This is a genomic window from Pseudomonas sp. MT92 (genome assembly GCF_058792515.1).
The window spans coordinates 115,344-172,329 of sequence record NZ_JBXAFA010000011.1; the positions used below are offsets into that span (position 1 = coordinate 115,344).

Sequence of the window (56,986 nt, forward strand, 5' to 3'; positions counted from 1 at the left end):
TCCCCGGCCAGGAGAAGATGGTTTCGGTCAGGACCGCACCGGCCAACAGGGTGCCGACTTGCAGGCCGACCACCGTCAGCACCGGAATCAGCGCGTTACGCAGACCGTGCACGAACACCACGCGTGAAGGCGACAGGCCTTTGGCACGGGCGGTGCGGATGTAGTCCTCACGCAGCACTTCGAGCATCGACGAACGGGTCATCCGCGCGATCACCGCCAGCGGGATTGTGCCGAGCACGATGGCCGGCAGGATCAGGTGGTGCAGGGCGTCGAAGAAGGCGCTGACGTCATCGGCCAGCAACGTATCGATGAGCATGAAGCCGGTGCGCGGCTCGATGTCGTACAGCAGGTCGATTCGCCCGGAAACCGGGGTCCAGCCCAGGGATACCGAGAAGAACATGATCAGGATCAGGCCCCACCAGAAGATCGGCATCGAGTATCCCGCCAGGGAGATACCCATGACCCCATGATCGAACAGGGACCCTCGCTTGAGTGCCGCGATCACCCCGGCCAGAAGGCCCAGGATGCCGGCGAACAACAGGGCGGCCATGGACAGCTCCAGGGTCGCGGGGAAGAGAGAGGTGAACTCGGTCCAGACGCTCTCACGGGTACGCAAGGATTCCCCGAGATCGCCGTGGGCCAGTTTGCCGATGTAATCCAGGTACTGGGCATACAGGGGTTTGTTCAGACCTAGGCGTTCCATTGCCTGAGCGTGCATTTCCGGGTCGACTCTGCGTTCGCCCATCATGACTTCCACAGGGTCGCCAGGGATCATGCGAATCAACGCGAAAGTCAGCAAGGTGATGCCGAAGAATGTGGGGATCAATAACCCCAGTCGGCGGGCAATAAAACTAAACATCGTGTGGTGTACCTCATCAGCCGGTTAGGCGTGCCCGGCACGCCTGGGTTCAGGAATGCCGGGAGTTTCTTATCTACTTCACCTGGGTGGTGGCGAAGTTATTCGTGGTGAGCGGGCTAATGTGATAACCCTCTACGTTGTTGCGCATTGCTGTAAACATTCTAGTGTGCGCCATGCTGATCCACGGCTGGTCTTGATTAAAAATGACCTGAGCCTGTTCGTACAAGGCAGCGCGCTCGGCCGGGTCGGTTTTTTCGCGGGCCTGGTCTATCAGTGCCTGGAATTGGTCATTGCACCAGCGGGCGTAGTTTTCGCCGTTCTTTGCAGCTTCGCAGCTGAGCATAGGTGTCAGGAAGTTATCCGGGTCGCCGTTATCGCCCGCCCATCCGGCGGAAACCATATCGTGCTCGCCGTTTTTCGCGCGCTTGAGCATTTCGCCCCATTCCATCACGCGGATGTCGATCTTGATCCCGACCTTGGCCAGGTCCGCCTGCATCATCTGCGCGCCAAGCATCGGGTTCGGGTTGGTCGGGCCGCCACCGTTGCGGGTGAACAGGGTGAACGTCGTCCCTTCAGGTACGCCGGCTTCCTTGAGCAGGGCGCGGGCCTTGTCCAGATCGTGGGCCGGGTTCTTCAGGCTGTGGTTGTAACCCAGCAGGGTGTCAGGGTACGGGTTGACCGCCGCTGTCGCATTGCCTTTGCCAAACAGGGCGTTGACATAGGCTTCCTTGTCGAAGGCGATGTCGATCGCTTTACGCACACGCACGTCACTCATGTATTTGTGCGTGGTGTTCATGGCGACGTACGAAACGGTCATGGCGTTCAGTTCGTCGACCTTCAGGTTCGGGTCTTTCTTGATGCTCGGGATGTCATCCGGCTTCGGATACAGCGCCACCTGACACTCGTTGGCCTTGAGCTTCTGCAGGCGCACGTTGTTGTCAGTGGCGATGGCCAGGATCAAAGCCTCGGCCGGTGGCTTGCCGCGGAAGTAGTCCGGGTTGGCCTTGAAGCGAACCTGGGCGTCCTTGTTATAGCGCTGGAAGACGAACGGACCGGTGCCGACGGGCTTGTTGTTCAGGTCGGCGGTCTTGTTGGCCTTGAGCAACTGGTCGGCGTACTCGGCCGGGTAGATTGACGAGAAGGCCATGGCGATGTCGGCCAGGAACGGCGCTTCACGGCGGGTCAGGGTGAACTTGACCGTGTTGTCGTCGACTTTCTCGACGCTTTTGAGCAGTTCCTTGAAGCCCATGCTTTCAAAGTACGGGAAGCCCACGCTCGACAGTTTGTGCCATGGGTGGTTCGGGTCCAGTTGACGCTGGAAGCTCCAGACCACGTCGTCGGCATTCATGTCGCGGGTCGGCTTGAAGTATTCGGTGGTGTGAAACTTGACGCCCTTGCGCAGGTGGAACGTGTAGCTCAGGCCGTCATCGCTGATGTCCCAGGACTCCGCCAGCGCCGGAATCACTTCGGTGGTGCCGGGCTTGAAGTCAGCCAGGCGATTGAAAATGGTTTCGGCCACTGCATCGGCGGTGACTGCAGTTGTGTACTGGACCATGTCGAAGCCTTCGGGGCTGGCTTCGGTACAGACCACCAGGGGTTTGGCCGACACGCCAACCGCGACGCTCAGCAACGCGGCGGCGATGGCCGCACGTAGGGGAAGCATTTTCATCAAGAACCCTCTGCAATCGGTTGATCAGGAAACCCGACGGCTGGCTTCTCAGGAGCCAGCCGTCGAGCAGGCGTGTTTACAGAATGTTGAACGGAACCGTGGTCACGAGACGGAACTCGTTGATGCTGCCGTCTGCCTGGTTTTCGCTGGCACGGTGCGCGGTGTAGGTCGCGCGAACGGTGGTGTCCTTCAGCGGACCGCTTTGTACGGCGTAGGAAGCGCCGATGCCGTATTCGTAATGGGTTTCGCCATCCATCGACTGAATGCCGTCGTAACCCTTGCCCGCTACACCACCGTTGCCGGTGTAGTGAGTGCCGTCGATGCCCCAGCCGCGAGCCTGGTAGATGTTGAACTTCAGGCCTGGCACGCCGTATTCGGCCATGTTCAGACCGTAGGCAATCTGGAACGATTTTTCGTTCGGGCCGTTGAAGTCCGACAGCAGGGAGTTGGCCAGGTAGATGCCGTTGGTTTCGTGCAGGTAGTCGAAGTACTCGTTACCGTTCACTTCCTGGTACGAGAACGTGAGGCTGTGAGCCTGGTGAGCCAGGCCCAGCGACAGGGAGTAGGTGTCGTTGTCGATTTTGCCGATCAACGCCTTACCTTCGTCCTTGGTCTTGTAGTAGTTCAAACCGGTGGTCAGGCTCAGGACCTGGCGATCGCCCAGCACGTGGCTGGCGCCGAAGTAGTATTGGTTCCAGATGTCTTCGGCCTGAGTGGCCCAGAGGCTGGTGGTCAGGCTGGCAAACGGGGTGTAAGTGAGACCGCCGGTGTAGACGTGGTCGGTTTCAACGATGCCGTTGGCATATTCGGTACGGAATTTACGCTGGCTTTCTTCGGTACGTGGTGAGTTGCGATCGAACGTGGCCAGGTCGAAAGCCAGGTTGTTCAGCTCTTCGCTGTGGATCGCCACACCTTCGAAACTCGAAGGCAGCGCACGGTTGCCGATAACGTCGACCATCGGGCTGCTGAAGTTCATGCGGCCAGCGGTCAGGGTGGTGTTGGAGACACGGGCCTTGACGTTGGCCAGGCCCAATTTGCTCCACTGGCCTTGAGCGTCACCGCCTTCGGTGGTCAGGGTGCGGTTGTTGCCCGCGCCTGGGCGTGTGCCCGGTGCGCCGCCGTTATTGGAGGCCAGGTCCTTGCGGTCCCGATCCAGTGCGATGGCGTTGTAGGCTGCCACTTCAGTGCTGAAACCGACAGTGCCTTCGGTGAAGCCCGAGTTGTACTTGACGATGGTGCCCTGAACCCAGTTGATCCGGCGGTCGGTCGGGGTCGAAACGCCGTCCTTCTTGTACTGGAACTTGCCACCGCGTTGCAGTTGCTCGTTGGCGTACCAGTTACGGGTAGTGCCGCTAATCGACTGGCCTTCGACAAAACCAGTGGCTTCGCTTTGAGCACTTTTCTCATTCACAGTAACCGGGGTGTAGGCCTGGCTCTGGGGTTCTGCGTACGCCGTGGCGGTGACGCTGCTGATGGCCAAGGCCAGTATCGCGGTGCTGCTCAGTTTCATGGGTAAAGCTCCTTACTTTCTTTTTTATGCCGTTCTTTTTTGATGAGCCGGCTATTTGCTTTGGAACTCAATGCACGCATCGCAAACGTTTGCTGTACGCCTTATGGGCGAATTACGGCAACACGCTTGCGTGAGGGCGCAAGACGCCCCCGGCGATGTAGCTACACGGTTTTACTTTTCGATGCTGACACCCGAGAAGACGTTGCGACCGAACGGGCTCACCTTGAACCCTTCGATTTTGGCGCTCAACGGTTGGTTGACCGTCGAGTGGGCGACTGGCGTGATCGGCACTTGCTGCTTGAGCAACTGCTGCGCCTGTTTGTAAAGCTCGGTGCGCTGGTCATGGTCGGTCACGACCTTGGCCTGCTTGATCAGCTTGTCGTAAGCCGGATCGCACCACATGGAGTAGTTGTTGCCACCAATGGCATCGCAGCTGTAGAGCGTGCCGAGCCAGTTGTCCGGGTCACCGTTGTCACCGGTCCAGCCGATCAGGCTGATGTCGTGCTCGCCATTCTTGGTGCGCTTGATGTATTCGCCCCATTCGTAGCTGACGATCTTGACCTTGAGACCGATCTTCGCCCAGTCAGCCTGGAGCATTTCGGCCATCAACTTGGCGTTGGGGTTGTACGGTCGCTGAACCGGCATGGCCCACAGGGTGATCTCGGTACCTTCTTTCACGCCGGCAGCCTTGAGCAATTCTTTGGCTTTTTCCGGGTTGTAGGCGGCGTCCTTAATGGTGTCGTCGTAGGACCATTGGGTGGGTGGCATGGCGTTGACGGCCAGTTGCCCTGCGCCCTGGTAAACGGCGTTGAGAATGCCTTGCTTGTTCACCGCCATGTCCAGTGCCTGGCGCACTTCAAGCTGGTCGAACGGTTTGTGGCGCACGTTGTAGGCGATGTAACCGAGGTTGAAGCCAGGTTTCTCGATCAGCTGCAGCTTCGGGTCGCTTTTCAGTGCGGTCACATCGGCAGGGCGCGGGTGCAGGGTGATCTGGCACTCATTGGCCTTGAGTTTCTGCACGCGTACCGACGCATCGGTGTTGATGGCGAAGATCAGGTTGTCGAGCTTGACCCGGCTCGGGTCCCAGTACTGCTTGTTGCCGGTGTAACGGATGTTCGAGTCTTTCTGGTAGCTCTTGAACACGAACGGCCCGGTGCCGATCGGTTTCTGGTTGATGTCGCTCGGCTTGCCTTCGGCCAGCAGCTTGTCGGCGTACTCGGCGGAAAGGATGGCGGCGAAGCTCATGGCGATGTTCTGAATGAACGCGGCGTCGACGCTGTTAAGCGTCATGACCACGGTCAGCGGCCCGGTCTTTTCGACCTTGGCGATGTTCTTGTTCAGGCTCATGCCGTTGAAATATGGAAACTCGGTCGGGTAAGCCTTACGGAAAGGTTGTTGCGGATCGAGCATGCGGTTGAATGTGAACAGCACATCATCGGCGTTGAAGTCACGAGTCGGTGTGAAGTACTTGGTCGTGTGAAACTTCACCCCGGGACGAAGGTGAAAGGTGTACTTGAGGCCGTCCTCGGAAATATCCCAACTCGTGGCCAGGCCTGGGACGACATTGGTCGCGCCTTTTTCGAACTCTGCCAGGCGGTTGTACAGCGGCTCGGCGGCGTCATTATCCGTCGCGGTCGTGTACTGCGCGGTGTCGAAGCCAGCAGGACTGCCTTCGGAGCAGAACACCAGGCTGTTGTTGGCGGCCTGGCTCATGGAAGTGGCGGCCAACAGGCCGGAGCCCAGCAGTGCGGATAAAACCAAGGTATGGCGCATAACGCTCCCTCTCGTTCAGTGTTTTGACAATGAGCCGTCGTCCCGTCCGCGGACGTGGAGGCCTCACTGGTTTCAAGCCATTGCGTGCATCAGAAAAACCGATGACCCACGCATAAGCTGGTCGGATCCCGACGGTATGAATCGTGGGCCCGGCAGTAAATGCGTAGAGTCCGAAAGACTCGTAGGAAATGACGACGCGTCCTAAAGGACTGCTGTAGTCAGCAGACGATTTGGATGTAGGCGGATTCCTGCTTTCTCGGGTAATACGGCAATGGCGACGTCAAAAACGTCGCCATTGCCGGACCTTATTTGCTGACGCTGACACCGTAGAAGGAGTTCAAGCCAAACGGGCTGATCTTGAAATCCTGCACTTCGGCGCGCATGGGTTGGAACACCGTCGAGTGAGCGATAGGTGTCATTGGAGTCTGGTCTTTCAGGATGTGTTGAGCCTGTTTGTACAGCTCGGTGCGCTTGGCCTGATCCGAGGTGCGCTTGGCTTGCTTGACGATGTCGTCAAACGGCTTGTAGCACCACTTGGAGAAGTTGTTGCCTTCCAGCGAGTCGCAGCCGAACAGCACGTTCAGCCAGTTGTCCGGATCACCATTGTCACCGCTCCAGCCAATCAGCATTGCCTGGTTTTCGCCACCTTTGGAACGCTTGATGTACTCGCCCCATTCGTAGCTCTGGATCTTGACCTTGAGGCCGATCTTGGACCAGTCGGACTGCAGCATTTCTGCCATCAGCTTGGCGTTCGGGTTGTATGGACGCTGTACCGGCATCGCCCAGAGCACGATTTCGGTGCCCTCTTTAACGCCCGCTTCCTTGAGCAGCTCTTTGGCTTTCTCGGGGTTGTACGGTGCATCCTTGATGGTGGTGTCGTAGGACCACTGGGTCGGCGGCATGGCGTTGACGGCCAATTGGCCGGCGCCCTGGTACACGGAGTCGATGATCTGTTGCTTGTTGACGGCCATGTCCAGCGCCTGGCGAACCTTCAGGTCGGCCAGCGGGTTGGCCTCGGTCTGACCCTTGACCTTGGGCATCACGTTGTACGCGATGTAGCCCAGGTTGAAACCAGCCTGGTCAGGCAGCTTCAGGGTCTTGTCTTCGCGCAGCGCCTTCAGGTCGGCCGGACGCGGGAACAGAGTGACCTGGCACTCGTTCTTCTTCAGCTTCTGGATGCGTACCGACGGGTCGGTGGTGATGGCGAAGATCAGGTTGTCGATCTTGACGTCTTCAGGCTTCCAGTAGTCCTTGTTCCCGGTGTAGCGGATGTTGGAGTCTTTCTGGTAGCTCTTGAACACGAACGGACCCGTGCCAACCGGCTTCTGGTTGATGTCGGCGGCCTTGCCTTCCTTGAGCAGCTGGGCAGCGTACTCGGCGGACTGGATCGAGGCGAAGCTCATGGCCATGTTCTGGATGAACGCGGCATCGACGTCTTTGAGGGTGAACTTGACAGTGTGATCGTCGACTTTATCGATCTTGGTGATGTTGGTGTCCATCCCCATGTCGGTGAAGTACGGGAATTCGGTCGGGTACGCTTTGCGGAACGGGTCATCCTTGTTAATCATGCGATTAAAGGTGAACAGCACGTCGTCGGCGTTGAACTCACGAGTCGGCTTGAAGTACGGGGTGGTGTGGAACTTGACGCCTTCACGCAAGTGGAAGGTGTAGGTCAGGCCGTCATCGGAGACGTCCCACTTGGTCGCCAGCCCAGGAACTACGGCGGTGCCGCCGCGCTCGAACTGGGTCAAACGGTTGAACATGGTCTCGGCTGAGGCGTCGAAGTCGGTTCCGGTGGTGTATTGACCCGGATCGAAACCGGCCGGGCTCCCTTCGGAGCAGAACACCAGGTTAGTCGCAGCTTGGGCGAAAGGCGCGGCCGCTAATAAGCCGGCACCTAATAGAAACGGAATGACCGCGTGTTTAAGCATGGTGGCCTCATGATTTGTTGTCATTTTTTGATTTTGAGGACGACCTCGTGAGTCGTGCCTGCGGATACTTATGCAGGGGCCATACCCAATGCAAGATCCAGAGTGACTACAAGCCTTAAACAGTGGCACGAACGTACCTTAATGTCGCATATGTATAAAATTTGACGCATTTGACCGTTTGCGCGGTGTTTTTATCGTGCTAACTGCGCCCCTTTTTGGTGCGCTTAGGCCTTGGGGGCGCCCGTGGGTGGGGCGAGGTGTTACCTATTTATACCCCTGTCCCTCAGTGGGGGCGGGGGTAAATGGGAGCCATTATTGTTGCCAGTCTCATGAGCAAGATGTGCGAAGTGCAACTGCGATAGTTGTCCGGGTATTCCTGTTTATTTCCAGAATCAGCATAGACGTCGGTTTGCAAAAAAAAAGGCGATCACTTGAGTGATCGCCTTTTTTGCCTACCGGGTATGAATCAAGGCATCAGCACTTCAATCGAACCGTCGGCTGTCATGCTGACCTGGCTGGTGCCCGCTTCCACTTCCGGCGTGACCGGAGCGGCTTCCATGCTGGCAGCTTTCATCATCATCGGTGCGCGCATGTACGGTTGTGGATAGCCGTTGCTGTTGAGGTTCAGGTTGACGATCTTGTAACCCTTGCCCCCCAGTGCATCAGTGGCCAGTTGGGCGCGGGCCTTGAACGCGGTTACGGCGTCCTTGAGCAGGGCGTCTTCACTGGCTTTGCGGGTCGGCGTGGCAATGGCGAAGTCCATGCCGCCCATCTTCAGGTCGGTGAGCAGTTCGCCGGTGAGTTTCGACAGTGCGGCGAAGTCCGGGCTTTCCAGGTGCAGCTCGGCGCGTTCACGCCAGCCAGTGATTTTTTGACCCTTGGTGTCATAGATCGGGTAGCTGTTGCGGCTGCCCTGGCGCAAAGTGATGTCCTTGACCTGTTTGGCCTGGGCCAGCGCCTTGTTCATGGTGGTGCTGACATCGGCGGCGAGTTTGGCCGGGTCGCTGTTTTGTTCTTCGGTGTAGAGGGTCACGATCATCAGGTCGCGAGCCACTTCCTGACTGACTTCGGCGCGCAGTGAAATCTGGTTGTAATGAAGCTCGTCGGCAGCCAGGGCCGGGAGGCTGGCGATCGCGCCAATGCTCAGGGCGAGGAGGGCGGCGCTGCGGCGGAATGTGTGCATGAAAGCTCCTTGGAGGGGGCGCAGGGGTCTGTTCCGGGCCTGCGTGAAACCATCAGACTCTAGCCGCTATGATCCGGTTCGCACAGTTACAACTTCTATACAGATACACATGCCCCCTGTAGGAGCGAGCGTCACCGTTGACGACCACCGCGAGCAGGCTCGCTCCTGCATGTGGCCGTTTGCCGCACTTTTTCCTGTCAGCCCCGCGCTTGGTTATACTCCCGGCGATCCGCCTGGAGCGCTCATCAGGAGAGCTCATGCTCGCCCCCGTTCAAATTACCTCCGCAACTCGCCAGAATCTCTGGCGGCTGACGTTCATCCGCACTTTGGTGTTGGCCGCCCAGGCCGGCTCCGTGGGCCTGGCCTACTGGTTTCAATTGCTGCCGTTGCCCTGGTTCCAGCTGGCGGCGACCCTCGGTTGCTCGATGCTGTTGTGTGCGTTCACGGCGATTCGCCTGCGCACGTCATGGCCGGTGACAGAACTCGAATACGCCTTGCAACTGGCCTGCGACCTGTTTATCCACAGTGCCTTGCTGTACTTTTCGGGCGGCTCGACCAACCCGTTTGTGTCTTATTACCTGGTGCCACTGACCATCGCGGCCGTGACATTGCCGTGGCGTTATTCGGTGATCCTGTCCGGTATCGCGTTGACGATGTACACCCTGTTGCTGGCGCGCTTTTATCCGTTGCAGACCTTCCCGATCGCTCGGGAAAACCTGCAGGTTTACGGGATGTGGCTGAGTTTTGCGCTCGCCGCGGCGGTCATCACCTTCTTCGCCGCGCGCATGGCCGAAGAGTTGCGCCGTCAGGAAGAACTGCGCGCCATTCGCCGCGAAGAAGGACTGCGCGACCAGCAATTGCTGGCCGTGGCCACCCAGGCGGCCGGCGCTGCTCATGAACTGGGTACGCCACTGGCGACCATGAGCGTGTTGCTCAAGGAAATGCGCCAGGATCACCACGACCCGATGCTGCAGGACGACCTGAGCGTGCTGCAGGATCAGGTCAAGCTGTGCAAAGAGACCTTGCAACAACTGGTGCGCGCCGCCGAAGCCAATCGCCGCCTGGCCGTGGAGATGCAGGACGTCACCGACTGGCTCGATGAGGCATTGAACCGCTGGCACTTGATGCGCCCGGAAGCCAGCTATCGCTTCCAGCGCCTGGGTCAAGGCAAGGTGCCGCGCATGGCTCCACCGCCGGACCTGACCCAGGCCCTGTTGAATTTGCTGAACAACGCCGCCGATGCCTGTCCCGAGGGCCTGCAAGTGACGCTGGACTGGGATGCGGATAACCTGACGATCAGCATTCGCGACCACGGAGCTGGTGTACCGCTGGCCATCGCCGAGCAGATTGGCAAGCCATTTTTTACTACCAAGGGCAAAGGTTTCGGCCTGGGCCTGTTTTTGAGCAAGGCCAGCGTGACACGCGCCGGCGGCTCAGTGAAACTCTACAGTCATGAGGAAGGCGGCACGCTCACCGAGCTGCGCCTGCCCCGTGTCGCCCGAGGAGACCAACATGAGTGACGAAATCCAAGTCGAAGGCGAAGAACTGCCGCATTTGCTGCTGGTCGATGACGACGCAACATTTACCCGCGTCATGGCCCGTGCGATGGCTCGCCGTGGTTTTCGCGTCAGTACCGCCGGCTCCGCCGAAGAAGGCCTGGCGATGGCCCAGGCCGATCTGCCGGACTACGCCGCCCTGGACCTGAAAATGGACGGCGACTCGGGTCTGGTGTTGTTGCCCAAGTTGCTGGAAATGGACCCGGAAATGCGCGTGGTGATCCTCACGGGTTACTCGAGCATTGCCACCGCCGTCGAGGCGATCAAGCGCGGTGCCTGCAACTACCTGTGCAAACCGGCGGATGCCGACGACGTTCTGGCTGCGCTGCTTTCCGAGCATGCCGACCTCGACAGCCTGGTGCCGGAGAACCCGATGTCGGTCGACCGTCTGCAGTGGGAGCATATCCAGCGCGTCTTGACCGAGCACGAAGGCAACATCTCCGCCACGGCCCGCGCCCTGGGCATGCATCGCCGCACGCTGCAGCGCAAACTGCAGAAGCGCCCCGTTCGCCGCTGAACCGGCGCTGAACGAATGCGGGTAGCTCCTCGCGACAAACCGAACCGATCATCTATGATCGGTTCGTGCGTGTTTTTTTCTTTATCGAGCCTTTTCCATGAATCAGAACGCTGAATATTCTGCGGTCAACGATGCGGTGCGCGGGCAGTTTTTTCGCAAAGTATGGGCGATGACCACGCCTTACTGGCGTAGCGAAGAGAAGGGCAAGGCCTGGACGTTGCTGATCGCCGTGATTGCCCTCTCGTTGATCAGCGTCGGGATCTCGGTGTGGTTCAACACCTGGTACAAAGACTTCTATAACGCTCTGCAGAAGAAGGATGAGGCGTCGTTCTGGACGTTGATCCTGTATTTCTGCGCCATTGCCGCGGTGGCGATTATCGGTGCGGTGTACCGCCTTTACCTGACCCAGATGCTGACCATACGGTGGCGGGCCTGGCTCACCGAAAAGTATTTCGCCCGCTGGCTCAGCGACAAAAATTACTATCGGCTGGAGCAGGGCGGTTACACCGATAACCCGGACCAGCGGATATCGGAAGACCTCAACAACTTCACCTTGAACACGCTGAGCCTGGGCCTTGGGCTGATTCGCAATATCGTCAGCCTGGTGTCGTTCTCGATCATCCTGTGGGGTGTATCAGGCAGTATTGAAGTGCTCGGCTTCACCATTCCCGGCTACATGTTCTGGTGCGTGCTGGTGTATGCCGCGGTCGGCAGTTGGCTGACGCATTTGATCGGTCGTCGTTTGATCGGCCTGAACAACCAACAACAACGCTTCGAAGCCGACCTGCGTTTCTCCATGGTCCGGGTCCGTGAAAATGCGGAAAGCATTGCGTTGTACAACGGCGAGCCCAACGAAAACCGCCGCCTGAGCAGTCGTTTCGGGATGGTTTGGCATAACTTCTGGGACATCATGAAGGTGTCCAAGCGTCTGACGTTCTTCACGTCCGGTTACAGCCAGATTGCGATCATTTTTCCGTTCATGGTCGCTGCGCCGCGTTACTTCTCCGGCAAGATCGAACTCGGTGAACTGATGCAAATCAGCTCGGCTTTCGGCAACGTCCAGGAGAGTTTCAGCTGGTTTATCAGTGCGTACCAGGACCTCGCTTCCTGGCGCGCCACCTGTGATCGTTTGTTGAGCTTCCGTCAGGCCATGGTCGATAACGAAGAGCGTGTCCCGGCCATCGACGTGCAGAATCAAGGGGATGCATTGCAGGTGCACAACCTCGGCCTCGATCTGGCTGACGGTCGCCATCTGCTGACCAATGCCGAGATGACCGTGGAGGAGGGCGAGCGCGTGATGCTCAGCGGTCGCTCCGGCAGCGGCAAGTCGACCTTGCTGCGGGCGATGGGGCATCTGTGGCCGGCGGGCCACGGCAGTATCCGCCTGCCGGCGGCGCGTTACCTGTTCCTGCCGCAGAAACCCTATCTGCCGATTGGTACGTTGCGCGAGGCATTGAGTTATCCACAGGCCGGCGATACCTACCCGAACGAGCGCTACGTGCACGTACTGGAAACCTGCCGACTGCCGCACCTGGTGGCGCGCCTCGATGAAGCCAATCACTGGCAGCGTCTGCTGTCGCCAGGTGAGCAGCAGCGCCTGGCCTTCGCCCGTGCCCTGATTTATGCGCCGCAATGGTTGTACATGGACGAAGCGACGTCGGCGATGGATGAAGAGGATGAGGCTTCGCTGTATCAGGCGCTGATCGATGAGTTGCCGGGACTGAGCATCATCAGCGTCGGCCATCGCAGCAGTCTCAAGCGTTTCCATCCGCGGCACATTCGTATCGAGAATGGCCGCCTGGTGGACCAGGCCGTGACCGCCTGAACACCACATTCTCTGTAGGAGCGAGCCTGCTCGCGAGGGTGGCTAACGATAGCGCGTGCCACCTGAATACACGCGGCGCTCGCCAGTCCATCGCGAGCAGGCTCGCTCCTACACAGGGTGATGGGTGATCGTACAACCGTGTTGAGCTATGATGCGGTTTCAACCGAATTTTTCGAGACAGATGTTCACCATGGAAAACCTGAACGACACACCACGCCTCCCTCGCAAGCGCCGCAGCCTCGCGCAGGAACTGGTGACGGTGCTGTCCGAGCAGATCCGCGACGGCCACCTCAAGCGTGGTGACAAGTTGCCCACCGAGTCGGCGATCATGGATGCCCATGGCGTCAGCCGCACGGTGGTGCGCGAGGCGATTTCCCGTCTGCAGGCGGCGGGGCAGGTGGAAACCCGCCACGGTATCGGCACCTTCGTCCTCGACACCCCGAGCCCGAGCGGTTTCCGTATCGATCCGGCGACAGTGGTGACCTTGCGTGATGTGCTGGCCATCCTGGAGCTGCGCATCAGCCTGGAGGTGGAGTCCGCCGGTCTGGCCGCGCAACGCCGAACCCCAGAGCAGTTGGCGTTGATGCGCGCGGCACTGGATGCCTTGAATGAAAGCGTCTCCCACGCCGGCGATGCCGTGGCCTCGGACTTCCAGTTCCACCTGCAAATCGCCCTGTCGACCGGCAACCGCTACTTCACCGACATCATGACCCACCTGGGCACCAGCATCATTCCGCGCACCCGTCTCAATTCCGCGCGGCTGGCCCACGATGACCAGCAGCACTACATGAATCGCCTGAGCCGCGAGCACGAAGAAATCTACGATGCGATTGCTCGCCAGGATTCCGATGCGGCCCGCGCGGCCATGCGTCTGCACTTGACCAACAGCCGTGAGCGGTTGCGTCATGCCCATGAAGAGGCCGAGGCGCAGCGGGGGTAAGCAATCTATCCCTGTGTCACCCATCGTCTGAGTTACCGCTATCGCGAGCAGGCTCGCTCCCCCATTTGACTTGCGGTGAACACTATTTGTGCTCACCCAAATCCTTGTGTGCGAGCCTGTTATCGGCCACTTCCCACATCGCCAGCTTGTTTGCTCAGTCCATCAATCTTCTGACAACGTATCTCTATTGAGCCGGCGTGTGCCCCGTATTTCCTGCCCCAATAGCCGCTGAACCCCCTATCTCGCCTGACTCTTGTCGAACAATTTTCACCCGCGGCGATGAAATGCAGTTGACGGTTATATTTTAAGTTGTACGATGACCTACAACTTCAGCAAAGGCTGAACGGTTTTCTCACACACAAACGTCGCTACCCAGGGTGTTCGAATAATGAATCCACAAGAACTGAAGTCCATCCTCTCTTCCGGCCTGTTGTCTTTCCCGGTCACCGATTTCAATGCCCAGGGCGATTTCCACCGCGCTGGTTACATCAAGCGTCTCGAATGGCTGGCCCCATACGGCGCCTCGGCGCTGTTCGCCGCCGGCGGCACCGGTGAGTTCTTCTCTCTGGCGGCCAGCGAATATTCGGAAATCATCAAGACGGCGGTCGACACTTGCGCCACCAGCGTGCCGATTCTGGCCGGTGTTGGCGGTTCGACCCGTCAAGCCATCGAATACGCGCAGGAAGCTGAGCGTCTGGGCGCCAAGGGCCTGTTGCTGTTGCCGCATTACCTGACCGAAGCCAGCCAGGACGGCGTTGCCGCCCACGTTGAAGCCGTGTGCAAATCGGTCAACATCGGTGTCGTGGTCTACAACCGCAATGTTTGCCGTCTGAACGCGCCGCTGCTGGAGCGTCTGGCAGAGCGCTGCCCGAACCTGATCGGCTACAAGGACGGCCTGGGTGATATCGAGTTGATGGTGTCGATCCGTCGCCGCCTCGGTGACCGTTTCAGTTACCTGGGCGGCTTGCCGACCGCCGAAGTCTACGCCGCTGCCTATAAGGCGCTGGGCGTGCCGGTCTACTCCTCGGCGGTGTTCAACTTCATCCCGAAAACCGCGATGGACTTCTACCACGCGATCGCGCGTGAAGATCACGCCACCGTTGGCAAGATCATCGACGACTTCTTCCTGCCGTACCTGGACATCCGTAACCGCAAAGCCGGTTACGCCGTGAGCATCGTCAAGGCCGGGGCAAAAATTGCCGGCTACGACGCTGGCCCCGTGCGTGCACCGCTGACCGATCTGACGGGCGAAGAGTATGAAATGCTCGCCGCGCTGATCGACAAGCAGGGCGCGCAGTAACACCTCCGGTTTAACGGGGCCGCTGAGTATTCAGCGGCCTTTTGCGTGAGATCTTTTTGTTTCGAGGGCAGTCCCGTGACAAATGCAAAGCGTTTCGACAACTACATCAACGGCGAATGGGTCGCGGCCAGCGATTACGCGACCAACATCAACCCGTCCGAGCTGAGCGATGCCATCGGTGACTACGCCAAGGCTGACCTGGCCCAAGTCCACGCCGCCATCGATGCCGCCCGTGCCGCGTTTCCGGCGTGGTCCACGTCCGGCATTCAGGCGCGTCACGATTCCCTGGATAAAGTCGGCACTGAAATTCTCGCCCGTCGCGAAGAGCTCGGCACGTTGTTGGCTCGGGAAGAGGGCAAGACCCTGCCCGAAGCCATTGGCGAAGTGACACGCGCCGGCAACATTTTCAAGTTCTTCGCCGGTGAATGCCTGCGCCTGTCCGGCGACTACCTGCCTTCGGTGCGCCCGGGCGTCAACGTTGAAGTCACTCGCGAAGCACTGGGTGTGGTCGGTCTGATCACCCCGTGGAACTTCCCGATTGCCATCCCGTCGTGGAAAATCGCCCCGGCCTTGGCCTACGGCAACTGCGTCGTGCTCAAGCCGGCGGACCTGGTGCCAGGTTGCGCCTGGGCCCTGGCGGAAATCATCTCCCGCGCAGGCTTCCCGGCTGGCGTGTTCAACCTGGTGATGGGCAGCGGTCGCGTGGTGGGTGATGCACTGGTCCACAGCCCGAAAGTCGATGGCATCAGCTTCACCGGCTCCGTGGGTGTCGGTCGCCAGATCGCCGTCAGCTGCGTGTCGCGCCAGGCCAAGGTCCAGCTGGAAATGGGCGGCAAGAACCCGCAGATCATTCTCGACGACGCTGACCTCAAGCAAGCGGTCGAGCTGTCGGTGCAGAGCGCGTTCTACTCCACCGGTCAGCGTTGCACCGCGTCGAGCCGCTTCATCGTCACCGCCGGCATCCACGACAAGTTTGTCGAAGCCATGGCCGAGCGCATGAAGTCGATCAAGGTCGGCCATGCGTTGAAAGCGGGCACTGATATCGGTCCGGTGGTTTCGCAAGCCCAGCTTGAACAGGACATGAAGTACATCGACATCGGCCAGTCCGAAGGTGCGCGTCTGGTCAGCGGCGGTGGTTTGGTGACCTGTGACACTGAGGGTTACTACCTCGCGCCGACGCTGTTTGCCGACAGCGAAGCGGCGATGCGCATCAGCCGTGAAGAGATCTTCGGCCCGGTGGCCAACGTGGTTCGCGTCGCGGATTACGAAGCGGCATTGGCCATGGCCAACGACACCGAGTTCGGTCTGTCGGCGGGCATCGCCACGACGTCGTTGAAGTACGCCAACCACTTCAAGCGCCACTCCCAGGCAGGGATGGTGATGGTCAACCTGCCGACCGCTGGCGTGGATTACCACGTTCCGTTCGGCGGGCGTAAAGGTTCATCCTATGGCTCCCGCGAGCAAGGCCGCTATGCGCAAGAGTTCTACACGGTCGTGAAGACCAGTTACATCGGCTCGTAAGGCAATACCCCCTGTAGGAGCGAGCCCTGCTCGCGATGGTCTTGAAGTCGCCACAGTCAACCTGATGCCCCGCGTCATCGTTGACCACCATCGCGAGCAGGCTCGCTCCTACAGGGGCCGCACCCGTTTCACCCGCGCATAAAAATAATCAGTGGGAGTACATCTACATGCAATCGACCAAGCCGACTCACGTCCGCTATTTGATCCTGCTCATGCTGTTCCTGGTGACCACGATCAACTACGCCGACCGGGCTACCATCGCCATTGCCGGCTCCAGCCTGCAAAAAGACCTCGGCATCGACGCGGTCACCCTTGGCTATATCTTCTCTGCATTCGGTTGGGCCTACGTGGCCGGGCAAATTCCCGGGGGCTGGCTGCTGGACCGTTTCGGCTCGAAAAAAATCTATGCATTGAGCATCTTCACCTGGTCGCTGTTCACCGTCCTGCAGGGTTATGTCGGTGAGTTCGGCATGTCCACGGCGATTGTCGCGCTGTTCATGCTGCGCTTCCTGGTGGGCCTGGCCGAAGCGCCGTCCTTCCCCGGCAACGCGCGCATCGTGGCGGCCTGGTTCCCGACCGCTGAACGCGGTACTGCATCGGCGATCTTCAACTCCGCGCAATACTTCGCCACGGTGCTGTTCGCGCCGCTCATGGGCTGGATCGTCTACACCTTTGGCTGGCAGCACGTGTTTGTCGTGATGGGTAGCATCGGCATCGTGTTCTCGCTGATCTGGCTGAAAGTTATCCACAGCCCGCGTCAGCACCCGATGATCAATGACGCTGAGTTCAAGCACATCGCCGAGAACGGCGGCATGGTCGACATGGACCAGGACAAAGGCAAGGGCAAAAAGGTCGACGGGCCAAAGTGGGACTACATTCGCCAGCTGTTGACCAACCGCATGATGCTCGGCGTCTACCTCGGTCAATACTGCATCAACGGCATCACTTACTTCTTCCTGACCTGGTTCCCGGTGTACCTGGTGCAAGAGCGCGGCATGACCATCCTCAAGGCCGGTTTCATTGCCTCGTTGCCAGCGATCTGCGGCTTCATCGGCGGTGTGCTCGGCGGGGTGATTTCCGACTACCTGCTGCGCAAGGGGCATTCCCTGACGTTCGCCCGCAAGGCGCCGATCATTGCCGGCCTGCTGGTTTCCAGCAGCATCGTGGCGTGTAACTACGTCGATATCGAATGGATGGTCGTGGGCTTCATGGCGCTGGCGTTCTTCGGTAAGGGCGTGGGCGCGCTTGGCTGGGCGGTGGTCTCCGATACTTCGCCTAAACAGATCGCCGGTTTGAGCGGTGGCCTGTTCAACATGTTTGGCAACCTCGCCTCGATCACCACCCCGATCGTGATCGGTTACATCATCAGCTCCACCGGATCGTTCAAGTGGGCGCTGGTGTTTGTCGGTTGCAACGCACTGGTCGCGGTGTTCAGCTATCTGGTCATCGTCGGTCCGATCAAACGCGTTGTGCTTAAAGAACCACCAATGGGCGGTCCTGAAATGAATAACAAATTGTCTCAAGCGCATTCCTGAGGAGCGGCGTCATGCAGTTGATTGAACATTCCGACTCGCCGCGCTACATCCGCCTGCACGAGCGGGACAATGTGGTGATCGTGGTCAACGATCAGGGCGTACCGGCCGGCACCGAGTTTGCCGATGGCCTGGTCACCGTGGATTTCGTGCCACAAAGTCACAAGGTCACCCTGGAGGACATCCCCGAGGGCGGACAGGTGATTCGTTACGGCCAGACCATTGGCTACGCCTTGCAGCCGATCCCGCGTGGCAGTTGGGTCAAGGAGGACCAATTGCGCATGCCCACCGCGCCACCGCTGGACAGCCTGCCGCTGTCCACCGAAGTGCCGGCCGCGCAAGCCCCGCTGGAAGGCTATACCTTCGAGGGTTATCGCAACGCCGACGGCACGGTTGGCACGCGTAACATTCTCGGCATCACGACCACGGTGCAGTGCGTTACCGGCGTGCTGGACCATGCGGTCAAGCGCATCAAGGACGAGTTGCTGCCCAAGTACCCGAACGTCGATGACGTGGTGGCGCTGACCCACAGTTACGGCTGCGGCGTGGCGATCACCGCCACCGATGCCTACATCCCGATTCGCACCGTGCGCAATCTGGCGCGCAACCCGAACCTGGGTGGCGAGGCGCTGGTGATCAGCCTGGGCTGCGAGAAATTGCAGGCCGGACAAGTGATGCACGAGAACGACAGCTCGGTGGATTTGAGCGAGCCCTGGTTGTATCGCCTGCAGGACTCCAGTCACGGTTTTACCGAGATGATCGAACAGATCATGGCGCTGGCCGAAACCCGTTTAAAGAAGCTCGACCAGCGCCGTCGGGAAACCGTGCCGGCGTCCGAGCTGATCCTGGGCATGCAATGCGGTGGCAGTGATGCGTTCTCCGGGATCACCGCTAACCCGGCCCTGGGCTACGCCTCGGACTTGCTGTTGCGTGCGGGTGCGACGGTGATGTTCTCCGAAGTGACGGAAGTGCGCGACGCGATTTACCTGCTGACTTCGCGCGCGCAAACCAGGGAAGTCGCTCAGGAGCTGGTGCGGGAAATGGACTGGTATGACCGTTACCTGGCCAAAGGGGAAGCCGATCGCAGCGCCAACACCACGCCGGGCAACAAGAAGGGCGGGCTGTCGAACATTGTCGAGAAATCCCTGGGGTCGATCGTCAAGTCCGGCAGCAGCGCTATCACTGGCGTGCTCGGCCCTGGCGAGCGCTTCAAGGAAAAAGGCCTGATCTTCTGCGCAACCCCGGCCAGCGACTTTGTCTGCGGGACGTTGCAACTGGCGGCGGGGATGAACCTGCACGTGTTCACCACCGGTCGTGGCACGCCTTATGGCTTGGCCATGGCGCCTGTGGTGAAGGTATCGACCCGCACTGAGCTGGCACAACGCTGGCCAGACCTGATCGACATCGACGCGGGGCGAATCGCCACCGGACGCGCCTCCATCGAGGACCTCGGCTGGGAGTTGTTCCACTACTACCTGGACGTGGCCAGCGGCAAGAAACAGACGTGGGCGGAACGGCACAAGCTGCACAACGACATTACCCTGTTCAATCCAGCACCGATCACGTAACACCGCGTTATCGTTCTTCGCTGGCAAGCCAGCTCCCACAGGGTGCTTCTTTGTTGCTCAAATTGTGAACACTGAAGATCAATGGGGTAGCGGGCTTGCCAGCAATGGCGAACTCACAGACGCCAGCGTCCCGGGTGGCTTATCATTAGCCCCCTAACGACGCTCACCCAAGGTTATCCACGGCATGCTGGCCATTTTCCTCGAAACCCTGAACATCACCGCCCCGGTGTTCGCCATGCTGTTTCTGGGGGTGCTGCTCAAGCGCATCAATTGGATCAACGATAACTTCATCCATACTGCGTCGGCGTTGGTGTTCAACGTCAGCATGCCGGCGTTGCTGTTTCTCGGCATCCTGCATGCCGACCTGCACGCCGCGCTGCAGCCAGCGCTGCTGATTTATTTCTCCCTCGCCACCCTGGTGTGCTTTGCCATCGCTTGGGGCTGGGCGATTTTCAAGTGCCCGCGAGAAGACCGTGGGATCTACACCCAAGGCGCATTTCGCGGTAACAACGGGGTCATCGGCCTGGCGCTGGCGGCGAGCATGTACGGCGATTACGGGATTTCCCTGGGGGCGATTCTCGCGGCGCTGGTGATCCTGTTCTACAACACGCTGTCAACCATCGTGCTGGCGGTGTACAGCCCGGTGATCAAGTCCGATCCGTGGAGCATTTGCAAAAGCGTGTTCAGCAATCCGCTGATCATCAGCGTGATCGCGGCGGCACCGTTTGCCTACTTCAAGATAGGTTTGCCGGGATGGCTGGAAACCTCCGGCCAGTACCTGGCGCAGACCACCCTGCCGTTGGCATTGATCTGCATTGGCGGCACGCTGTCGCTGGTGGCGATGCGCAAGAGCGGCCCGATGGCGCTGAGTTCAAGTCTGGTGAAGATGCTCGGCCTGCCGATATTGGCGACGCTTGGCGCGTGGCTCTGGGGCTTTCGTGGCGCGGAGCTGGGGATTCTGTTCCTGTACTTCGGTAGCCCGACGGCGGCGGCCAGTTTTGTCATGGCCCGGGCAGCCAATGGCAATCATGAACTGGCGGCGGCGATCATCGTCATTACCACGTTGATGGCGGCGGTCACCACCAACGTCGGGATCTTTTTGTTGCAGTGGGGCGGGTGGATCTAGTCGCTGAAGAGGTCGTGCTCTTCAGGGGCTCATTGCGAGCAGGCTCGCTCCGACATTTGGAATGCATTCCCCTGTGGGAGCGAGCCTGCTCGCGATGTCACTCCGGCTTCTGGTAGGTATCAATCACTTCCTGCGCCGCCCGGAACGCGTCGATCGCCGCCGGCACGCCGGCATACACCGCGCAATGCAGCAGCGCTTCACGAATTTCTTCCACGGTGCAGCCATTGTTCAGCGCGCCGCGCACGTGCCCTTTCAATTCCTGCGGGCACTTCAGCGCTGTCAGGGCGGCGAGGGTGATCAGGCTGCGGGTTTTAAGCGGCAAGCCTTCGCGGCTCCAGACGCTGCCCCAGGCGTGTTCGTTGACGAAATCCTGCAGCGGCTGGGTGAACTCGGTGGCGTTGCCCAGCGCGCGGTCGACGAAGGCGTCGCCCATCACTTGGCGGCGTACTTCAACGCCGGTCTTCTTGTTCTCGGTCATGGCAATTCTCTCTTGTGGTGTTGGCGATGCCAGGCACGCAGCGACGTGAACAGCAAAAACGCCACCAGCGCCGGCAGGACGAAAAACAGCATCAGGTGTTCAAGCTTGCCCGCCAATGGCATGCCGGTGGTGAACGACACCACGTGCAGACCGTAAGCCAGGTACAAACCCAGAAACAGCAAGCCCTCGGCGCGGGTCACCCGGTAGCCGGAATAGAACACCGGCAGGCACAGCGCGGCGACGCCGAGCATCACTGGCAGGTCGAAATCCAGGGCATTGGGCGATACCGACAGGGGTGTCGGCGCGACCAGTGCGGTAAAGCCCAAAACGCCCAACAGGTTGAACAGGTTGCTGCCAATGACGTTGCCCACGGCAATTTCCCGTTCACCTCGTAGCGCGGCGATCAGCGAGGTCGCGAGCTCCGGCAGGGAAGTGCCGATGGCGACGATGGTCAGGCCGATGATCCGTTCCGACAGCCCCAAATCAGTGGCGACCGCAACCGCCGCGCCCAACAATAAGTGGCCGGCGTACACCAGCATTGCCAGGCCGGAAACGATCATCATCAGGCTTTTTAACCATGGCGCTTGCACCGGGTGCTCATGAGTCGACTGCGGACGCGCCGAGTGCTTCGACTGACGCAGCAACAGGCCCAGGTACAGCAGCAGTGCAGTCAGGAGAATGACGCCATCGGCACGGGTCAGCTCTTCATTCCAGGCCAGCACGAACACCAGCAGGCTGGCGCCGATCATCAGCGGAATATCCAGGCGCACCAGTTGCCGTGAAACGCGCAGGGGGATGATCAGCGCCGACAGTCCGAGGGTCACGAGGATATTGAAAATGCTGCTGCCGATCACACTGCCGACGGCAATGTCGGCGTTATGCGCCAGTGTGGCTTGCAGGCTGATGGCCATCTGCGGTGCGCTGCTGCCGAGGGCGACGATGGTCAGGCCGATGATCAGTGGTCGCACATGCAGGCGCGCGGCCAGGCGCACGGCGGCACGTACCATCAGTTCGGCGCCGATAATCAGCAGCACCAGGCCGCTGAGCAATTCGATCACGCTGATCAGGGGTAAATCGGCTAATCCGAAGATGGTCGAGGCTCCGTTTGTCAGTCGTCGAGGGCTTGCACGCGAACCCGTGCGGTGCCGCTCTTGAGCATGCCCAGGCGTTCGGCGGCCTCATGGGACAGGTCGATCAGGCGCCCACGGGTATGCGGCCCGCGATCGTTGATGCGGACCACGCAGGATTTGTCGTTGTTCAGGTTGGTGACCTTCACCCGTGTGCCGAACGGCAGTTGGCGATGGGCGGCGGTCAGGGAATTCTTGTCGAAACGCTCGCCGCTGGCGGTGCGTTTACCCTGGTGCTTGGCGCCGTAGTACGAGGCCATGCCGGTTTTGTCGTAGCCGTGCGGGTCGACGATATCGTTACTCGCGCAACCGACGAGGAGGGAAAGGAGGGCGCAGGCGCCGAGCAGACGTTTCATTCGAAGGTTTCCCGAAACAAACTGTAGGAGTGAGCCAGCTCGCGATGGAGGGTCAGCCACATCGGGGCCAACTGACTTTCCATCGCGAGCAGGCTCGCTCCTACAAGGTTTTGAGCCAGGTTTAAAAACTGGCTCCATTTCTATCAGCCTTCGAGCTTGCTTTTCAGCAATTCGTTCACTTGTTGCGGGTTGGCCTTGCCTTTGGAGGCTTTCATGGCCTGGCCGACGAAGAAGCCGAACATCTTGCCGCGCTTGGCTTCGTCTGCCGCACGGTACTGCTCGACCTGCTCGGCGTTGGCCGCGAGCATTTCGTCCAGAACGGCCGAGATGGCGCCGGTGTCGGTCACTTGCTTCAGGCCGCGCTTGTCGATGATCTCGTCCGCGCTGCCTTCGCCGTTGGCCATGGCTTCAAACACAACCTTGGCGATCTTGCCCGAGATGGTGTTGTCCTTGATGCGCAGCAGCATGCCGCCCAGTTGCTCGGCGGAAACCGGCGACGCTTCGATGTCCAGGCCTTGTTTGTTGAGCAAGCTGCCCAACTCGACCATCACCCAGTTCGCTGCCAGTTTGGCGTCGCCGCTGATGCTGGCGACTTGCTCGAAGTAGTCCGCCTGCTCGCGGCTGGTGGCCAGCACGTTGGCGTCGTAGACCGACAGACCGAACTGCTCCTGGAAGCGCTCGCGTTTCTGTGGTGGCAATTCCGGCAGGGTGGCGCGCACGTCGTCGAGGAACGCGTTTTCAATCACGACGGGCAGCAGGTCCGGATCGGGGAAGTAACGGTAGTCGTTGGCTTCCTCTTTGCTGCGCATTGGACGGGTTTCGTCCTTGTTCGGATCGTACAGGCGAGTTTGCTGGATCACCTTGCCGCCGTCTTCGATCAGTTCGATCTGACGCTGGATTTCGCTGTTGATCGCCTTCTCGATGAAGCGGAACGAGTTGACGTTCTTGATCTCGCAGCGGGTGCCGAACTCGGCCTGGCCTTTTGGACGGATCGACACGTTGCAGTCGCAACGCAGCGAGCCCTCGGCCATGTTGCCGTCGCAGATGCCCAGGTAACGCACCAGAGCGTGGATCGCCTTGACGTAAGCCACGGCTTCCTTGGCGCTGCGCATGTCCGGCTCGGAAACGATCTCCAGCAACGGTGTGCCAGCACGGTTCAGGTCGATGCCGGTGGCACCGTTGAACTCCTCGTGCAGGCTCTTGCCGGCGTCTTCTTCCAGGTGCGCGCGGGTGATGCCGACGCGTTTGACCGTGCCGTCCTCCAGGGCGATGTCCAGGTGGCCCTTGCCGACGATCGGCAATTCCATCTGGCTGATCTGGTAGCCCTTGGGCAGGTCCGGGTAGAAGTAGTTTTTACGGGCAAATACGTTGTGCTGGCCGATCTCGGCATCAATCGCCAGACCGAACATCACCGCCATGCGCACCGCTTCCTGGTTCAGCACCGGCAGTACGCCGGGCATGCCCAGGTCGATCAGGCTGGCCTGGGTGTTTGGCTCGGAGCCGAACGTGGTGGAACTACCGGAAAAGATTTTCGACCGGGTGGTGAGCTGGGTATGAATCTCCAGCCCGATCACGACTTCCCATTGCATGTGTGTCTCCTCAGAAGCCGGTTGGGGTGCGGGTGTGCCAGTCAGTGTTGAGCTGATACTGGTGGGCAACGTTCAACAGGCGACCTTCCTGGAAGTACGGAGCGAGCAATTGCACGCCGACTGGCAGGCCATCGACAAAACCGGCAGGCATGGACAAGCCCGGCAGGCCAGCGAGGTTGGCGGTGATGGTGTAGACGTCTTCCAGGTACGCAGCGACCGGGTCGCTGTTCTTGGCGCCGAGCTTCCAGGCCGGGTTCGGCGTGGTGGGGCCGAGGATGATGTCGACCTCGTTGAAGGCCGCCATGAAGTCGTTCTTGATCAAGCGACGGATCTTCTGCGCCTTCAGGTAGTAGGCATCGTAGTAACCGGCCGACAGTGCGTAGGCGCCAACCATGATCCGGCGCTGCACTTCCGGACCGAAGCCTTCGCCGCGGGAGCGTTTGTACAGGTCTATCAGGTTGACCGGGTTTTCGCAGCGGTAGCCGAAGCGCACGCCGTCGAAACGCGACAGGTTGGAAGAGGCTTCCGCCGGGGCGATCACGTAGTACGCAGGGATCGCGTGCTGCATGTTCGGCAGGCTGATTTCCTTGATCACGGCGCCGAGCTTTTCCAGCTCCTTGACGCTGTTGTGGATCAGATCGGCGATGCGCGGGTCGAGACCGGCGCTGAAATACTCTTTAGGCACGCCAATGCGCAGGCCTTGCAGCGAGCCGTTGAGGCTGGCGCTGTAGTCCGGCACGGGCTCGTCGATGCTGGTGGAGTCGTTCGGATCGAAGCCGGCCATACCCTGCAACAAAATGGCGCAGTCTTCGGCCGTACGCGCCAACGGGCCACCCTGATCGAGGCTCGAGGCGTAGGCGATCATGCCCCAGCGCGAAACGCGACCGTACGTCGGTTTCAGACCGGTAAGGTTGGTCAATGCGGCGGGCTGACGAATGGATCCGCCCGTGTCGGTGCCGGTGGCTGCCGGCAACAGACGAGCGGCAACGGCCGCGGCCGAACCGCCGGACGAACCGCCAGGCACGTATTCCAGGTTCCACGGGTTTTTCACGGCGCCGTAGTAACTCGATTCGTTGGCCGAACCCATGGCGAATTCGTCCATGTTGGTCTTGCCCAGGGTCACGGCCCCGGCGGCGGCCAGCTTGGCGACGACGGTGGCGTCGTACGGTGCTTTAAAGTTGTCGAGCATCTTCGAGCCGCAGCTGGTGCGGATACCCTGGGTGCAGAACAGGTCTTTGTGGGCGATCGGCGCGCCGAGCAGGGCGCCGCTCTCACCGTTGGCCCGGCGGGCGTCAGCGGCTTTCGCCTGCGTGAGCGCCAGGTCCTCGGTGAGGCTGATGAAACTGTTGAGCTGTGGATCGAGCTGGGCGATACGCGCCAGCAGGACTTTGGTCAGCTCTTCGGAGGAAAACTTTTTATTGGCGAGTCCGCGGGCGATCTCGGCCAGAGTCAATTGATGCATTGCAGGCTCTTTCCCTTTAGTCGATGACTTTCGGAACCAGGTACAGGCCGTTTTCGACCGCTGGTGCGATGGACTGGTAAGCCTCGCGATGATTGGTCTCGGTCACGACGTCTGCACGCAGGCGCTGGCTGGCTTCCAGTGGGTGGGCGAGCGGTTCGATACCGTCGGTATTGACCGCCTGCATTTCGTCGACCAGCCCGAGAATGCTGTTGAGGGCTGAAGTGATATGTGGAAGATCGGCTTCATTGAGGCCCAGACAGGCCAGATGAGCGATTTTTTCCACGTCGGAGCGTTCAAGCGCCATTGGGATTCTCCAGTGGAAAACAGAACGGACGGCGTCCGTGTGTTAGATTGTCGGAACACTACCGCACTTCTACGGTCATAAGGCCGCGATTGTGGGGCTTGGTGCACAGAAAAGCGGCCAATTTAACATATTGGCGCCTTGCCCAAAATCCCTGTCGTTGTTAGAGTTTGCCGCACTTTTTTACCCACGCGTTGCCTAGGGTCCCTTTCCCATGTTCAAGAAACTGCGTGGCATGTTTTCCAGCGATCTTTCCATTGACCTGGGCACTGCCAACACCCTTATTTACGTGCGCGAGCGCGGTATCGTCCTGAATGAGCCCTCCGTTGTGGCTATTCGGACACACGGTAACCAGAAAAGTGTCGTTGCTGTCGGCACCGAAGCGAAGCGCATGTTGGGCCGTACGCCGGGCAACATTGCTGCCATTCGTCCGATGAAAGACGGCGTGATCGCCGACTTCAGCGTCTGCGAAAAGATGCTGCAGTACTTCATCAACAAGGTTCACGAAAACAGCTTCCTGCAGCCCAGCCCTCGTGTTTTGATCTGCGTTCCGTGCAAATCCACCCAGGTTGAGCGTCGTGCCATCCGTGAATCGGCCCTTGGTGCCGGTGCCCGTGAAGTGTTCCTGATCGAAGAGCCAATGGCCGCTGCGATCGGTGCCGGCCTGCCGGTTGAAGAAGCTCGCGGCTCGATGGTCGTGGATATCGGTGGTGGTACCACTGAAATCGCCCTGATCTCCCTGAACGGTGTGGTTTATGCAGAATCCGTGCGTGTGGGCGGCGACCGCTTCGACGAAGCGATCATCACTTACGTGCGTCGCAACTACGGCAGCCTGATCGGCGAGTCGACGGCCGAGCGCATCAAGCAGGAAATCGGCACCGCCTACCCGGGCGGCGAAGTTCGCGAAGTCGACGTTCGCGGCCGTAACCTGGCCGAAGGCGTTCCGCGTGCATTCACCCTGAACTCCAATGAAGTGCTGGAAGCTCTGCAAGAGTCCCTGGCCACCATCGTTCAGGCCGTGAAGAGCGCGCTGGAGCAATCGCCTCCGGAACTGGCTTCCGACATCGCCGAGCGTGGCCTGGTCCTGACCGGTGGTGGCGCCTTGCTGCGCGACCTCGACAAGTTGCTGGCCCAGGAAACCGGTCTGCCGGTGATCGTCGCCGAAGACCCGCTGACCTGCGTTGCTCGCGGCGGTGGCCGTGCCCTGGAAATGATGGATAAACACACCATGGACCTGCTCTCCAGCGAATAAGTCGCCGGATTGCCTCTATGCTGTTGAGCGCGCAGGCGGCACTTTGCAGTGCTGCCTGTTCGCGTTTATCTTCTGTCGTCTGCATCCAGGCCGGTTTGATGCCGTATGAGTAAAGAGAACAATTGCCTGGGAGGAGCGGCTTATTAAACCGCTTTTCTCCAAAGGTCCCTCACTGGGCGTGCGCGTGTTGGTGCTGGTCGTGCTTTCGATCGCGCTGATGGTGGTCGATGCCCGCTTCACACTGCTCAAGCCAGTGCGTAGCCAAATGTCGCTGGTGTTGATGCAGTCCTACTGGATCACCGACCTGCCGCAGCGGCTATGGCAAGGTGTGGCCAGCCAGTTCGGCAGCCGGACCGAACTCGTCGCCGAAAACGAAAAGCTCAAGACCGAGAACCTGTTGTTGCAGGGGCGCATGCAAAAGCTTGCCGCCCTGACCGAGCAGAACGTTCGGCTGCGCGAGTTGCTCAACTCTTCGGCGCTGGTGAACGAGAAGGTCGAAGTGGCCGAGCTGATCGGCATGGACCCCAATCCCTTTACCCATCGCATCATCATCAACAAAGGTGAGCGCGACGGCGTGGTCCTCGGCCAGCCGGTGCTCGATGCCCGCGGCCTGATGGGGCAAGTGGTCGAGTTGATGCCGTACACCTCCCGCGTCCTGTTGCTGACCGATTCCACCCACAGCATTCCGGTGCAGGTAAACCGCAACGGTCTGCGGGCGATCGCCAGTGGCACCGGCAATCCGGAGCGCCTGGAACTGCGTCATGTGGCCGATACCGCTGACATCAAGGAAGGTGATCTGCTGGTCAGCTCCGGCCTTGGCCAACGCTTCCCGGCGGGTTACCCGGTGGCGACGGTCAAGGAAGTGATTCACGACTCCGGTCAGCCATTCGCCATTGTTCGCGCCGTGCCGACGGCTGCGCTGAACCGCAGCCGATACCTGCTGCTGGTGTTCAGCGATACCCGAACTCCGGAAGAGCGTGCCAACGACGCTGCCCAGGCGCAGGAATCACTGGATGCGCAGGGTGGTGGGCCGATCATTCCAGCGACCGTGCCCAAGCCGGCCATCGTTCCGGCTCCGGCTGCCCCGGTGGCCCCGGCAGTGCCTGCTACCGTACCGGCGGCCACAACCCCGGCCAAACCAGGCGTTAAACATCCCAAGCCGTCCACGACCACAGCTGCTCCAGCCAAACCGCCGGCGGCACAACCCGTCGTAGTCAAACCTGCTGCCAAACCGCCTGTCTCCGCGCCGGCTACCACTGGGGGACGAGAATAATGGCTGGTGTCAAAGCCTCCCGAAACGGCTGGATCGTCTGGCTGACCTTCGCCATCGGCATGCTGCTCAGCGTTTCGCCGCTGCCGCAATTCATGGAAATTCTCCGTCCTCTGTGGCTGGCCTTGCTGCTGGCGTTCTGGGCATTGACCCTGCCGCAAAAAGTCGGGATGGTCACCGCGTGGTGCCTGGGCCTGACCGAGGATGTGCTGTATGGCACGTTGCTGGGGCAGAATGCCTTGATCCTGACGTTGATCACCTACCTGGTGCTGGCGCTGCAACAACGCTTGCGGATGTTCCCGATGTGGCAACAAAGCCTGGTGATCCTGGTGATCTTCGGCCTCGCGCAGTTGGTTCAGTTGTGGCTCAGTGCCCTGACCGGCAATCGCCAGCCGACGCTGGCGCTGGTGTTGCCGGCACTGGTCAGTGCCTTGCTCTGGCCATGGATCAGCTTCGGTTTGCGCGGATTGCGCCGACGTTACAAAATCAACTGATTCGGTCAGGCATTTGCCCACACCATGACAAGGGAGATGTCTTGATGAAGCCGCTGTACCTCGCCTCTGGCTCGCCGCGTCGGCGTGAACTGCTCACGCAGATTGGCGTTCCGTTTTCCGCCATCAGTGCGGACATCGATGAAACCCCATTGCCCCAGGAATCCCCGGCGGCCTATGTCGAGCGTCTGGCGCGCGGCAAGGCTGCGGCCGGGCGCGATGTCGTGGTGTCCGGCGCTCCGTTTTGCGTGCTGGGAGCCGATACCGCCGTGGTGCTCGACGGGAAAATTCTCGGCAAGCCGGTTGATGAAGCTGACGCTTGCGCCATGCTGAAGATGTTGTCCGGGTGTGAGCATGAAGTCCTGACGGCGATCGCTGTACTCGAAGGTGAGCGTTGCGAGTCGCGGGTGGTGCGTAGCGTGGTGCGTTTTCGCCCGATAAGCAGCGATGAGGCAACGGCCTACTGGGCCAGCGGCGAGCCGGGGGACAAGGCGGGTGGTTATGGAATTCAAGGACTGGGTGCGGTGTTTGTCGCCGGGCTCAATGGAAGTTACTCGGCGGTGGTTGGCTTGCCGCTGTGCGAAACCGCAGAACTGCTGGGCCATTTCGGCATACCCTGTTGGCAAAACCATAATGCGCGTTAAGCGTTGTACTGACCAGATGTGGCCATTACCGTGAACATGCCTGAACGAGACCCTGCCATGAGTGAAGAGATCCTGATCAACATCACGCCGATGGAATCGCGCGTGGCGGTGGTTGAAAACGGTGTCCTGCAAGAGGTCCATGTCGAACGTACGCAAAAGCGCGGCATCGTTGGCAACATCTATAAAGGCAAGGTCGTACGGGTGTTGCCTGGCATGCAGGCCGCTTTCGTCGATATCGGTCTGGATCGCGCCGCGTTCATTCATGCTTCGGAAATTTCCCTGCGCGAAGGCCCGGCGGTCGAGAGCATCAGTGCCCTGGTTCATGAAGGCCAGAGCCTGGTGGTTCAAGTCACCAAGGACCCGATCGGCTCCAAAGGCGCACGATTGACCACCCAGCTGTCGATCCCTTCGCGTTATCTGGTCTACATGCCGCGTACGGCTCATGTTGGCATTTCGCTGAAAATCGAAGATGAAGCCGAGCGTGAGCGTCTCAAGCAGGTGGTCTCCGATTGCGTCGCCAAAGAAGGCATCAAGGAGGCCGGCGGTTTTATCCTGCGTACCGCGGCGGAAGGCGCGGGTGCCGATGAAATCCTCATGGACATCCGCTACCTGCGCCGGCTGTGGGATCAGATCAATGCGCAGATCAAAACCATCAGCGCACCGAGTGTGATCTACGAAGACCTTGGCTTGGCGCTGCGCACTTTGCGCGACCTGGTGAGCCCGAAGATCGAAAAAATTCGCATCGACTCCCGGGAAACTTTCCAGAAAGCCACGCAGTTCGTCGCCGAACTGATGCCGGAGATCGCCGATCGTCTGGAACATTACCCCGGCGAGCGACCGATTTTCGACCTGTACGGCGTCGAAGACGAAATCCAGAAAGCCCTGGAGCGTAAAGTCCCGCTCAAGTCCGGCGGCTATCTGGTGGTCGACCCGGCGGAAGCCATGAGCACCATCGACGTCAACACCGGGGCGTTCGTCGGTCATCGCAACCTGGAAGAAACCATCTTCAAGACCAACCTGGAAGCCGCGACCGCGATTGCTCGACAGCTGCGCCTGCGTAATCTGGGCGGGATCATCATCATCGACTTCATCGACATGGAAGATGAAGAGCACCAGCGTCAAGTGCTGCGCACGCTCGAGAAGCAATTGGAGCGCGACCACGCCAAGACCAACATCATCGGTATCACCGAGTTGGGCCTGGTGCAGATGACCCGTAAACGCACCCGCGAAAGCCTCGAGCAGGTGCTGTGCGAGCCGTGCAGCAGTTGCCAGGGCCGCGGCAAATTGAAGACCCCGGAAACCGTCTGCTACGAAATCTTCCGAGAAATCCTCCGCGAAGCTCGCGCCTATCAGGCGGAAGGCTATCGTGTATTGGCGAACCAGAAAGTTGTCGATCGTCTGCTCGATGAGGAGTCGGGCAATGTTGCCGAGCTCGAAGGGTTTATCGGCCGCACGATTCGTTTTCAGGTGGAAACCATGTATTCCCAGGAACAATACGACGTGGTGTTGCTCTGAATCGCTACGTTTTAACTTTTCCTGAACGGCTGGCCTCAGCTTTTTGCAAAACGATTGCCATGGGAGCCAACTGACATGGACCGTCTGACACGCATTTTGGCCGCACTGACCCGCTGGGGTCTGGGCCTGTGCGCGTTGGCTTTGGTACTGATGGCGTTGTACGTCAGCCTTGGCCGTGAGCTGACGCCACTGGTGGCGGAGTATCGCGGCGAAGTCGAGACCAGGGCCAGCGACGCTTTGGGCATGCCGCTGCAGATTGGCGAGCTGAAAGGCAATTGGAGCGGATTCGCGCCTATTCTTTCGGCCCACGATGTGACGGTCGGCGAGGGTGCCAACGCCCTGCACCTGGAAAAGGTGCGGGCGGTGCCGGATCTCTGGGCCAGTCTGCTGGCGCGTGAAATACGTATTGCCCACCTGGAACTCAATGGCCTGAAGATCAGCCTCAAGCAAGGCAATGAGGGTGAGTGGGCGCTGGAAGGTCTGCCGGTCAGGAACGATCAGCCCCTCGACCCGGAGCAGTTGCTCAATAGCCTGCAAATGGTCCAGCAGTTGTCGGTGCTCGACAGTCAGATCACGTTGCAGCCGTGGGGGGAATCTCCCCTTAGCCTGACTTACGTCGGTTTGAATCTGAAAACCGGTGCTTACCGCCAGCGGCTCGATGTCCGCTTGACCCTGCCCGATGGTCAGCCGATGGCAATGAGCCTGCGTACTCGCATTCAGGCCAGCCGATGGAAGGAGGGTGAAGCGGACGTCTACTTGAGTCTGCCGCAAAGCGACTGGTCTAAATGGCTGCCCGAAAGTGTTTCCCAGCAATGGCATTTCTCGGAGATCAAAGGCGGTGGCGAGCTGTGGGCGACCTGGGGCCAAGGCGCCTTGCAAAGTGCCGCCGTCCGGTTGAACGCGCCTCAAATCAAAGGGGCCTATGCCGAGCGCAAGCCGGTCCAGATCAATAATCTGGCGCTCAACGGCTATTTTCAACGCAGCACCGAAGGCATGTTAGTCACCCTGGACTCTCTGGCCATGAACCTCGGCGAGACTCGCTGGGAATCACGCTTGCAGCTCAAGCAGCTGGCGGCCACCGATAAGGCAGAAGAGGCTTGGCACTTGCAAGCCGATCGCCTCGAGCTCACTCCGCTCACGCCGTTGCTCAATGCCCTGGCGCCATTACCTGAAGGTTTTGCCACGACGGTCGAGCGGCTCAAGGTCATCGGTGGCCTGCGCAACGTTCTGATCGACGTGCGGCCCAATGCCACCGACGACAGCAAGTTCAGCTTTGCCGCCAATCTTGATCGGGTCGGCTTCGACGCCTACCACGGCGCTCCGGCGGCACGGAATGTCAGCGGCAGTATCAGCGGAGACCTTGGCCACGGCGAGCTGCGCATGGACAGCAAGGATTTCCTGCTGCACCTGGACCCGATTTTCGCCAAGCCGTGGCAATACATCCAGGCCAATGCCCGGTTGACCTGGAAGCTCGATAAAGAAGGCTTCACCCTGATCGCGCCGTACCTGAAGGTATTGGGCGAGGAAGGCAAGATTGCCGGTGACTTCCTGATCCGGTTGCATTTCGACCACAACCAGGAAGACTACATGGACCTGCGGGTCGGCCTGGTCGACGGGGACGGTCGCTATACCGCCAAGTACTTGCCGGCGGTCCTGAGCCCGGCACTCGACGAATGGCTGCGTACGGCGATTCTCAAGGGGGCAGTCGATCAAGGTTTCTTCCAGTACCAGGGCTCGCTGAACCACGGTGCCGAAGATGCCGCCCGCAGCATCAGCCTGTTTTTCAAAGTGCACGATGCCGAGTTGGCGTTCCAGCCGGGCTGGCCGCACGTCAGCAAGGTTACGGGGGACGTGTTCGTCGAGGACAGCGGCGTGCGGATTCTGGCCAGCAAGGGTCAGTTGCTCGACACCCAGGTCAGCGATATTTACGTCAACATTCCTCACGCTCCGGCAGGACAGAGCACTCATCTGTTCCTTGACGGCGGGTTTGCCGGCGGCTTGGGTGATGGCCTGAAAATTCTCAAGGAAGCGCCTATCGGTACTGCCGAGACGTTCGCCGGCTGGGAAGGCGAGGGCGACCTGCAAGGCAAGCTCAAGCTGGATATCCCGCTGGTCAAAGGCGAGCAGCCGAATATCGTGGTCGACTTCAAAACGGCAAAGGCTCGACTGAAATTGCCCGAGCCCCCCCTTGAGTTGACTCAGCTCAAAGGTGATTTTCGTTTCGATAGCAGCAAAGGGTTGAGCGGCCAGAACATCACGGCACGAGCCTTCGACAAACCGGTGAGTGCGCAGATATTCGCCGATGGTCGTGAAGGCAAGCTCAATACCCGTGTCACGGCCTCGGGGCAGGTCGAAGTCAAGAAACTCGCGAACTGGCTCAGCGTCACCCAGTCGCTGCCGGCGAGCGGCGTGATTCCGTATCAATTGCAACTGACCCTTAATGGCGGTGATAGCCAGTTGATGGTCAACTCCAATCTAAAAGGTGTCGCCGTCGATTTGCCGGCACCCTTCGGCATGCCTGCCGAAACCGGGCGTGATACGACGTTCCGCATGACGTTGCAGGGAGCGGAACGACGCTATTGGGTGAATTACGGCGAATTGGCGAACTTCACCTTCGCCGCGCCTCCCGGAAATTTTGCCGAGGGTCGCGGTGAATTGTTCCTGGGTAATGGCAATGCCATGCTGCCCGCTGCCAAAGGCCTGCGGGTGCGCGGCGTGCTATCGCAGCTGGATGTCGGCCCCTGGCAGGACCTGGTGAACAAGTACGCCGGGCAAGACCCGGGCGGTAGTGCAAAACAGTTGCTCAGCAGTGCCGATTTCAAGGTCGGCAAGCTCAGCGCACTGGGTACAACCCTGGATCAGGCATCGGTGCAGTTGACGCGAAAACCGGCCGCCTGGGCTTTGCAGCTCGACAGTCAGCAAGTCAAGGGCGCCGCCAGTATTCCCGATGCGAAAGCCTCGCCAGTGGTCATCAATCTGCAATACGTGCGATTGCCGGCACCTGATCCGAAGGTTCTTGCCGACGAAAACTCGCCGGACCCGCTGGCCTCCGTGGATCCGACGAAGATCCCGGCGCTGGATATCACCATCAATCAGCTGTTCCAGGGCAATGATCTGGTCGGTGCGTGGTCGCTCAAGGTTCGTCCTACGGCCAGGGGGATCGCCCTCAACTCACTGGATATGGGCCTCAAAGGCATCCTGTTGCAAGGCAGCGGTGGCTGGGAAGGTGCGCCAGGTTCCAGCACAAGCTGGTACAAGGGGCGGATCAGCGGCAAGAATCTGGCGGATGTGCTCAAGGGATGGGGCTTCGCACCGAGCGTGACCAGCCAGGAGTTCCATATGGATGTCGACGGTCGCTGGCCCGGCTCGCCGGCCTGGCTGGCCAGCAAGCGTTTCTCCGGGACTCTCGACGCTTCAATGAGGGAGGGGCAGTTTGTGGAGGTCGAAGGCGGTGCCCAAGCGTTGCGAGTATTCGGCCTGCTCAACTTCAACTCCATCGGCCGGCGATTGCGCCTGGACTTCTCCGACCTGTTCGGCAAAGGTTTGAGCTATGACCGGGTCAAGGGGCTGCTGGTGGCGACCAATGGCGTCTATGTGACCCGTGAGCCCATCCAGATGACCGGCCCGTCGAGTAATGTTGAGCTCAACGGCACCCTGAACCTGGTCGGCGATCAGATCGACGCCAAGCTGATGGTGACGTTGCCGGTGTCCAACAACCTGCCAATTGCCGCCCTGATCGTGGGCGCGCCTGCCGTCGGCGGTGCTCTGTTCCTGATCGACAAGCTGATCGGTGACCGCGTGGCCCGTTTTGCCAGTGTGAAATACACCGTCAAGGGGCCATGGAAAGAACCGAAAATCACCTACGACAAGCCTTTTTGACGCTCTTTTTCAGAGCGCACACGCCAGGCCCATGGAGTAGCATGGACGTCTATCCATTCAGGAGCGCGCCATGTCTGTAGCGGTGATTCAAATGGTCAGCCAGAGTGATGTGCTGGCCAACCTGGCCCAGGCCCGTCAATTGCTCGAGCAGGCCGCAGCCGGTGGTGCGGCGCTTGCCGTGCTGCCGGAAAACTTCGCGGCCATGGGCCGGCGCGACATTGCCGACATTGGCCGCGCCGAGGCACTGGGCGAAGGTCCGATCCTGCCCTGGTTGAAACAGACCGCTCGCGACCTCAAGTTATGGATTGTGGCCGGCACTTTGCCGCTGCCGCCGGTGGACCAGCCAGCAGCCAAGGTGCACGCCTGCTCGTTGCTGGTCGATGACCGGGGTGAGACGGTGGCGCGTTACGACAAGCTGCATTTGTTCGACGTGGACGTGGCAGACAATCGCGGTCGTTATCGCGAATCCGATGACTATGCTTATGGCAGTGGTGTCGTGGTCGCGGACACACCGGTAGGGCGAGTCGGCCTAACGGTCTGTTATGACCTGCGATTCCCGGAGCTGTACAGCGAATTGCGTGCTGCCGGCGCGGAGCTGATTACCGCGCCATCGGCCTTTACTGCCGTGACCGGTGCGGCGCATTGGGACGTGTTGATTCGCGCGCGGGCCATTGAAACCCAGTGTTATGTGCTCGCGGCCGCCCAGGGTGGGACGCATCCGGGGCCGCGAGAAACCTGGGGGCATACCGCCATCATCGACCCATGGGGGCGCGTGCTGGCACAACAGGATCAAGGCGAGGCCGTGCTGCTGGCCGAGATAGACAGCAGCGAACAGGCGTCCATCCGGGCGCGGATGCCGGTGTCCAGTCACCGGCGCTTTTTCTCGCAGGGCGCTCAGCGACCTGCATCAGAACGACGAATTTAAGGCGTAAAGCATATGAGCGAGTTGTTGTCCTCAGTCAGTGATCATCTCCTGGCACCCGGTGGCGTGACGATCGAGAGCCTGCAGGGTGTGCTCGGCGACCTGGCCGGCCCGGGTATCGATGCCGCCGACCTGTATTTCCAGGGGCAGATCTCCGAGTCCTGGGCGCTGGAAGACGGCATCGTCAAGGAAGGCAGTTTCAATCTTGACCAAGGCGTGGGCGTGCGGGCGCAGTCGGGTGAAAAGACCGGTTTTGCCTACAGCAACGCCATCACTCTGGAAGCCTTGGGCGCGGCAGCCCGTGCCGCCCGCTCGATCTCTCGGGCCGGGCAAAGCGGCACCGTGCAGGCGTTCACCACTCAGGATGTCGCGCAGTTATATGGGGCAGACAATCCTCTGGAAGTGCTGACCCGTGCCGAGAAAGTCGATCTGCTCAAACGCATCGATGCCGCGACTCGCGCGCTCGATCCGCGCATCCAGCAAGTCACCGTCAGCATGGCGGGTGTCTGGGAACGGATTCTGGTGGCCTCCACCGACGGCGGGCTGGCGGCGGATGTGCGACCTCTGGTGCGTTTCAATGTCAGCGTGATCGTCGAGCAGAACGGCCGTCGTGAGCGCGGCGGTCATGGCGGTGGCGGTCGCACCGACTACCGTTATTTCCTCGCCGAAGATCGCGCCATGGGCTATGCCCGCGAAGCGTTGAGACAGGCGCTGGTCAACCTGGAGGCCATTCCGGCGCCGGCCGGTACGTTGCCGGTGGTGCTTGGCTCCGGTTGGTCGGGTGTGTTGCTGCACGAAGCGGTTGGCCACGGTCTGGAGGGCGATTTCAACCGTAAGGGCAGTTCAGCCTACAGCGGACGCATGGGCGAGATGGTTGCGTCCAAGCTTTGCACCATCGTCGATGACGGCACCCTGGCGGGGCGTCGTGGCTCCTTGAGCGTTGACGACGAAGGTACGCCGACCGAGTGCACGACGCTGATCGAAAACGGCGTACTCAAAGGCTACATGCAGGACAAACTCAACGCGCGCCTGATGGGCGTGGCCCGTACGGGTAACGGCCGTCGCGAATCCTACGCGCACCTGCCAATGCCGCGCATGACCAACACCTACATGCTCGCCGGTGAAAGCGATCCGGCCGAAATCATCGCCTCGGTGAAGCGCGGTATCTATTGCGCCAACCTCGGCGGCGGCCAGGTGGATATCACCAGCGGCAAGTTCGTGTTCTCCACCAGCGAGGCGTATCTGATCGAAGACGGCAAGATCACCGCTCCGGTCAAGGGCGCGACTCTGATCGGCAACGGGCCTGAAGCCATGAGCAAGGTGTCGATGGTCGGCAACGATCTGTCGCTCGATAGTGGTGTGGGGACGTGTGGCAAGGATGGGCAGTCGGTGCCGGTGGGTGTCGGCCAGCCAACGCTGAAGATTGATGCGATCACCGTGGGTGGCACGGGCGCGTAAGGCGTGGAGCTGCGGGTGAGCCGCCAGGCGACTCACCCGATCAGAGTCTCAGCGCAGACCGCGTTGAGTCTCGTCCAGCTCACGGATGTACTTGAAGATTTTACGGCTCGATGCCGGTGGCTTGTTGGTCGCCAGCTCGTGCTGGGCCTGACGGATCAGGGAGCGCAATTGCTGGCGATCAGCCTCCGGGTAGTCGATGACGAACTTTTCCAGGACTGCATCGTCGCCGGCGATCAGGCGATCACGCCAGCGCTCCAGGTTATGGAAGCGTTCGTTGTATTGGCGAGTGGAGGCATCGAGTTGATCAAGCAAGACCAGAATGGCGTCAGTGTCCTGATCGCGCATCAGTTTGCCGATGAACTGGAGGTGCCGTTTACGCGCGATGTTCGCCGTGTGCTTGGGCGCATCGGCCAAGGCCCGGCGCAAAGCGTCGGTCAAGGGCAGTTTTGCCAGCAAGTCAGGCTTGAGTGTCGTAAGGCGTTCGCCAAGGTCAACCAGAGCATGCAGCTCGCGTTTGACCTGGGATTTGCTTTTTTCTCCCGTATCGAGGGAGTCGTCGTAAGAATCAACCATGGTGGCCGTCCGCAAAGAAACGCCGCCATGATAACCAGTCGGGGGCCGCTTGTCCGGCCCGGTCGCTCGATGACCTATTCCGAAAGCAGAATTTGAGTGGAGAACAGCATGAGTGCAGTTGAAAGCGTCGGCCCACAAGCGTTGCCGGCACTGCAAGAACAAGTCGAGCAGATCATCGCTGAAGCCAGGCGCCAGGGGGCCAGTGCCTGTGAAGTGGCGGTGTCCCTGGAGCAGGGCCTGTCGACCACGGTGCGCCAGCGCGAAGTCGAAACCGTCGAATTCAATCGTGATCAGGGATTCGGTATCACCTTGTACGTTGGCCAGCGCAAGGGGTCGGCCAGCACCTCGGCCAGCGGTCCAGAGGCGATTCGTGAGACCGTAGCCGCCGCCTTGGCCATTGCCAAACACACCTCGGAAGACGAAGCGTCGGGTCTGGCGGATGCTGCTCTGATGGCGCGTGACGTTCAGGATTTCGACCTGTTCCACCCATGGGATATCACGCCGGAGCAGGCAATCGAGCAGGCGCTGACCTGTGAAGCGGCCGCATTTGCTGCCGACAGCCGGATCAAGAATGCCGATGGCACTACGCTGAGCACTCATCAAGGCTGCCGTGTCTATGGCAACAGCCACGGTTTTATCGGCGGTTATGCGTCGACCCGGCACAGCCTGAGCTGCGTGATGATCGCCGAGGCCGATGGTCAGATGCAGCGCGATTATTGGTATGACGTGAATCGCCAGGGCAATTTGCTGGCTGATCCGGTGAGCATTGGCCAGCGTGCCGCACAACGGGCGGCAAGCCGTCTCGGCGCGCGTCCGGTGCCAACCTGCGAAGTGCCGGTGCTGTTTTCCGCCGAGTTGGCCGGTGGTTTGTTCGGCAGCTTCCTGTCGGCGATTTCCGGCGGCAGCCTGTATCGCAAGTCATCGTTCCTTGAAGGCACCCTGGGTCAGAAGCTGTTTCCTGAATGGCTGACCATCGATGAGCGTCCGCATTTGATGCGTGCCTTGGGCAGCGCGGCCTTCGATGGCGATGGTCTGGCGACTTACGCGAAGCCGTTCGTTGAAAAGGGCGAGCTGGTGTCCTACATCCTCGGTACTTACTCCGGTCGCAAGCTCGGCATGCCGAGCACCGCGAATGCCGGAGGCGTGCATAACCTGTTCGTCACCCATGGTGATGAAGATCAGGCGGCCTTGCTGCGTCGCATGGGGCGTGGCCTGCTGGTGACCGAATTGATGGGGCAGGGCCTGAATATGGTCACGGGCGACTACTCCCGTGGCGCGGCGGGTTATTGGGTCGAGAACGGTGAAATTCAGTTCGCGGTCCAGGAAGTGACCATCGCCGGTAACATGCGTGACATGTTCAAGCAGATCGTTGCCGTGGGTAATGACCTGGAACTGCGCAGCAATATCCGTACGGGGTCGGTACTGATCGAGCGGATGACGGTGGCAGGCAGCTAAACTCCCCTGTCACAAAAAAGGCGCACCACCTGATGGGTGGTGCGCCTTTTTTTGTGGGCTATCGAGCGGGTTTGGCCTCGATACGCGTTTACTCGCCTTCGTCGAAATAGCGGTTGATCAGGTCTTTCAACGCATCCAGCGCCTTTTGCGCGTCTTCGCCTTCGGTGTTGATGTAGATTTTGGTGCCCTTGCCAGCCGCGAGCATCATCATTGCCATGATGCTTTTGCCGTCGACCGTAGATTCCGGAGTGCGTCCGACTCTGATCGTGCAGTCCTTGAATTCACCGGCGACTCCGACGAATTTTGCAGAAGCACGGGCGTGCAGGCCCAGCTTGTTGATGATTTCGATTTCCAGAGCAGGCATCGCGGTGTGAATCCTTTAGCTGAGGTCGCGGTGGCGGACCTGGACGTTCTTCAGGGATTGTTGCAGCGTCTTGCCCAAGCGTTCGGTCAGGTAGACGGAGCGGTGATGTCCGCCCGTGCAGCCGATGGCAATGGTGACATAGGCGCGGTTGCTGGCGGCAAAGCGGGGCAACCATTTGAGCAGATATGTGGAAATGTCCTGGAACATCTCTTCCACGTCCGGCTGGGCTGCCAGGTACTCGGCAACCGGTTGATCAAGCCCGGACTGCGCCCGAAGCTCGGGTTTCCAGTAGGGATTGGGCAGGCAGCGCACGTCGAATACCAGGTCGGCATCCACGGGCATGCCACGCTTGAAACCAAAGGACTCCACCAGGAAGGCTGTACCGGGTTCCGGCTGGTTCAACAGGCGCAGCTTGATCGTATCCCGTAGCTGATACAGGTTGAGGTTGGTGGTGTTGACTTTGAGATCGGCAAGGTCGGCTATGGGGCCGAGCAGGCTGGTTTCATCGTTGATCGCTTCAGCCAGCGAACGATTGGCACTGCTCAGCGGGTGACGACGACGGGTTTCCGAAAAACGCTTGAGCAAGGTTTCTTCGTCGGCATCCAGGTACAGAACATCGCACTGGATATGCCGGCTGCGGACTTCTTCGAGCAATTCGGGGAATCGCGACAAGTGACTTGGCAGGTTGCGAGCATCAATGGACACGGCCACCAGCGGCTGTGCCAGTTCGGTGTGGATCAATGCGCGTTCGGCGAGTTCCGGCAGCAACCCGGCGGGAAGGTTGTCGATGCAGTAGTAGCCACTGTCCTCGAGTACATCAAGGGCGGTGCTTTTACCTGAGCCGGAGCGGCCACTGACGATGATCAAGCGCATGATTACTGACCGTTTTGCTCGTCCAGGACAACCTGATACAAGGCTTCATTGCTCGGGGCGCTGCGCAGTTTTTCGCGCACTTCCTTGCGGTCGAGCATGCTGGCAATTTGGCGCAAAAGTTCCAGGTGCGCATCGGTAGCGGCTTGCGGGACCAGTAGAACGAACAACAGGTCAACCGGTGCGCCGTCGATGGCGTCGAAATCTATGGGAGCATCGAGGTGCATCAGGGCACTGATGGGTGAAGAGCAGCCCTTCAGGCGACAGTGGGGAATGGCGATGCCGTTGCCAAAACCCGTCGAGCCGAGTTTTTCACGGGCAATCAACGCCTCGAAGACATCTTGCATCTCCAGATCCGGCACTTCCCGGGCGATCAGGTTGGCAATTTGTTCGAGGGCTTTCTTTTTACTGCCGCCCGGCACGTTCACAAGGGAACGGCCGGGGGTCAGGATGCTTTCAAGTCGGATCATGGGTTGGGGGTGTTAACGACCGGTAGCGCCCTGGAGGAGGCTCTGGGTCTTTTCCTTATGCTTTTTGAGTTGTTTATCCAGCTTGTCGGTCAGTGCGTCGATCGCCGCGTACATATCGGTATGTTCCGCGTTCGCGACCACTTCATTGCCGGGAATATGCAGCGTGGCTTCGATTTTCTGCTTCAACTTTTCGACGGTCATCGTGACCTGTACGTTGGTGATCTTGTCGAAGTGCCTCTCTAACCGTTGGAGTTTTTCGCCGATGTAGGTGCGAAGAGGTTCGGTCACTTCCAGTTGGTGTCCACTGATGTTGACTTGCATACAGCTTCTCCTTCGTTGCCAGTGCATAAAGCGGTAGATCAAATGATCTACCACTGGAACGCTGTGGCGTGGCTCTACATCAACCGCTTGCGTTCGCTCGAAGGCGCGATCCCCAGGGATTCGCGGTACTTGGCGACGGTGCGGCGAGCCACCTGAATGCCTTGTGCCTCCAGTAAACCAGCGATCTTGCTGTCACTCAACGGCTTTTTCTGATTTTCCGCGGCAACCAGTTTTTTGATGATCGCGCGGATCGCCGTGGACGAGCATTCGCCGCCTTCGGAGGTGCTGACATGGCTGGAGAAAAAGTACTTCAGTTCATATATGCCCCGAGGGGTATGCATGAATTTCTGTGTGGTCACCCGTGAAATTGTCGACTCGTGCATGCCAACCGCCTCGGCGATGTCATGCAGGACCAACGGTTTCATGGCTTCGTCGCCGTACTCCAGGAAGCCGCGCTGATGCTCGACAATCTGGGTGGCAACTTTCATCAGGGTTTCATTGCGGCTTTGCAGGCTCTTGATGAACCAGCGGGCTTCCTGCAACTGATTGCGCATGAACGTGTTGTCGGCGCTGGTGTCGGCGCGACGCACGAAACCGGCGTACTGGGCGTTGACCCGAAGACGCGGTACCGATTCCTGGTTGAGTTCCACCAGCCAGCGTTCGTTGTCCTTGCGCACGATCACGTCGGGAACCACGTATTCGGCTTCAGTGGATTCGATTTGCGAGCCCGGGCGCGGATTAAGGCTTTGAACCAGTTCGATCACTTGGCGCAGCTCATCTTCCTTGAGCTTCATGCGGCGCATCAGCTGGCTGTAATCGCGGCTGCCGAGCAAGTCGATGTAGTCGGTGACCAGGCGCTTTGCTTCGGCGAGCCAAGGGGTTTTGGCCGGCATCTGGCGTAATTGCAGCAGCAGGCATTCGCCCAGGTTGCGGGCGCCGATTCCGGCGGGTTCGAATTGCTGGATGCGGTGCAGGACGGCTTCGATTTCGTCCAGTTCGATGTCCAGCTCCGGGTCGAAGGCTTCGAGTATCTCCTCGAGCGTCTCGTCCAGGTAGCCCTGATTGTTGATGCAATCGATCAGGGTCACGGCGATCAGGCGATCGGTGTCGGACATGGGCGCCAGGTTCAATTGCCACAGCAAATGGCTTTGCAGGCTTTCACCGGCCGATGTGCGGGTGGTGAAATCCCACTCGTCGTCATCGTTGCTCGGCAGACTGCTGGCGCTGGTCTGGTAAACGTCTTCCCAGGCGGTATCGACGGGCAGTTCGTTGGGGATACGCTCGTCCCAGTCGCCTTCCTCGAGGTTATCAACCGTCGGTGCGCTTTCCTGGTAGGAGGGTTCCTGAATGTCGGGGTTGGGTTTCTGTTCGGCGTTGTCGGCCAAGGGGTCGCTGTTATCGAAGTCGTCGCCTTCTTCCTGGCGTTCGAGCATCGGATTGGACTCCAGGGCCTCCTGGATTTCCTGTTGCAGGTCCAGGGTCGACAATTGGAGCAGGCGGATGGCCTGTTGCAGCTGCGGTGTCATCGTCAGCTGCTGGCCCATTCTCAAGACTAGCGATGGTTTCATGGCAGGGGCTAAACACCTTATTCGCCGGCGCACATGCGCCATCCACTACAGGGCGCCGGAGCGCCAAACATAAGCAAATTATATGCCTGAAACTGAAGTGTTTGCCTAGAGCGCTGTAACAATAAAAAAGTGTTGATTTTTTATCGAGACAAGCGCTCGGTCGACTAGCCAGACACCTCGGTGCTTACAGGCGGAACTCATGGCCCAAATACACTTCCTTGACCAGATCGTTGGCCAGGATGGTTGCAGCGTCGCCTTCGGCGATCAATTGGCCATCGTTGACGATGTAGGCGGTTTCACAGATGTCGAGGGTGTCACGGACGTTGTGGTCGGTGATCAGCACGCCAATGCCCTTGGCCTTGAGGTGATGGATGATCTGTTTGATGTCGCCTACCGAAATCGGGTCCACGCCGGCGAAGGGCTCGTCGAGGAGGATGAATTTCGGGTTGGTGGCCAATGCCCGGGCGATTTCCACACGGCGGCGTTCGCCACCGGACAGGCTCATGCCGAGGTTGTCGCGGATGTGGCTGATGTGGAATTCCTGCAGCAGGCTTTCCAGCTCCTTGCGGCGACCGGCCTTGTCGAGTTCCTTGCGGGTCTCCAGGATCGCCATGATGTTGTCGGCGACCGAGAGTTTGCGGAAGATCGACGCTTCTTGCGGCAGATAGCCGATACCGGCCTTTGCGCGGCCGTGCATTGGCTGGTGGCTGACGTCCAGGTCGTCGATCAGTACGCGGCCCTGATCGGCCTGTACCAGGCCTACGATCATGTAGAAACAGGTGGTCTTGCCAGCGCCGTTAGGGCCTAGCAGGCCAACGATCTGACCGCTGTCGATGGACAGGCTGACATCACGGACGACCTGGCGGCTCTTGTAGCTCTTGGCCAGATGCTGAGCTTTCAGAGTTGCCATTACTGGGCCTTTTGCTCGTCGGTTTTCTTCTTCGGCTGGATCACCATGTCGATGCGCGGACGCGCTTCGGTGACCTTGTTACCTGTCGCACGGCCAGCGCTCGCAAGCTTCTTGACGGTGTCGTAGACGATTTTTTCGCCCTGGGTGGTGTTGTTGTCCTTGTCGATGACTTTGGCGCGATCGATCAGTACGACGCGGTTTTGCGCGGCGTGGTACTGGATGGTCACTCCCCAGCCCTGGACAGGCTTGGTGTCGCCCTGGGTTTGCAGTTGTTCGAAGTAGGCCAGGTTGCCTACAGAGGTCACTACATCGATATCGCCGGTCGGCGTGCGGGTGATGGTCACGGTGTTGCCGGTGACCTTCATCGAGCCCTGGGTAATGATCACGTCACCTTTGTAGGTGGCAACGCCATTCTTGTCGTCCAGTTGGGCGTCGTCGGCTTGAATGCGGATAGGCTGCTCTTGATCGTTCGGCAGAGCCCAGGCGCTCACGCTTCCCAGTGCTGCGCCCAGACTGAGCAAAATAGGGAGGGTTTTAACGAGCCTCATACTGTCCTCTTACGTTCGATAGCAGGTGTATCCTGCTTTCTTTCAAATACGCTTTCATTCCGGTACCGGTCGATACGCCGCCAGCGCCGTCGATTCTAACGGGTTGCTCGGTCTGCGCATATTGTTGCTGCGGGAACACCGTCATTCGAGTGGTGGTGATCAGGGTTCTGCGGTTTTTTTCATCAAAGCGCGTGATGCGTACCGAATCGATCAATTCAACCTGCGTGCCGTCCGGGTTGACCTCACCTTTTTCGCTCTGGACGTGCCACGGGAACTCGGTGCCGCGGAACATGTTCAGGTCAGGGTTGGTCAGCAGCGTGACTTCGCTTGCTTTGAGGTGCTCGACTTTGTCGGAAGTCATTTCGTATTGAAGCCTGCCATCAGGCAGGAACTGCACGCTGTGGGCGTTGGTAGCGTAATAATCGATTTCGCTTTCGTCGACATGCGCGATCGGTTTGTCGAGGAAGCGTTCCGGGCTGATGTTCCAATAGCCGACCGCGGCGAAAATCGCCGCAATGCAACCGAACACCAGAATGTTGCGAATTTTTTTGTTCAGCATGGTTTGGCTCACAGGTACGCGGCGTTGGCCGCATCGAGACGGCCCTGGGCGCGCAGGATCAATTCGCAGAATTCGCGGGCGGCACCCTCGCCACCGCGGGCCAGGGTTACTCCGTGAGCGTGTTCACGCACAAAGCTTGCGGCATTGGCCACCGCCATGCCCAGGCCGACGCGGCGAATGACCGGCAGGTCCGGCAGGTCGTCGCCTAGATAAGCGACCTGCTCATAGCTTAGGTTGAGTTGGCCGAGAAGCTCGTCGAGCACCACCAGTTTGTCTTCGCGCCCCTGGTACAGATGCGGGATGCCAAGGTTTTTCGCCCGTCGCTCAACCACCGGGGTTTTGCGGCCGCTGATGATCGCGGTCTGGACGCCGGCCGCCATCAGCATCTTGATGCCCTGGCCGTCGAGGGTATTGAAGGTCTTGAATTCGCTGCCGTCTTCGAGAAAGTACAGGCGCCCGTCGGTCAGGACGCCATCGACATCGAATACTGCCAGTTTGATGTGTTGGCCGCGTTGCAGCAGGTCCGCGCTCATTACATTACTCCTGCACGCAGCAAATCGTGCATGTTCAAGGCGCCGACCGGGCGGTCTTCGCTGTCGACCACGACCAATGCGTTGATTTTATGATCTTCCATGATTTTCAGGGCCTCGGCGGCGAGCATCTCGGCGCGGGCGGTCTTGCCGTGCACGGTCATGACCTGATCTATCGTGGCGCTATGGATGTCGACGCTGCGGTCCAGGGTGCGGCGCAAGTCGCCGTCGGTGAAGATCCCGGCCAGCTTGCCGTCGGCCTCGAGGATGACTGTCATGCCAAGGCCCTTGCGGGTCATTTCCATCAGCGCATCCTTGAGCAAGGTGCCGCGCTGAACCTGTGGCAACTCTTGCCCGGCGTGCATGACATTTTCCACCTTCAGCAGCAGGCGTCGGCCCAATGCTCCACCGGGATGGGAAAAGGCGAAGTCTTCGGCGGTAAAGCCGCGCGCTTCCAGCAGTGCGACGGCCAGGGCGTCGCCCATGACCAGCGCCGCCGTAGTAGAGGAAGTGGGGGCCAGATTCAGCGGGCAAGCTTCGTGCTCGACGTGAACGTTCAGGTTGACCTCGGCGGCCTTGGCCAGCGGCGAGTTCGGGTTGCCGGTCATGCTGACCAGCTGGATGCCCAGACGCTTGATCAGTGGCAGCAGGGTGACGATTTCATTGGTCGAGCCGGAGTTCGACAGCGCCAGGATGATGTCGTCGCGGGTGATCATTCCCATGTCGCCGTGGCTGGCTTCGGCCGGATGCACGAAAAATGCGGTGGTGCCGGTGCTGGCCAGGGTGGCGGCGATCTTGTTGCCGATATGCCCCGACTTGCCCATGCCGACCACGACTACGCGGCCTTTGCTGGCCAGAATCATCTCGCAGGCGCGTACGAAATCTGCGTCGATATGCGGCAGCAAGCTTTGTACGGCTTCTACCTCGAGGCGGATGGTGCGTTGTGCTGATTGAATCAGGTCGCTGGATTGGCTCATGTCTGAATCGTATAGCCTGATGAAAAGGCGGCGATTATAGCGGTTATGATCGAAACCCTCACGCAAGTTTGTCGAGCATTGTCTCTCCATGCTGCTCAATCCCTCTAAATGAGCGTTTTTGCCTGTCTTGTTGCTGAATATGGCTCGGCATTGGCCTTGGGCGCGTGGCCATTGCAGTGATATAGTTCGCCGCCAGTTCGGCCCGCTCGGCGGATGTGCTTTTGTCAGGAAGCCAGGCGTCCGAGTGAGAGGCTGCATCGCAAGGAGTTTAGATGAGTGCCGATAACGCCTACGCGGTCGAGCTGAAGGGACTGACCTTCAAGCGCGGTGCGCGCAGCATTTTCAATAACGTCGATATCCGTATTCCCCGCGGCAAGGTCACCGGCATCATGGGGCCTTCCGGGTGTGGCAAGACCACGCTGTTGCGGTTGATGGGCGCACAATTGCGGCCTACCAATGGCGAAGTCTGGGTCAACGGTCAGAACCTGCCAAAACTGTCGCGCAGCGATCTGTTCGACGCCCGCAAGCACATGGGCGTGCTGTTTCAGAGCGGCGCACTCTTTACCGACCTCGATGTCTTCGAGAACGTCGCCTTTCCGCTGCGTGTTCACACCCAACTGCCGGAAGAAATGATCCGCGATATCGTCCTGCTCAAATTGCAGGCCGTGGGTTTGCGCGGCGCCCTTGACCTGATGCCCGACGAGCTGTCAGGCGGCATGAAGCGCCGCGTCGCGCTGGCGAGGGCGATTGCGCTCGATCCGCAAATTCTCATGTACGACGAGCCCTTTGTCGGTCAGGACCCTATCGCCATGGGCGTACTGGTGCGCCTGATCCGCTTGCTCAACGATGCATTGGGCATCACCAGCATCGTGGTCTCCCACGACCTGGCCGAAACCGCGAGCATCGCCGACTACATCTATGTGGTCGGCGACGGGCAGGTGTTGGGGCAGGGCACGCCTGACGAGCTGATGAACTCGGACGAGCCGCGTATCCGTCAATTCATGACAGGCGATCCGGACGGTCCGGTCCCCTATCACTTTCCAGCGACGGACTACCGCGCAGATCTTCTGGGGAAGCGTTGATGCGCAAGATTTCACTTATAGAGCGAGTGCGCCGGTTCGGCCAGGCCGGCATCGATGTGCTGTCGGTGTTCGGTCGTTCGGCCATATTTCTGTTTCACGCGCTTCTCGGGCGTGGCGGTATTGGCGGCGGTTTTGGCTTGCTGGTCAAACAGCTGCACTCGGTGGGCGTAATGTCCCTGGTGATCATCGTGGTCTCCGGTGTGTTCATCGGCATGGTACTGGCGCTGCAAGGGTTCAACATTCTGTCCAGCTACGGTTCGGAGCAGGCGGTCGGGCAGATGGTGGCGCTGACGCTGCTGCGCGAACTGGGGCCCGTGGTCACTGCGTTGCTGTTTGCCGGGCGTGCCGGTTCGGCGCTGACGGCGGAAATCGGCAACATGAAGTCCACCGAACAGCTGTCCAGCCTGGAAATGATCGGGGTCGACCCGCTCAAGTACATTATTGCCCCGCGCCTCTGGGCCGGCTTCATTTCCCTGCCGGTGCTGGCCATGATTTTCAGCGTGGTGGGCATCTGGGGCGGTTCGTGGGTAGCGGTTGACTGGCTGGGTGTCTATGACGGTTCCTACTGGTCGAACATGCAGAACAGCGTGACGTTCACGGATGATGTGCTCAACGGCATCATCAAAAGCATCGTCTTCGCCTTTGTCGTGACCTGGATCGCCGTATTCCAAGGCTATGACTGCGAGCCCACTTCCGAGGGGATCAGTCGTGCCACTACCAAGACCGTGGTGTATGCCTCCCTGGCAGTGCTGGGCCTGGACTTTATTCTGACCGCTTTGATGTTTGGAGATTTCTGATGCAAAACCGCACCCTGGAAATCGGTGTCGGCCTTTTCTTGCTGGCTGGCATCCTGGCTTTGTTGCTGCTGGCGCTGCGGGTCAGTGGCCTCTCGCCGAGCCCGAGCACCGACACCTATAAACTTTATGCATACTTTGACAATATCGCCGGTTTGACGGTCAGAGCCAAAGTGACCATGGCGGGTGTCACCATCGGCAAGGTCACCGCAATCGATCTGGATCGTGACAGTTTCACCGGTCGGGTGACCATGCAGGTGGAAAAACGCGTAGATAACCTGCCCGCCGACTCCACTGCATCTATCCTGACGGCTGGCCTGTTGGGCGAGAAGTACATCGGCATCAGCGTGGGCGGGGAAGAAGCCTTGCTCAAGGATGGCGGAACCATCCACGACACCCAGTCGTCGCTGGTGCTGGAAGACCTGATCGGTAAATTCCTGCTCAATACCGTTAGCAAAGACGCCAAATGAGGAGCTGTTAAATGATCTCAATCTTGCGACGTGGCCTGTTGGTATTGCTCGCGGCCCTGCCGTTGGTAGCTAATGCCGTGGCGGCGCCTTCCGCGCACGATCTGGTACAGGACACGACCAATCGGTTGCTCGCCGACCTGGCGGCCAACAAAGAGAAATACAAGAAGGACCCGAATGACTTTTATGCGGCGCTGAACACCATCGTCGGCCCCGTAGTGGACGCCGAAGGTATTTCCAAGAGCATCATGACGGTCAAGTACTCGCGTAAAGCCACCCCTGAGCAAATGAAGACCTTTGAAGAAAACTTCAAGAAAGGTTTGTTCCAGTTCTATGGCAATGCGCTGCTTGAGTACAACAACCAGGGCATCGTCGTTGACCCTGCCAAGGATGAGTCGGGCGACCGCACCAGCGTCGGCATGACGGTCAAGGGCAGCAATGGCGCGATCTATCCAGTGCAGTACACACTCGAGAAGATCAATGGCGAGTGGAAGCTGCGCAACGTCATCATCAACGGCATCAACATCGGCAAGCTGTTCCGCGATCAGTTCGCCGATGCAATGTCGCGCAACGGCAATAACCTGCAGGCGACCATCGACAATTGGGCAGGGGAAGTTGCCAAAGCCAAGGCCGCTACCGAAAAAACCGACCAGAAGCCAGCCCAATGAGTGATTCTGCCGTTCGCATGAACGAAACCGGCGAACTGTTGCTCAGTGGCGTGCTGGATTACCGCACCGGCCCAGGCCTGCGCGAGCAGGGGCAGGCGCTGATCAAGTCCAGCAAGGCTGCGGCCCTGGTGATCGATTGTTCGGCGGTGGAGAAGTCCAGCAGTGTTGGCCTGTCCTTGCTGCTGTGCTTCATGCGAGATGCCCAGGCGGCCGGCAAGGCGCTGAGCATCCGCGGGATGCCCGAAGACATGCGCGAAATTGCTCAGGTCAGTGAGCTGACCGAGCTGTTGGCGCATCCCTAACCCGCATCGATAAAGTAGCCCCCCGTCAGAGTCCTGCTTCGCGGGGTTCGCAGGCGCGGGGCTTTTTTGTATGATGTCCGACCCGCGCGCACAGGGCGCCGATTGAGGTTGAGCATGCAGGCCACCGAAGTGAAGAGCTTCCTTGAAGGAAAGCTGCCAGGAACTCAGGTAGAAGTTGAGGGCGAAGGCTGCAATTTCCAGCTGAACGTGATTAGCGATGAACTGGCGGCATTGAGCCCGGTCAAGCGTCAGCAGCAGATCTATGCCCATTTGAACCCGTGGATCACCGATGGCAGCATCCACGCGGTCACTATGAAATTTTTCAGCAGCGCGGCCTGGGCCGAGCGCACCTGAGCCCAAGGGCGTCGAGATTCTTATGGATAAATTGATTATTACTGGCGGAGCTCGTCTTGACGGCGAGATCCGCATCTCCGGGGCAAAGAACTCTGCCCTGCCGATCCTGGCTGCGACGCTGCTGTGCGATGGCCCTGTGACTGTGGCGAACCTGCCGCACCTGCACGACATCACCACCATGATCGAGCTGTTCGGTCGCATGGGCATCGAGCCTGTCATCGACGAGAAACTGGCCGTCGAAATCGACCCGCGCACCATCAAGACCCTGATCGCTCCGTACGAACTGGTGAAAACCATGCGTGCGTCGATCCTGGTACTGGGCCCGATGGTTGCCCGTTTCGGTGAAGCCGAAGTCGCACTGCCTGGCGGTTGCGCCATCGGTTCGCGTCCGGTTGACCTGCACATCCGTGGCCTCGAGGCCATGGGCGCGGTCATCGACGTCGAAGGCGGCTACATCAAGGCCAAGGCGCCGGAAGGCGGCCTGCGTGGCGCGCACTTCTTCTTCGACACCGTCAGTGTGACCGGTACCGAGAACATCATGATGGCCGCCGCTCTGGCCAAGGGCCGCAGTGTACTGGCCAACGCCGCACGCGAGCCTGAGGTCGTCGACCTGGCGAACTTCCTGAACGCCATGGGCGCCAAGGTTTCCGGTGCTGGCACCGACACCATCACCATTGATGGCGTCGAGCGTCTGCACACCACCACATACAAAGTGATGCCCGACCGTATCGAAACCGGCACCTACCTGGTCGCCGCTGCGGTGACTGGCGGTCGCGTGAAGGTCAAGGACACCGATCCAACCATCCTCGAAGCCGTTCTGGAAAAACTCCGGGAAGCGGGCGCAGAAATTACCTGCGGCGAAGACTGGATCGAACTGAACATGCACGGCAAGCGGCCGAAAGCCGTCAACGTGCGCACTGCACCGTATCCGGCGTTCCCGACTGACATGCAAGCGCAGTTCATTTCCCTCAACGCCATTGCCGAAGGCACGGGCGCCGTGATCGAGACGATCTTCGAAAACCGCTTCATGCACGTTTACGAACTGCACCGCATGGGCGCCAAGATCCAGGTCGAAGGCAACACCGCCATCGTGACCGGCACCGAAAAGCTCAAGGGCGCGCCAGTCATGGCGACCGACCTGCGTGCTTCGGCCAGCCTGGTCATCTCGGCGCTGATCGCCGAAGGCGATACCCTGATCGATCGCATTTACCACATCGACCGTGGTTACGAGTGCATCGAAGAGAAACTGCAGATGCTCGGCGCCAAGATCCGCCGCGTACCGGGCTAGTTCCTGCTGCATGGGCATAAGGACATGCCCGTTGAATTGTTGAAGTCGAGCCGGATTCCGGCTCGACGTGTGTCCGGCGCCGTTTGCGACCGGGCATGAGTACCTTGATAAGGACTGACGTTTCCCATGTTGACCATCGCACTGTCCAAGGGCCGCATCCTTGATGACACCTTGCCGCTTCTGGCTGAAGCAGGCATCGTGCCGACCGAGAATCCGGACAAGAGTCGCAAGCTGATCATCCCCACGACCCAGGAAGATGTACGCCTGCTGATCGTGCGTGCCACCGATGTGCCGACCTACGTCGAGCATGGCGCCGCCGACCTGGGTGTCGCCGGTAAAGACGTGCTGATGGAATACGGCGGCCAGGGCCTGTACGAGCCGCTGGACCTGCAAATTGCCCAGTGCAAACTGATGACGGCCGGCAAGGTCGGCGCAGCCGAGCCCAAGGGCCGTCTGCGTATCGCCACTAAATTCGTCAACGTTGCCAAGCGTTACTACGCCGAACAGGGCCGCCAGGTCGACATCATCAAGCTTTACGGTTCGATGGAGCTGGCGCCGCTGATCGGCCTGGCCGACAAGATCATCGACGTGGTCGACACAGGTAACACGCTGCGGGCCAACGGTCTGGAGCCACAGGACTTCATTGCTGCCATCAGCTCCCGGCTGATCGTCAACAAAGCTTCGATGAAAATGCAACACGCCCGTATTCAGGCGTTGATCGACACCCTGCGCAAGGCAGTGGAGTCTCGACACCGCGGCTGATTCACCTGCGCGACCTTGAGTCGCGCCCGTCTATCCGCCTCATAGCCAGAATTCTCAGGTGCCCAAGCGGAAACGACTGCTAAGTTAGGGCGCCTGAGTTTTTGCCAATCCTATGAGGCTCTCGCTATGACCGCACCGACTGCAATTCGCCGACTCAACGCTGCTGACCCGGATTTCGCACATCATCTGGATCATCTGCTGAGCTGGGAAAGTGTGTCTGACGACTCGGTCAATCAGCGGGTGCTGGACATCATCAAGGCCGTGCGCGAGCGTGGCGATGCCGCGCTGGTGGAATTCACCCGTCAATTCGACGGGCTCGATGTCGCGTCAATGGCCGACCTGATCCTGCCGCGCGAACGCCTGGAACTGGCGCTCACGCGCATCACGGTAGCGCAGCGCGAAGCCCTGGAAAAAGCTGCGGCCCGCGTGCGCAGCTACCACGAAAAGCAGAAACAGGACTCCTGGACTTACACCGAGGCCGACGGCACGGTGCTGGGCCAGAAGGTCACGCCGCTGGACCGCGCCGGCCTGTATGTGCCGGGCGGCAAGGCGTCGTACCCGTCGTCAGTATTGATGAACGCCATTCCGGCCAAGGTGGCCGGTGTGACCGAAGTGGTCATGGTGGTGCCGACTCCCCGTGGCGAGATCAATGAGCTGGTGCTGGCCGCCGCCTGCATCTCCGGCGTCGACCGCGTGTTCACCATTGGCGGTGCACAAGCTGTCGCCGCGCTGGCCTACGGCACCGAAAGCGTGCCGAAGGTCGACAAAGTGGTGGGGCCGGGCAACATCTATGTCGCCACCGCCAAGCGCCACGTGTTTGGTCAGGTCGGTATCGACATGATCGCCGGCCCGTCCGAAATCCTCGTGGTGTGCGACGGTCAGACCGATCCGGACTGGATCGCCATGGACCTGTTCTCCCAGGCCGAACACGATGAAGACGCCCAGGCGATCCTGGTCAGCCCCGACGCCGATTTCCTCGACAAAGTGGCCGCCAGCATCGCCAGGCTGATGCCGACCATGGAGCGCGCGCAAATCATCGAAACCTCGATCAATGGTCGTGGTGCGCTGATCCAGGTTCGCGATATGGCCCAGGCCATCGAAGTGGCCAACCGCATCGCGCCGGAGCACCTGGAGTTGTCGGTAGCCGATCCGCAAGCCTGGCTGCCGCAGATCCGCCACGCCGGTGCGATCTTCATGGGCCGTCACACCTCCGAAGCCTTGGGCGACTATTGCGCGGGCCCCAACCACGTGTTGCCGACTTCCGGCACCGCGCGGTTCTCCTCGCCGCTGGGTGTTTACGACTTCCAGAAGCGCTCGTCGATCATCTTCTGCTCCGAGCAGGGGGCGTCCGAGCTGGGCAAAACCGCTTCCGTGCTGGCCCGTGGCGAGTCGCTGACCGCCCACGCCCGCAGTGCCGAATACCGTATCGTTGACGAACAAAAGGGAAACTGAGCATGAGTAAATTCTGGAGCCCGTTCGTCAAGAATCTGGTGCCTTACGTACCGGGCGAGCAGCCGAAACTGGCAAAACTGGTGAAGCTCAACACCAACGAAAACCCGTATGGCCCATCGCCCAAAGCACTGGCCGCCATGCAGGCCGAGCTGAACGACAACCTGCGGTTGTACCCGGATCCGAACAGCGATCTGCTCAAGAATGCGGTCGCCGGGTATTACGGCGTGCAGAGCAATCAGGTGTTCCTCGGCAACGGGTCCGATGAAGTCCTGGCGCACATTTTCCACGGCCTGTTGCAGCACGATCAGCCGCTGCTGTTCCCGGATATCAGCTACAGCTTCTATCCGGTCTACTGCGGTCTGTATGGCATCCGTTTTGATGCGGTGCCGCTGGACGAGCACTTCCGGATCGACCCGGCGGACTACGCCAAGCCGAATGGCGGGATCATTTTCCCCAACCCGAATGCGCCGACCGGTTGCCTGCTGGCCCTCGACGCCATCGAGCAAATCCTCAAGGCCAGCCCGGATTCGGTGGTCGTGGTGGATGAGGCTTACATCGACTTCGGCGGAGAAACCGCGATCAGTCTGGTGGACCGTTATCCGAACCTGCTGGTGACTCAGACGCTGTCCAAGTCCCGTTCCCTGGCGGGTCTGCGGGTAGGTTTGGCGGTGGGTCATCCTGACCTCATCGAGGCGCTGGAGCGGATCAAGAACAGCTTCAACTCCTATCCGCTGGATCGGATGGCGAATGTCGGTGCGGCGGCCGCGTTTGAAGATCGTGAGTACTTCGACAAGACGTGCCGGCTGGTCATCGAGAGTCGCGAGCAGTTGATTGCACAGCTGCAGGCCAAGGGTTTCGAAGTATTGCCGTCGGCAGCGAACTTCATTTTCGCCCGTCACCCGCAGCACGATGCGGCGGGGCTGGCGGCGAAGTTGCGTGAGCAAGGCGTGATCGTCCGGCACTTCAAGCAGGAGCGGATTGCGCAGTTCCTGCGGATTTCCATCGGTACGCCTGAGCAGAACCAGGCGTTGATCGACGGTTTAGGCGATCTGTAAACCATCCCCGATCCTGTGGGAGCGAGTTCGCTCCCACAGTGTTTAGTGTTGTTTTGACTTACTCGTGATGCGGTTCGCCCAGGAATGTCAGCGAACTGAACAAACCACGACTGCTCACGTCAGCGCTGTCCTTCACCGGCACTTCCACCTGAGCCGAAATCACATTCAGCCCTTCATTGCGCACCAGCACTTGCGCCCGGCCGTGCGCGTCGGTTTCGGTGCTCAAGGTGTTCGGCGCATTGCGGTAGTCACCCACCAACTTCACCCCGGCCGCCGGTTTGCCATCCAGTAGCACACGCACCGGCAGCGAATTGCCCGGCCCCACGGTCAGCGGATCGACCTCCGGCAAAATCAGCAACTTCAGCTGATCAAGCCTGGGCAACCTGGCGGCCGGCTGATAAATCGCCAGGCTGTACTTGAACGTCTGTGTCGACTCGATCGCGCCCGGTACTTTGCTGCGCCCCTCGTTGACCCATTTCTTGTCGGCGGTCTGCGACCACATGCCATTGTCCAGTGCCACGGCGATCACCGCGGGCGCTTTCAGCGGTTGCAGGCGCGCGTGATCAGGCAGGCGCTGCACGGTCACCGGAATCATTTTCCCGCTGATGTCATACGCCCAGGCGCCGCTGATTTTCTGCGCCTTGAAGGCATTGTCCTCGGCGCCGTGGCCGTAAATCACTTCGATGTTGCCGCGACGTTGTTCGGTCCAGAGACCATGGGCCGAGACCTCATGGGTGAACAATAGACCGAGCAGGGCCAGGGATTTGAGAGAGGGCATGGGGACGTCCTTTTATAGAGTGAGTGTCAGGCTGACGGTGAAGTTGCGCGGCTCGCCGAGGTTGACCCAGTAGTTGCTGTAGGAACGCTCGAAGTATTTCTCGTCGAAAATGTTGTTGAGGTTCAGGCCCACAGTGACGTTGTCGCTGGCCTTGTAATGGGCCAGCAGGTCGACCGTGTGATAAGCCGGCAATTCGAAGTCGCTACCCGCTTCGCCCGAGCGGTCACCGACATGGGTGAAGGCCGCACCGAGATCTGACCCGCGCAAGCGACCGTCCTGAAACGCATAAACCCCCAGCAGACTGCCGCTGTGTTTGGCGACGCCGAGAATGCGGCTCCCGGTTGGAATGACCTTGTCGCCCTCGGTGACTTCAGCATTGATGTAGGCGAACGCGCCGATCACCCGTACGGCATCGGTGACTTGCCCGGCGACTTGCAGATCGAATCCCTGGCTGCGGGCCTTGCCCATGGCGCGGCTGGTGTCGGTGCCCGGGTCGAGGGCGAGGACATTTTTCTTTTCGATATGGAAGGCGGCGAGGGTGCTGCTCAAACGGCCGTCGAACAGCTCGCTCTTGATCCCGATTTCATGGCCAACACCTTCTTCCGGATCAAAGGATCTGCCGGCGGCGTCCAGGCCATTGTTCGGTTTGAACGAAGTGGAGGCGTTGGCGAACAGGCCGATTTCGGGTGTCAGCTGATACAGCAGTCCGGCCCGTTGCGTAAGGGCGTCGTGGTGCTGGCGGCTGGTGGAGTTGCGCGTGTGATCGTCGATGCTTTGCTCGAACCGTTCGAGACGCGCACCGAGCATGCCTCGCAACGTGTCAGTGAAGAGGATCTGATCCTGCAGGTTCAGGGCTCGGCTTTCGACGTGTTCGAAGAAGTCAGTGCCGGAACGTGCACCGCCTGGTTTCGGCTGGCCATAGACCGGTTGGAAAATGTCGATGGCGTAGGGGCTGCCGGCGATGGTCGTCACGCGCTCGTTCTTGCGGTAGTTCTCGTATTCACTGCCGATCAGTAGTTCGTGCTGCCACGGGCCGGTGTCGAATAATCCGCGCAGTTCGAGCTGGGTAATGCTGTCGTGCCAATCGTTGTCACGCTCGCGGTAGCGACGGTTGACGGTGTGGCCATCGGCATTCAAGGCGCGCGCTTCCGAGGCAAAGCCCCAGAGTTTGCCTTGCTTGTAGTGACTGGCCAGGCGCAGTTTCCAGGCGTCATTCAGGTGATGTTCGAGCGCGGCTTGCAGCAGGTTGTTGTGGTTGTCGATGTCGCCATCGTTGGGTTCGCCG

General features: G+C 59.9%; 53 protein-coding genes (2 of these 53 only partly in view). 28 read left to right on the forward strand and 25 right to left on the reverse strand.

The window, feature by feature from the left end:
• The 6 genes from AC1Q6D_RS20695 to AC1Q6D_RS20720 form a co-directional block, all read right to left on the reverse strand.
• A protein-coding gene (locus AC1Q6D_RS20695) for an ABC transporter permease subunit (RefSeq protein WP_047537606.1) crosses the window boundary here: on the reverse strand, positions 1-859 show its 5' portion. 152 nt of this gene lie to the left of the window's left edge; 859 of the gene's 1,011 nt are visible here — the first part of the coding sequence; it begins with the start codon at positions 857-859; its stop codon lies beyond the left edge, outside the window.
• A 73-nt stretch (positions 860-932) separates the two neighbouring features.
• The gene (locus AC1Q6D_RS20700; protein ID WP_103404005.1) at positions 933-2,528 is read right to left on the reverse strand and encodes an ABC transporter substrate-binding protein; all 1,596 of its coding nucleotides are present in this window, start codon (positions 2,526-2,528) and stop codon (positions 933-935) included.
• 76 nt (positions 2,529-2,604) lie between these two features.
• The gene (locus AC1Q6D_RS20705) at positions 2,605-4,038 is read right to left on the reverse strand and encodes an OprD family porin (RefSeq protein WP_103404004.1); all 1,434 of its coding nucleotides are present in this window, start codon (positions 4,036-4,038) and stop codon (positions 2,605-2,607) included.
• 171 nt (positions 4,039-4,209) lie between these two features.
• Positions 4,210-5,811, reverse strand: a complete 1,602-nt coding sequence (locus AC1Q6D_RS20710) for an ABC transporter substrate-binding protein (RefSeq protein WP_103404003.1) — start codon at positions 5,809-5,811, stop codon at positions 4,210-4,212.
• A 305-nt stretch (positions 5,812-6,116) separates the two neighbouring features.
• Positions 6,117-7,742, reverse strand: a complete 1,626-nt coding sequence (locus AC1Q6D_RS20715) for an ABC transporter substrate-binding protein (RefSeq protein ID WP_090467142.1) — start codon at positions 7,740-7,742, stop codon at positions 6,117-6,119.
• A gap of 466 nt (positions 7,743-8,208) precedes the next feature.
• Complete coding sequence (locus tag AC1Q6D_RS20720; protein ID WP_103404002.1) at positions 8,209-8,925, reverse strand: SIMPL domain-containing protein; 717 nt, start codon at positions 8,923-8,925, stop codon at positions 8,209-8,211.
• A 257-nt stretch (positions 8,926-9,182) separates the two neighbouring features.
• Here AC1Q6D_RS20720 and AC1Q6D_RS20725 point away from each other — a divergent pair, with 257 nt between their 5' ends.
• From AC1Q6D_RS20725 to AC1Q6D_RS20765, 9 genes are all read left to right on the forward strand, one after another.
• A complete protein-coding gene (locus AC1Q6D_RS20725) occupies positions 9,183-10,445 on the forward strand; it encodes an ATP-binding protein (protein WP_103404001.1) in 1,263 nt (420 codons plus the stop codon).
• Positions 10,438-10,998, forward strand: a complete 561-nt coding sequence (locus AC1Q6D_RS20730) for a response regulator transcription factor (RefSeq protein ID WP_047537624.1) — start codon at positions 10,438-10,440, stop codon at positions 10,996-10,998. The genes AC1Q6D_RS20725 and AC1Q6D_RS20730 overlap by 8 nt, the downstream gene beginning before the upstream one ends.
• 97 nt (positions 10,999-11,095) lie before the next feature.
• Positions 11,096-12,823 carry an ABC transporter ATP-binding protein/permease gene (locus tag AC1Q6D_RS20735; protein WP_103404000.1) on the forward strand — a complete coding sequence of 576 codons (1,728 nt, stop codon included), beginning with the start codon at positions 11,096-11,098 and terminating at the stop codon, positions 12,821-12,823.
• 190 nt (positions 12,824-13,013) lie between these two features.
• Complete coding sequence (locus AC1Q6D_RS20740) at positions 13,014-13,763, forward strand: FadR/GntR family transcriptional regulator (RefSeq protein ID WP_177329342.1); 750 nt, start codon at positions 13,014-13,016, stop codon at positions 13,761-13,763.
• Positions 13,764-14,151: 388 nt separating this feature from the next.
• Positions 14,152-15,063 carry a 5-dehydro-4-deoxyglucarate dehydratase gene (gene kdgD / locus AC1Q6D_RS20745; protein ID WP_103403999.1) on the forward strand — a complete coding sequence of 304 codons (912 nt, stop codon included), beginning with the start codon at positions 14,152-14,154 and terminating at the stop codon, positions 15,061-15,063.
• 75 nt (positions 15,064-15,138) lie between these two features.
• On the forward strand, positions 15,139-16,584 hold the full coding sequence (locus AC1Q6D_RS20750; protein WP_103403998.1) for an aldehyde dehydrogenase family protein: 1,446 nt from the start codon (positions 15,139-15,141) through the stop codon (positions 16,582-16,584).
• 167 nt (positions 16,585-16,751) lie between these two features.
• The gene (locus AC1Q6D_RS20755; RefSeq protein ID WP_090467150.1) at positions 16,752-18,119 is read left to right on the forward strand and encodes an MFS transporter; all 1,368 of its coding nucleotides are present in this window, start codon (positions 16,752-16,754) and stop codon (positions 18,117-18,119) included.
• An 11-nt stretch (positions 18,120-18,130) separates the two neighbouring features.
• Entirely contained in the window at positions 18,131-19,684 is a 1,554-nt protein-coding gene (gene garD, locus AC1Q6D_RS20760) for a galactarate dehydratase (protein ID WP_103403997.1), read from the forward strand.
• Between the two features lie 184 nt (positions 19,685-19,868).
• A complete protein-coding gene (locus AC1Q6D_RS20765; RefSeq protein ID WP_103403996.1) occupies positions 19,869-20,810 on the forward strand; it encodes an AEC family transporter in 942 nt (313 codons plus the stop codon).
• A gap of 97 nt (positions 20,811-20,907) precedes the next feature.
• Here AC1Q6D_RS20765 and AC1Q6D_RS20770 read toward each other — a convergent pair whose 3' ends face one another.
• From AC1Q6D_RS20770 to gatC, 6 genes are all read right to left on the reverse strand, one after another.
• Positions 20,908-21,288: a carboxymuconolactone decarboxylase family protein gene (locus tag AC1Q6D_RS20770; protein ID WP_047537646.1), complete on the reverse strand. Its 381-nt coding sequence runs from the start codon at positions 21,286-21,288 to the stop codon at positions 20,908-20,910.
• Positions 21,285-22,346 carry a calcium/sodium antiporter gene (locus tag AC1Q6D_RS20775; protein WP_103403995.1) on the reverse strand — a complete coding sequence of 354 codons (1,062 nt, stop codon included), beginning with the start codon at positions 22,344-22,346 and terminating at the stop codon, positions 21,285-21,287. The genes AC1Q6D_RS20770 and AC1Q6D_RS20775 overlap by 4 nt, the downstream gene beginning before the upstream one ends.
• A 50-nt stretch (positions 22,347-22,396) precedes the next feature.
• Positions 22,397-22,771: a septal ring lytic transglycosylase RlpA family protein gene (locus tag AC1Q6D_RS20780; protein WP_103403994.1), complete on the reverse strand. Its 375-nt coding sequence runs from the start codon at positions 22,769-22,771 to the stop codon at positions 22,397-22,399.
• A gap of 143 nt (positions 22,772-22,914) precedes the next feature.
• Entirely contained in the window at positions 22,915-24,360 is a 1,446-nt protein-coding gene (gene gatB, locus AC1Q6D_RS20785) for an Asp-tRNA(Asn)/Glu-tRNA(Gln) amidotransferase subunit GatB (protein ID WP_090467156.1), read from the reverse strand.
• A 10-nt stretch (positions 24,361-24,370) separates the two neighbouring features.
• Positions 24,371-25,822 carry an Asp-tRNA(Asn)/Glu-tRNA(Gln) amidotransferase subunit GatA gene (gene gatA, locus AC1Q6D_RS20790; RefSeq protein ID WP_103403993.1) on the reverse strand — a complete coding sequence of 484 codons (1,452 nt, stop codon included), beginning with the start codon at positions 25,820-25,822 and terminating at the stop codon, positions 24,371-24,373.
• A 16-nt stretch (positions 25,823-25,838) separates the two neighbouring features.
• On the reverse strand, positions 25,839-26,126 hold the full coding sequence (gene gatC / locus AC1Q6D_RS20795) for an Asp-tRNA(Asn)/Glu-tRNA(Gln) amidotransferase subunit GatC (RefSeq protein WP_047537661.1): 288 nt from the start codon (positions 26,124-26,126) through the stop codon (positions 25,839-25,841).
• A 211-nt stretch (positions 26,127-26,337) separates the two neighbouring features.
• Here gatC and mreB point away from each other — a divergent pair, with 211 nt between their 5' ends.
• The 8 genes from mreB to tldD all read left to right on the forward strand — a co-directional run bounded on the left by mreB (position 26,338) and on the right by tldD (position 37,554).
• Entirely contained in the window at positions 26,338-27,375 is a 1,038-nt protein-coding gene (gene mreB, locus AC1Q6D_RS20800; RefSeq protein WP_002555108.1) for a rod shape-determining protein MreB, read from the forward strand.
• Between the two features lie 142 nt (positions 27,376-27,517).
• Positions 27,518-28,648: a rod shape-determining protein MreC gene (gene mreC, locus AC1Q6D_RS20805; protein WP_103403992.1), complete on the forward strand. Its 1,131-nt coding sequence runs from the start codon at positions 27,518-27,520 to the stop codon at positions 28,646-28,648.
• The gene (mreD, locus tag AC1Q6D_RS20810; protein ID WP_047537684.1) at positions 28,648-29,139 is read left to right on the forward strand and encodes a rod shape-determining protein MreD; all 492 of its coding nucleotides are present in this window, start codon (positions 28,648-28,650) and stop codon (positions 29,137-29,139) included. Before mreC ends, mreD begins: the two co-directional genes overlap by 1 nt.
• 44 nt (positions 29,140-29,183) lie before the next feature.
• Positions 29,184-29,780 carry a Maf family protein gene (locus AC1Q6D_RS20815; protein ID WP_103403991.1) on the forward strand — a complete coding sequence of 199 codons (597 nt, stop codon included), beginning with the start codon at positions 29,184-29,186 and terminating at the stop codon, positions 29,778-29,780.
• Between the two features lie 57 nt (positions 29,781-29,837).
• Positions 29,838-31,295: a ribonuclease G gene (rng, locus tag AC1Q6D_RS20820; protein ID WP_103403990.1), complete on the forward strand. Its 1,458-nt coding sequence runs from the start codon at positions 29,838-29,840 to the stop codon at positions 31,293-31,295.
• Positions 31,296-31,370: 75 nt separating this feature from the next.
• Positions 31,371-35,174: a YhdP family protein gene (locus tag AC1Q6D_RS20825; RefSeq protein WP_103403989.1), complete on the forward strand. Its 3,804-nt coding sequence runs from the start codon at positions 31,371-31,373 to the stop codon at positions 35,172-35,174.
• Between the two features lie 70 nt (positions 35,175-35,244).
• Positions 35,245-36,099: a carbon-nitrogen hydrolase family protein gene (locus AC1Q6D_RS20830; protein ID WP_103403988.1), complete on the forward strand. Its 855-nt coding sequence runs from the start codon at positions 35,245-35,247 to the stop codon at positions 36,097-36,099.
• Between the two features lie 12 nt (positions 36,100-36,111).
• Entirely contained in the window at positions 36,112-37,554 is a 1,443-nt protein-coding gene (gene tldD / locus AC1Q6D_RS20835) for a metalloprotease TldD (protein ID WP_047537698.1), read from the forward strand.
• A 48-nt stretch (positions 37,555-37,602) separates the two neighbouring features.
• Here tldD and yjgA read toward each other — a convergent pair whose 3' ends face one another.
• On the reverse strand, positions 37,603-38,127 hold the full coding sequence (gene yjgA / locus AC1Q6D_RS20840) for a ribosome biogenesis factor YjgA (RefSeq protein ID WP_047537701.1): 525 nt from the start codon (positions 38,125-38,127) through the stop codon (positions 37,603-37,605).
• A gap of 108 nt (positions 38,128-38,235) precedes the next feature.
• On the opposite strand from yjgA, the gene pmbA reads away from it, so the two are divergent.
• Positions 38,236-39,582, forward strand: coding sequence for a metalloprotease PmbA (gene pmbA / locus AC1Q6D_RS20845; RefSeq protein WP_047537704.1), 1,347 nt, complete (start codon positions 38,236-38,238; stop codon positions 39,580-39,582).
• Positions 39,583-39,670: 88 nt separating this feature from the next.
• Here the strand turns inward: pmbA and AC1Q6D_RS20850 are convergent, their stop codons facing one another.
• The 10 genes from AC1Q6D_RS20850 to AC1Q6D_RS20895 all read right to left on the reverse strand — a co-directional run bounded on the left by AC1Q6D_RS20850 (position 39,671) and on the right by AC1Q6D_RS20895 (position 46,699).
• Positions 39,671-39,946: an HPr family phosphocarrier protein gene (locus AC1Q6D_RS20850; RefSeq protein WP_047537707.1), complete on the reverse strand. Its 276-nt coding sequence runs from the start codon at positions 39,944-39,946 to the stop codon at positions 39,671-39,673.
• Positions 39,947-39,961: 15 nt separating this feature from the next.
• A complete protein-coding gene (gene rapZ / locus AC1Q6D_RS20855; protein WP_047537710.1) occupies positions 39,962-40,819 on the reverse strand; it encodes an RNase adapter RapZ in 858 nt (285 codons plus the stop codon).
• Between the two features lie 2 nt (positions 40,820-40,821).
• Positions 40,822-41,286, reverse strand: a complete 465-nt coding sequence (ptsN, locus tag AC1Q6D_RS20860) for a PTS IIA-like nitrogen regulatory protein PtsN (protein WP_047537713.1) — start codon at positions 41,284-41,286, stop codon at positions 40,822-40,824.
• A 12-nt stretch (positions 41,287-41,298) separates the two neighbouring features.
• Positions 41,299-41,607 carry a ribosome hibernation-promoting factor, HPF/YfiA family gene (hpf, locus tag AC1Q6D_RS20865; protein ID WP_047537716.1) on the reverse strand — a complete coding sequence of 103 codons (309 nt, stop codon included), beginning with the start codon at positions 41,605-41,607 and terminating at the stop codon, positions 41,299-41,301.
• A gap of 74 nt (positions 41,608-41,681) precedes the next feature.
• Complete coding sequence (locus AC1Q6D_RS20870; protein WP_103403987.1) at positions 41,682-43,175, reverse strand: RNA polymerase factor sigma-54; 1,494 nt, start codon at positions 43,173-43,175, stop codon at positions 41,682-41,684.
• A 184-nt stretch (positions 43,176-43,359) separates the two neighbouring features.
• Positions 43,360-44,085: an LPS export ABC transporter ATP-binding protein gene (gene lptB / locus AC1Q6D_RS20875; RefSeq protein WP_047537722.1), complete on the reverse strand. Its 726-nt coding sequence runs from the start codon at positions 44,083-44,085 to the stop codon at positions 43,360-43,362.
• On the reverse strand, positions 44,085-44,633 hold the full coding sequence (lptA, locus tag AC1Q6D_RS20880; RefSeq protein WP_047537724.1) for a lipopolysaccharide transport periplasmic protein LptA: 549 nt from the start codon (positions 44,631-44,633) through the stop codon (positions 44,085-44,087). Before lptA ends, lptB begins: the two co-directional genes overlap by 1 nt.
• Positions 44,620-45,192 carry an LPS export ABC transporter periplasmic protein LptC gene (gene lptC / locus AC1Q6D_RS20885; RefSeq protein WP_047537727.1) on the reverse strand — a complete coding sequence of 191 codons (573 nt, stop codon included), beginning with the start codon at positions 45,190-45,192 and terminating at the stop codon, positions 44,620-44,622. The genes lptA and lptC overlap by 14 nt, the downstream gene beginning before the upstream one ends.
• A gap of 8 nt (positions 45,193-45,200) precedes the next feature.
• The gene (locus AC1Q6D_RS20890; RefSeq protein ID WP_103403986.1) at positions 45,201-45,725 is read right to left on the reverse strand and encodes a KdsC family phosphatase; all 525 of its coding nucleotides are present in this window, start codon (positions 45,723-45,725) and stop codon (positions 45,201-45,203) included.
• Entirely contained in the window at positions 45,725-46,699 is a 975-nt protein-coding gene (locus tag AC1Q6D_RS20895) for a KpsF/GutQ family sugar-phosphate isomerase (protein WP_103403985.1), read from the reverse strand. The genes AC1Q6D_RS20890 and AC1Q6D_RS20895 overlap by 1 nt, the downstream gene beginning before the upstream one ends.
• Positions 46,700-46,971: 272 nt before the next feature.
• On the opposite strand from AC1Q6D_RS20895, the gene AC1Q6D_RS20900 reads away from it, so the two are divergent.
• From AC1Q6D_RS20900 to hisC, 10 genes are all read left to right on the forward strand, one after another.
• A complete protein-coding gene (locus tag AC1Q6D_RS20900) occupies positions 46,972-47,781 on the forward strand; it encodes an ATP-binding cassette domain-containing protein (RefSeq protein WP_090467168.1) in 810 nt (269 codons plus the stop codon).
• Entirely contained in the window at positions 47,781-48,578 is a 798-nt protein-coding gene (mlaE, locus tag AC1Q6D_RS20905) for a lipid asymmetry maintenance ABC transporter permease subunit MlaE (RefSeq protein WP_103403984.1), read from the forward strand. The genes AC1Q6D_RS20900 and mlaE overlap by 1 nt, the downstream gene beginning before the upstream one ends.
• Positions 48,578-49,045 carry an outer membrane lipid asymmetry maintenance protein MlaD gene (gene mlaD / locus AC1Q6D_RS20910; RefSeq protein WP_047537743.1) on the forward strand — a complete coding sequence of 156 codons (468 nt, stop codon included), beginning with the start codon at positions 48,578-48,580 and terminating at the stop codon, positions 49,043-49,045. Before mlaE ends, mlaD begins: the two co-directional genes overlap by 1 nt.
• 11 nt (positions 49,046-49,056) lie before the next feature.
• Positions 49,057-49,710, forward strand: coding sequence for an MlaC/ttg2D family ABC transporter substrate-binding protein (locus AC1Q6D_RS20915; RefSeq protein ID WP_047537745.1), 654 nt, complete (start codon positions 49,057-49,059; stop codon positions 49,708-49,710).
• Positions 49,707-50,012, forward strand: a complete 306-nt coding sequence (locus AC1Q6D_RS20920) for an STAS domain-containing protein (RefSeq protein WP_047537747.1) — start codon at positions 49,707-49,709, stop codon at positions 50,010-50,012. Before AC1Q6D_RS20915 ends, AC1Q6D_RS20920 begins: the two co-directional genes overlap by 4 nt.
• Before the next feature lie 114 nt (positions 50,013-50,126).
• Positions 50,127-50,366 (forward strand): BolA family protein, encoded by a 240-nt coding sequence (locus tag AC1Q6D_RS20925; RefSeq protein WP_047537750.1) that lies wholly within the window; start codon positions 50,127-50,129, stop codon positions 50,364-50,366.
• A gap of 22 nt (positions 50,367-50,388) precedes the next feature.
• Positions 50,389-51,654, forward strand: coding sequence for a UDP-N-acetylglucosamine 1-carboxyvinyltransferase (murA, locus tag AC1Q6D_RS20930; RefSeq protein ID WP_090467169.1), 1,266 nt, complete (start codon positions 50,389-50,391; stop codon positions 51,652-51,654).
• A 126-nt stretch (positions 51,655-51,780) separates the two neighbouring features.
• Positions 51,781-52,416, forward strand: a complete 636-nt coding sequence (gene hisG / locus AC1Q6D_RS20935; protein ID WP_046820541.1) for an ATP phosphoribosyltransferase — start codon at positions 51,781-51,783, stop codon at positions 52,414-52,416.
• A gap of 126 nt (positions 52,417-52,542) precedes the next feature.
• Entirely contained in the window at positions 52,543-53,868 is a 1,326-nt protein-coding gene (hisD, locus tag AC1Q6D_RS20940) for a histidinol dehydrogenase (RefSeq protein WP_047537758.1), read from the forward strand.
• A 2-nt stretch (positions 53,869-53,870) separates the two neighbouring features.
• The gene (gene hisC / locus AC1Q6D_RS20945; RefSeq protein WP_103403983.1) at positions 53,871-54,923 is read left to right on the forward strand and encodes a histidinol-phosphate transaminase; all 1,053 of its coding nucleotides are present in this window, start codon (positions 53,871-53,873) and stop codon (positions 54,921-54,923) included.
• 58 nt (positions 54,924-54,981) lie between these two features.
• On the opposite strand, the gene AC1Q6D_RS20950 is transcribed toward hisC, so the two are convergent.
• A complete protein-coding gene (locus AC1Q6D_RS20950) occupies positions 54,982-55,701 on the reverse strand; it encodes a DUF4198 domain-containing protein (RefSeq protein ID WP_103403982.1) in 720 nt (239 codons plus the stop codon).
• 12 nt (positions 55,702-55,713) lie between these two features.
• Positions 55,714-56,986, reverse strand: the 3' portion of a protein-coding gene (locus tag AC1Q6D_RS20955) for a TonB-dependent siderophore receptor (protein ID WP_103403981.1). The gene runs 833 nt beyond the window's last position; the window shows 1,273 of its 2,106 coding nt (coding positions 834-2,106); its start codon lies off the right edge, out of view; its stop codon occupies positions 55,714-55,716.

Coding starts and splice junctions, on each gene's coding strand:
- hisD (WP_047537758.1), top strand. CDS start 52,543: ATGACCGCACCGACTGCAATTCGCCGACTCAACGCTGCTGACCCGGAT.
- AC1Q6D_RS20780 (WP_103403994.1), bottom strand. CDS start 22,771: ATGAAACGTCTGCTCGGCGCCTGCGCCCTCCTTTCCCTCCTCGTCGGT.
- AC1Q6D_RS20710 (WP_103404003.1), bottom strand. CDS start 5,811: ATGCGCCATACCTTGGTTTTATCCGCACTGCTGGGCTCCGGCCTGTTG.
- murA (WP_090467169.1), top strand. CDS start 50,389: ATGGATAAATTGATTATTACTGGCGGAGCTCGTCTTGACGGCGAGATC.
- hisG (WP_046820541.1), top strand. CDS start 51,781: ATGTTGACCATCGCACTGTCCAAGGGCCGCATCCTTGATGACACCTTG.
- hisC (WP_103403983.1), top strand. CDS start 53,871: ATGAGTAAATTCTGGAGCCCGTTCGTCAAGAATCTGGTGCCTTACGTA.
- AC1Q6D_RS20815 (WP_103403991.1), top strand. CDS start 29,184: ATGAAGCCGCTGTACCTCGCCTCTGGCTCGCCGCGTCGGCGTGAACTG.
- AC1Q6D_RS20705 (WP_103404004.1), bottom strand. CDS start 4,038: ATGAAACTGAGCAGCACCGCGATACTGGCCTTGGCCATCAGCAGCGTC.
- garD (WP_103403997.1), top strand. CDS start 18,131: ATGCAGTTGATTGAACATTCCGACTCGCCGCGCTACATCCGCCTGCAC.
- rapZ (WP_047537710.1), bottom strand. CDS start 40,819: ATGCGCTTGATCATCGTCAGTGGCCGCTCCGGCTCAGGTAAAAGCACC.
- mreD (WP_047537684.1), top strand. CDS start 28,648: ATGGCTGGTGTCAAAGCCTCCCGAAACGGCTGGATCGTCTGGCTGACC.
- lptA (WP_047537724.1), bottom strand. CDS start 44,633: ATGAGGCTCGTTAAAACCCTCCCTATTTTGCTCAGTCTGGGCGCAGCA.
- AC1Q6D_RS20725 (WP_103404001.1), top strand. CDS start 9,183: ATGCTCGCCCCCGTTCAAATTACCTCCGCAACTCGCCAGAATCTCTGG.
- AC1Q6D_RS20950 (WP_103403982.1), bottom strand. CDS start 55,701: ATGCCCTCTCTCAAATCCCTGGCCCTGCTCGGTCTATTGTTCACCCAT.
- AC1Q6D_RS20700 (WP_103404005.1), bottom strand. CDS start 2,528: ATGAAAATGCTTCCCCTACGTGCGGCCATCGCCGCCGCGTTGCTGAGC.
- AC1Q6D_RS20740 (WP_177329342.1), top strand. CDS start 13,014: ATGGAAAACCTGAACGACACACCACGCCTCCCTCGCAAGCGCCGCAGC.
- AC1Q6D_RS20765 (WP_103403996.1), top strand. CDS start 19,869: ATGCTGGCCATTTTCCTCGAAACCCTGAACATCACCGCCCCGGTGTTC.
- AC1Q6D_RS20915 (WP_047537745.1), top strand. CDS start 49,057: ATGATCTCAATCTTGCGACGTGGCCTGTTGGTATTGCTCGCGGCCCTG.
- mlaD (WP_047537743.1), top strand. CDS start 48,578: ATGCAAAACCGCACCCTGGAAATCGGTGTCGGCCTTTTCTTGCTGGCT.
- gatB (WP_090467156.1), bottom strand. CDS start 24,360: ATGCAATGGGAAGTCGTGATCGGGCTGGAGATTCATACCCAGCTCACC.
- lptC (WP_047537727.1), bottom strand. CDS start 45,192: ATGCTGAACAAAAAAATTCGCAACATTCTGGTGTTCGGTTGCATTGCG.
- AC1Q6D_RS20890 (WP_103403986.1), bottom strand. CDS start 45,725: ATGAGCGCGGACCTGCTGCAACGCGGCCAACACATCAAACTGGCAGTA.
- lptB (WP_047537722.1), bottom strand. CDS start 44,085: ATGGCAACTCTGAAAGCTCAGCATCTGGCCAAGAGCTACAAGAGCCGC.
- AC1Q6D_RS20770 (WP_047537646.1), bottom strand. CDS start 21,288: ATGACCGAGAACAAGAAGACCGGCGTTGAAGTACGCCGCCAAGTGATG.
- AC1Q6D_RS20870 (WP_103403987.1), bottom strand. CDS start 43,175: ATGAAACCATCGCTAGTCTTGAGAATGGGCCAGCAGCTGACGATGACA.
- AC1Q6D_RS20735 (WP_103404000.1), top strand. CDS start 11,096: ATGAATCAGAACGCTGAATATTCTGCGGTCAACGATGCGGTGCGCGGG.
- AC1Q6D_RS20830 (WP_103403988.1), top strand. CDS start 35,245: ATGTCTGTAGCGGTGATTCAAATGGTCAGCCAGAGTGATGTGCTGGCC.
- kdgD (WP_103403999.1), top strand. CDS start 14,152: ATGAATCCACAAGAACTGAAGTCCATCCTCTCTTCCGGCCTGTTGTCT.
- AC1Q6D_RS20925 (WP_047537750.1), top strand. CDS start 50,127: ATGCAGGCCACCGAAGTGAAGAGCTTCCTTGAAGGAAAGCTGCCAGGA.
- AC1Q6D_RS20825 (WP_103403989.1), top strand. CDS start 31,371: ATGGACCGTCTGACACGCATTTTGGCCGCACTGACCCGCTGGGGTCTG.
- rng (WP_103403990.1), top strand. CDS start 29,838: ATGAGTGAAGAGATCCTGATCAACATCACGCCGATGGAATCGCGCGTG.
- yjgA (WP_047537701.1), bottom strand. CDS start 38,127: ATGGTTGATTCTTACGACGACTCCCTCGATACGGGAGAAAAAAGCAAA.
- AC1Q6D_RS20900 (WP_090467168.1), top strand. CDS start 46,972: ATGAGTGCCGATAACGCCTACGCGGTCGAGCTGAAGGGACTGACCTTC.
- AC1Q6D_RS20730 (WP_047537624.1), top strand. CDS start 10,438: ATGAGTGACGAAATCCAAGTCGAAGGCGAAGAACTGCCGCATTTGCTG.
- mreB (WP_002555108.1), top strand. CDS start 26,338: ATGTTCAAGAAACTGCGTGGCATGTTTTCCAGCGATCTTTCCATTGAC.
- gatA (WP_103403993.1), bottom strand. CDS start 25,822: ATGCATCAATTGACTCTGGCCGAGATCGCCCGCGGACTCGCCAATAAA.
- tldD (WP_047537698.1), top strand. CDS start 36,112: ATGAGCGAGTTGTTGTCCTCAGTCAGTGATCATCTCCTGGCACCCGGT.
- hpf (WP_047537716.1), bottom strand. CDS start 41,607: ATGCAAGTCAACATCAGTGGACACCAACTGGAAGTGACCGAACCTCTT.
- AC1Q6D_RS20720 (WP_103404002.1), bottom strand. CDS start 8,925: ATGCACACATTCCGCCGCAGCGCCGCCCTCCTCGCCCTGAGCATTGGC.
- AC1Q6D_RS20895 (WP_103403985.1), bottom strand. CDS start 46,699: ATGAGCCAATCCAGCGACCTGATTCAATCAGCACAACGCACCATCCGC.
- gatC (WP_047537661.1), bottom strand. CDS start 26,126: ATGGCGCTTGAACGCTCCGACGTGGAAAAAATCGCTCATCTGGCCTGT.
- AC1Q6D_RS20920 (WP_047537747.1), top strand. CDS start 49,707: ATGAGTGATTCTGCCGTTCGCATGAACGAAACCGGCGAACTGTTGCTC.
- ptsN (WP_047537713.1), bottom strand. CDS start 41,286: ATGATCCGACTTGAAAGCATCCTGACCCCCGGCCGTTCCCTTGTGAAC.
- mlaE (WP_103403984.1), top strand. CDS start 47,781: ATGCGCAAGATTTCACTTATAGAGCGAGTGCGCCGGTTCGGCCAGGCC.
- pmbA (WP_047537704.1), top strand. CDS start 38,236: ATGAGTGCAGTTGAAAGCGTCGGCCCACAAGCGTTGCCGGCACTGCAA.
- AC1Q6D_RS20715 (WP_090467142.1), bottom strand. CDS start 7,742: ATGCTTAAACACGCGGTCATTCCGTTTCTATTAGGTGCCGGCTTATTA.
- AC1Q6D_RS20850 (WP_047537707.1), bottom strand. CDS start 39,946: ATGCCTGCTCTGGAAATCGAAATCATCAACAAGCTGGGCCTGCACGCC.
- AC1Q6D_RS20755 (WP_090467150.1), top strand. CDS start 16,752: ATGCAATCGACCAAGCCGACTCACGTCCGCTATTTGATCCTGCTCATG.